Origin of the sequence: Streptomyces hokutonensis (assembly GCF_000376565.1) — a bacterium.
Classification (GTDB): Bacteria; Actinomycetota; Actinomycetes; order Streptomycetales; family Streptomycetaceae; genus Streptomyces; species Streptomyces hokutonensis.
On sequence record NZ_BARG01000018.1, the window covers coordinates 226,140 to 283,810 of the forward strand.

Below are 57,671 nucleotides of genomic sequence, written 5' to 3' on the forward strand. Positions count from 1 at the left end.
ATGCTGCACCGTGTCGAGGTCCAGGTCCGTGCCCTCCGGTACGGCGAGCGACTCGTGGGCCAGGGACGCCAGTTCGCGGTCCTCGGAGCCGAGGGAGAGGACGGTCGCCCCGGCCCGGCGGGCGTCGTGCACCCGTTCAAGGAGCGGATCACCGGGCCCCTCCGGCGACACCACGAGCAGTGTCTCGCCGCGCCTGGCCGCCTCGATCCGGCCGAGTCCGACGGCCAGATGGGCCGGATCGGAGGGGCGCGCGTCGTGCCGTACGAGAGTCGGGGCCAGTTCCGGTGTGCCCGACCAGGCGGCCTCGTCGACCAGATGCGCCGCGAGATGCCACGGCTCGTACGCGGGCGTGCCCACCAGCAGCAGCCCGCCCCCGTGCGCCACCACGGACCCGCGCAGGACCCCGGCGAACCGCCGCGTGGCCCCCAACCACTCGGTCCCGGCGAGCACTTCACGCAGCAGCGCGACCCGTACGGCGTCCATGTCCGCGCATCCTGCCGCAACCGGCCACTCGTGACGTGGAGTTCACCGCGAATTCGCCCGACTTGGGGAAGGTGCGGGCTCATCCGCCCCGCCGCACGTCGCACAAGGAGCCACCCCATGACAGACCCCGCAGACGTCACCGTCCCCTTCCGCGCCGGCCAAGGGGGCTACGCGAGTTACCGGATCCCGGCGGTCGTGGTCTCCCGCGCCGGTACCGTCCTCGCGTTCTGCGAGGGCCGGGTGGCCTCCGCGAGCGACTACGGCCACATCGACATCGTGCTGCGCCGCTCCACGGACGGCGGCCGCACGTGGGGCCCTCAGACCGTCGCCGCCGACAACGGCACCGACCTCGCGGGCAATCCGGCCCCCGTCGTCCTGGACACCGGCCGCATCCTGCTCGTCCACGTCCGCTCGGCCGCCGCCGCGAGCGAGGACGCCATCCTGCGCGGCAAGGTGAAGCCGGCCGACGGGCGGCGGGCGTGGGTGCGCTACAGCGACGACGACGGGGTCACCTGGTCCAGCCCGAAGGAGATCACCGAGCAGGTGAAGAAGCCCGAGTGGCGCTGGTACGCCACCACCCCCGGGCACGCGATCCAGCTGAGCACCGGCCGCGTGGTCGTCCCCGGCAACCACACCGTCCCGCCCACCGGCACCGACGTCGGCAACGAGGCCAAGTACAACAGCGGCCACTGCCTGCTCAGCGACGACGGCGGCGAGACCTGGTCCCTCGGCTACGTCGACGAGAACACCGACGGCTACATCAACTGCAACGAGACCACCGCCGCCGAACTCCCCGACGGGCGCGTCTACTTCAACACCCGCAACGACTCCCCGTCCCCCGGCAACCGCGCCGACGCCTACTCCGAGGACGGCGGGAAGACCCTCGTCAAGCCGTTCCGCCCGCAGGCCGGCCTCGCCGCCCCCGTCTGCGAGGGCAGCGTCCTCCAACTCCGCGACCCCGACGTGCTGTTGTACTCCGGCCCCGGCGACCCGGCCGCCCGCGCCCTGATGACCCTGCGCGCCTCGGCCGACGGCGGCACCACCTGGCGCCCGGCGTTCACCGTCGACGGCCTGCCCGCCGCCTACTCCGACCTCGTCCGCGTCGACGACGACACGGTCGGACTCCTCTACGAGACCGGGGACTTCGGGGCGTACGAGACGATCACGTTCCGGCGCGTGGCGGTGAGCGACCTCGGCTGAGCCGACGGGCGCCCGTGACGGACCTCACCTGAGCCGATACGTAGGGGAAGGCGGACGTAAAGTCGGCCCATGACCTCTACCGACAGTGCTGCACAGACCCCCGCGACGCCCCCGGCGAAGGCCCCCGCCAAGGACCCGTGGGATCTCCCCGACGTCTCCGGACTGGTCGTCGGCGTGCTCGGCGGGACCGGGCCGCAGGGCAAGGGCCTCGCCTACCGGCTCGCCAAGGCCGGCCAGAAGGTGATCATCGGCTCCCGTGCCGCCGAGCGCGCGCAGGCCGCCGCCGACGAACTCGGCCACGGTGTCGAGGGCGCCGACAACGCGGAGACCGCGCGCCGCAGCGACGTCGTGATCGTCGCCGTGCCCTGGGACGGCCACGGCAAGACGCTGGAGTCGCTGCGCGAGGAGCTGGCCGGGAAGCTCGTCGTCGACTGCGTGAACCCGCTCGGTTTCGACAAGAAGGGCGCCTACGCGCTGAAGCCGGAGGAGGGCAGCGCCGCCGAACAGGCCGCCGCCCTGCTGCCGGACTCGCGGGTCGCCGCCGCCTTCCACCACCTGTCGGCCGTCCTGCTCATGGACACGGAGATCGACGAGATCGACACGGACGTCATGGTGCTGGGCGAGGAGCGCGCCGACGTCGAGATCGTGCAGGCGCTGGCCGGCCGTATCCCCGGCATGCGGGGTGTCTTCGCGGGCCGGCTGCGCAACGCCCACCAGGTGGAGTCCCTGGTCGCGAACCTGATCTCGGTCAACCGCCGCTACAAGGCACACGCGGGACTGCGCGTCACGGACGTCTGAGCGGGTGGGGGACACTGGTGGCGACCGACCGCACCAGCGTCCCCCTCGTTCCGCCGACAGGAGCCGATCCCATGCCCCGCCTCGCCCTCTACGCCCTCGTCGTCTGCCTGCTCGCCGTGGCGGCCGCGGTCGTCTCCTTCGTGGAGGGCAGCTGGATCGGCATCGTGTGGGTCCTGCTCGCGGGGCTCTCGTCCAACATGTGCTGGTACTACCTGAAGCGCGGCCGCGCGGCCTGAGACCTTTCCTAGCGCCAGAACTGGTAGAGGCTGTAGCCGTACGACGTCGCCCAGTCGCTGACGCCCAGGCCCCGCAGGATCGCGTCGATCATGTCGAAGAACTCCCGGTTGATCGACGGCACCCACAGCAGCGCGAACACGAACAGCAGGCCGAACGGCGCGAACGGCTCGACCTGCCGCTTGATGTCGTTCGACAGCCAGGGCTCGATCACGCCGTAGCCGTCCAGGCCCGGCACCGGCAGGAAGTTCAGGATCGCCGCGGTCACCTGGAGCAGGGCCAGGAAGGCCAGCGCGTACTGGAACTCGGCCGGCACCCCGTCGAGGGCGTGCAGCCAGAACGGGGCCGTGCAGACCGCCGCGAACAGGACGTTCGTCAGCGGGCCGGCCGCCGAGATCAGGCTGTGCTTCCAGCGGCCGTGGATGCGGCCCCGCTCGATGAACACCGCGCCGCCCGGCAGCCCGATGCCGCCCATGATGACGAAGATCACCGGCAGCACGATGCTGAGCAGCGCGTGCGTGTACTTCAGCGGGTTGAGGGTCAGATAGCCCTTCGAGCCGATCGAGATGTCACCGCTGTGCAGCGCGGTGCGCGCGTGCGCGTACTCGTGCAGACACAGGGAGACGATCCAGGCGGCCGTCACGAACAGGAACACGGCGATGCCCGGCTTCTCGGCGAACCCGGTCCAGGTGGCCCAGCCGGTCACCGCCGTGACGGCCAGGATCCCGAGGAAGACGGGACTGATCCGCCGGTCGCTCGGGCGGGTGGTGGTGGCGGTCATGGGGGTGGGCTCCCTGCTGGGGGTCGGTGGATCGCGCGAAGCCCGACGGTACCGGGCAGAGGGGAAAACGTCTCGCGGGTGGCCACCGGTTCCGGGGAAGGTGGGCGCATGGGACTCTGGCACGCGATCCGCGACCCCGTCACCCCCCTCTCCGGGGCGGCGGCTCTCGTACGCCGTGCCCGGCGCCGCGCCGCCCCAACCCCGTGACCGCTTCCGCCGCCACCAGAGACAATGGACCCCGTGCGCTATCGCATTCTCGGCACCACCCAGGCACTGCGCCCCGACGGCACCCCCGTCCCGGTCGGCGGGGCGCGGCTGCGCGCCCTGCTCACCGTGCTCGCCCTGCGGCCCGGCCGGGCCGTGCCCGCGAGCTTCCTGGTGGACGAGGTGTGGGGCGCCGACCCGCCCGCCGACGCGACGGGCGCGCTGCAGGCGCTGGTGGGCAGGTTGCGCCGGGCGCTCGGCGCGGACGCGATCGGCTCCACGGAGAGCGGCTACCGGCTCGCCGTGGCCGCCGACGACATCGACCTGCACCGTTTCGAGCGGCTGACCGGCGAGGGGCTGCGGGCGCTGGCCGACGGCAACCCGGCCAAGGCGGCCGAGGCCCTGGACGACGCGCTCGCCCTGTGGACCGGCCCGCCCCTCGCGGACCTCCCCGACCGTACGGCGGAGGCGGCCCGCCGGGAGACCCGCCACCTCGACGCCCGCCGCGCCCGCCTCACGGCGGCCCTCGCCCTGGGTGAAGCGGACACCGCCCTCCCCGAACTGACCGCCCTCTGCGACACCCACCCCCTCGACGAACCCCTCCAGTCCCTCCGCCTCCAGGCCCTCCGAGCCACCGGCCGCACAGCGGAGGCACTGGCCGCCTACGAGGACATACGCCAACTCCTCGCGGACCGCCTCGGCTCCGACCCGGGGCCCGAACTGCGCGCGCTGCACGGTGAGTTGCTCAGTCCGGCCGATGGCGGAACCGGTGGCGGCGCCACGGCACCCGCTGCGCTCGGCGGCCGCACCGGGACCGGCGGCGGACCGGGCACGCACAACGGTCCTGGTGGGTCTGGCGCGCACTCCGATTCCGGCGGACCGGGCGTGCACTCCGGTCCTGGTGGGTCGGGCGCGTACTCCGGTTCGGGTGGGTCGGGCGCGTACTCCGGTTCGGGTGGGTCGGGCGGGTCCTACGGCTCCGGTGGGTCCGGCGCCAACTTTGGCCCCGGCGGACCGGGCGTGCACTCCGGTCCTGGTGAGTCCGGTGCGTACTCCGGTTCGGGTGGGTCTGGCGGGTCCTACGGCTCCGGTGGGTCCGGCGCCAACTTTGGCCCCGGCGGACCGGGCGTGCACTCCGGTCCTGGTGGGTCCGGCGGGTACTCCGGTTCCGGTGGATCTGGCGTGCACTACGGCCCCGATGGGTCCGGTGCACACTCCGGCCCTGGTGGGTCCGGCGGGTCCTACGGCTCCGGTGGGTCCGGCGCGAGCTTTGGCTCCGGCGGGCCGGGCGTGCACTCCGGTCCTGGTGAGTCCGGCGCGTACTCCGGTCCCGACGGGTCCCGCGTGCACTCCGGTTCCGGCGGACCCGGCGCCCACGACCGCCCCGGCGGACCGGGTGACGGCAACGCACCCGGTGGGCAAGGCGAGTTCGCCGGTGGCGCCGATTCCGGCCGGTCCGCTTCCGCCGCCGTCTACGACGACACTGCCCCGCCCCCTGGCAACCTCCGCGCCCGTCTCACCTCCTTCGTCGGTCGGGAGGCCGACATCGAGGCCATCCGCGGGGACATCGCGGCGGCCCGTCTTGTGACCCTGCTCGGGCCCGGTGGGGCGGGGAAGACGCGGCTTTCGCAGGAGGCTGCCGAGCGGGTGCGGTACGCGTCGCGGGACGGGGTGTGGCTGGCCGAACTCGCCCCCGTCGACGATCCCGAGGCCGTACCGGAGGCCGTGCTCACCGCCCTCGGGGCGCGCGAGACCGTGATGTACGGCGCCGGTGCCGAGGCGATCCGGGCCGCCGGGGGAGACCGGCACGACGACCCCGTGGAGCGGCTCGCCGAGCACTGCGGCCGGCGCCGGATGCTGATCGTCCTCGACAACTGCGAGCACGTCGTGGACGCGGCCGCCCGCCTCGTGGAGGCCCTGCTGGAGCGCTGCCCCGAGCTCACCGTGCTCGCCACCAGCCGCGAACCCCTGGGCGTACCGGGGGAGTTGCTGCGCCCGGTGGAGCCCCTGCCCGACCCCGTCGCGCTACGGCTGCTCGCCGAGCGGGGCGCGGCGGCCCGGCCGGGATTCTCGGTCGAGGACGACATCGAGGCCTGTGCCGAGATCTGCCGGCGGCTCGACGGGATGCCCCTCGCGATCGAACTTGCGGCCGCCAGGCTACGGATGTTGACGCCGCGTCAGATCGCCGACCGGCTCGACGACCGCTTCCGGCTGCTCACTTCGGGCAGCCGTACGCTCCTGCCCCGCCAGCAGACCCTGCGGGCCGTCGTCGACTGGTCCTGGGACCTGCTCGACGCGGACGAACGGGACGTACTGAGCACCCTCTCCGTCTTCGCCGGCGGCTGCGACCTCGCCGCCGCCGAGGCCGTGTGCGGACCCGTCGCGTTCGAGACGCTCGGCTCCCTCGTCGACAAGTCCCTTGTCGTGGCGGCCCCTTCGGGCGAGGGGGAGATGCGCTACCGGCTCCTGGAGACCGTCGCCGAGTACGCGGGCGAACGGCTCGCCGAGTCCGGCCGCCGCCCCGCCGCCGAGCGCGCCCACCTGACGTACTACCGCGAACTCGCCCGCACCACCGACCCGTTGCTGCGCGGCCCCGGCCAACTCGCCGCCGTGGAGCGGCTGGAGCGCGAGTACGAGAACCTCCGCACCGCCCTGCGGCACGCCGTCGCCGAGCGCGACGAGCAGGAGGCCCTCTGCCTCGTCCTGTCGCTGGTCTGGTACTGGCAGATGCGCGACGTCCGCATCGAGGCCCGCAACTGGTGCGTCGAGGTCATGGCCCTGGGCCCCGACCCCTTCGCGGCCCCCGTCCAGCGCGCCGCCCCGGTCTGGGAGCGCTGCACCGACATCCCGCCCCCGCTCACCGGAGAACTCCTCGCCGAGGCCCGGCGCGGTCTCCATCTCGCCCATCTCGCCTGCATGGACACGGAGTTGGACGCCTGGGAGACACCGGCGGCGAAGGAGAAGCTGGGCCTCATCGCCCAGGTCTACGAACCGGGCCTGCCGCAGACCTGTCGTACGCCCGGCATGTTCTGGTTCTTCGCCGTGATGCTGAGCGGCAGCGTGGAGCGGCTGCCCGCGATCCTCGACGCCGACGTCCACACCTGCCGGACCAACCCGGGCATGGAGTGGGAGCTCGCCACCACCCTCCAGATGCGCGCCAACATGCTCGCCAACCGCACCGACTGGGCGGGCGACGCGGCCCGGGACGCCGACGAGTCGCTGGAGATCTTCCTTCGCCTCGGCGACATCTGGGGCGTCGCGGAGGCGCTCTCGGCCCGCGCCGAGGCCCGCGAGCGCACCGGCCAGTACCGGCTCGCCGCCGCCGACTACGAGGCCGCGATCGAGCACGCCGAACGGCTCGGCGCCCGAGGGCAGACGGCCGTGCTCGGCGCCCGGCTCGGCAGTGTGCTCATCGAGGAGGGCGAGTTCGAACGCGGCGAGCGCATCCTGCGCGAGGTCATCGACCGGCCGCACGGCGCGAGCAGCGAGGCGATGCCCGCCGCCCGGATGTTCCTCGCCGGCCGCCTCGCCACGTCCGGCCGGATCCCGGAGGCGCGCGAGGAACTGCGCCTGCTGCGCGAGGAGTTCCACATCGCGCACTTCATCGTCTTCGACGCGTTCATCCTCGGCTCGGAGGCCTGGGTGGAGGCGCTCGACGGCGAGTACGAGGAGTCCCTGGACAAGATCCGCAAGGCGCTGAAGCGGGCCGGTGACCCGCTGTCCGAGGCCATCGCCCCGCACATGACCTCGCTGTACCTGGGGATCGCCGCGGTCGCCCTCACCGAGTTCGACGGCGGCGCCCGGGCCAAGGACGGCGTCCGCTGCCTCGTCGCGGCGAAGGCGCTGCTGCCGCCCGGGCACGTCCCGACCTTCATGGAACGCGAGGCCTACCGCCAGGCCGAACTGCACGCGCGCGGCAGGCTCGGCGACGCGGCCTACGAGGAGTGCGCGGCCGGATACGCCGAAGGCGACGGCCTCTCCGCGAAGGAGGCCGCCGCCCTGGTGTGAGGCCCGCCGTACCCGACGGCGTTCAGGTCTTGGTGCGGAACTTGTAGATCGAGATCGGGGCCATCACCGCGGTGAGCCCCACCGACCAGGCGAGCGTCAGCAGCGTGCCGTGGGCGACCGGGCCGCCCACCATCAGCCCGCGGGCCGCGTCCGCCAGGGCGGAGAGCGGGTTGTAGTCGGTGAAGTTCTGCAGCCAGCCCGGCATCGAGCCGGTCGGCGCGAAGATCGACGAGCCGAACTGCAGCGGCATCAGCACCAGGAAGCCCATGGCCTGCACGGACTGCGCGGACTTCATGGTCACGCCGAGGGTGAGGAACACCCACATCAGGGCCGAGCCGAACACCGCGGACAGCCCGATCGCGGCGAACATGCCGAGCCAGTGGTGGATGTGGAAGCCGACGAGGACACCGACGACCATCAGCACGGCGGACGCGACCAGCATCCGCATCATCTCGACCGAGATCTTCGCGATCAGCACCGAGGCGCGCCCGATGGGCAGGGACCGGAACCGGTCCATGACCCCGGTGTGGAAGTCGGTGTTGAAGCCGGTGCCCACCCCCTGCGCCATGTTCATCCCCATCATGGCGAGCAGACCGGGTACGACGTACTGCACGTACGCCTCCTGCCCACCGCCCAGCGACTGCCCGATCGAGCCGCCGAAGACGTACACGAACAGCAGCGTGAAGATGACCGGGAACAGGATGGCGTCGAACATCGACTCCGGGTCCTGCCTGATCCACAGCAGATTGCGCCGGATCAGCGCGCCGGTGTGGCGCAGATGGTTGCGCAGCGGGATACGGGGGTCCGACGCGACGGCGCCGGGCTTCACGGCGACGGCGCTCATACGGCGACCTCCTCGCGGTCGGGGGTGGGCACGGAGTCCTGCGGGGCACTGGCGCGGTGGCCGGTGAGGGAGAGGAACACCTCGTCCAGGCTGGGCAGTTCGGTGGTGATGGAGGCGATGGTGAGGCCGCGGGCGCTCACCGCGCCGACCACGGCGGTCAGTTGCTCGTCGCTGAGGATCGGCACCAGGACCGTGCCACTCTCGACGTCGACGGTGACGGTGGCCAGGCCGGTGATGCCGAGCTCGTCCAACGCGCGGGCCAGCGGCCGCAGTTGCAGCGGATCGGTCGGCCGGATGCGCAACGCCCGGCCGCCGACCTTCGCCTTCAGCTCGTCGATCCCGCCGTTCGCGATGACCTTGCCGTGGTCCACCACGGTCAGCTCGGAGGCGAGCGCCTCGGCCTCCTCCATGTACTGCGTGGTGAGCAGCACGGTCACGCCGTCGCCGACCATGGACCGCACCTCGTCCCACACCTCCATGCGGGTGCGCGGGTCGAGACCGGTGGTCGGCTCGTCCAGGAACAGCACCTGCGGGTGCCCGATCATCGAGGCGGCCAGGTCGAGCCGGCGCCGCATACCGCCGGAGTACGTGCTCGCGGGCCGCTTGGCGGCGTCCGTCAGCGAGAACCGCTCCAGCAGTTCGTCGGCGCGGGCACGGGCGTCCTTGCGGGACAGGTCAAGGAGCCGCCCGATCATGTAGAGGTTCTCCCACCCGGGGAGCTTCTCGTCCACGGAGGCGTACTGGCCGGTGAGGCCTATCACCCGGCGCAGCTGGCGGGGCTGGCGCAGGACGTCGTAGCCGGCGACGGATGCCTCGCCGGCGGTCGGGGCGAGCAGCGTGGACAGGATGCGTACGAGGGTGGTCTTGCCGGCACCGTTCGGCCCGAGCACACCCATCACGGTGCCTTCCCGGACGTCCAGGTCGACGCCGTCCAGCGCCTTGGTCTCGCCGTAGTGCTTGACCAGCCCCCGCACGGTCACTGCCGTGCCGCTGGGTGTGTTGTCGATTCGCGTCATGCGGATGACAGTGCCAGCGTCTGCCGACAGAACGCCGACATCCCACCGACAGGCGCCTACAACTGACCGACGGCGGCGGCAGTCTTCCGACGATCACCGCAACCATCAATTGAGGAACCACGACGGCGAGCAACCACCTCCGCGAGAGCGGCGCCGGTTTAGGCGCAAAAGAGGGGCAGCCCGCCGACGGGGGAAGTTCGGCGGGCTGCCATGGTGCCGCAGTGGCTCTGACCGGTCAGTGGACCGAGTGCTCCTCCAGCGGGAACGTCCCGCCCACCACGTCCTCCGCGAACGCCTTCGCCGCGTTGCCCATGACCTCACGCAGATTGGCGTACTGCTTCACGAACTTGGGCATCCGACCACCCGTAAGCCCCAACATGTCGGTCCACACCAGGACTTGGGCATCGGTCTCGGCCCCGGCCCCGATCCCGACGGTAGGAATGTGCAGCACCCGGGTCACCTCGGCCGCGAGCTCCGCCGGCACCAGCTCCAGTACGACCGCGAACGCCCCCGCGTCCTGCACGGACTTCGCGTCCCGCAGCAACTGCTGCGCGGCCTCCTCGCCCCGCCCCTGCACGCGATACCCCATCGCGTTCACGGACTGGGGGGTCAGCCCGATGTGGGCCATCACCGGGATACCGGACTCGACGAGGAGCCGGATCTGCTCGTGCGACCGCTCGCCGCCCTCCAGCTTCACCGCCCCGACCCCGGCCTCCTTCACCAGCCGGGTCGCCGAGCGCAGCGCCTGCACCGGCCCCTCCTGGTAGGACCCGAAGGGCAGATCGCCGACGATGAGCGCGCGCTGCGTGCCGCGCACGACCGCGGCGGACAGCATGGTCATCTCGTCCAGCGTGACGGGCACGGTCGACTCGTACCCGAGGTGGCAGTTGCCCGCCGAGTCGCCGACGAGCATGACCGGGATCCCGGCCTCGTCGAAGACGGACGCGGTCATCGCGTCGTAGGCGGTGAGCATGGGCCACTTCTCGCCGCGTTCCTTGGCGAGAGCGATGTCGCGAACGGTGATACGGCGTGTGCCCTTGCCTCCGTACAGCGCCTTGCTGCCGTCGGAGGAGCTGGTCTTCCCAGTCTGGGCAGCCGAAAGCTGCGTCATTGCAACGGCTCCTTCAGTCATCTCGAGGCACCCTCACGGCGTCCCCGGATCCCCTCCATGGTGGCACCTCGTGCCACGGAGGGCCAGAGGGACCCCCGTCACCCGCGTCACGTCCGATCACGTGCGGGGCATACGTAAGGTCTGAGTAAAAGATTTACGATACGGCACGGTCTCGTATCGGAATTCGCCCGAAGCTCCCTAGTCTGGACCGCATGACCACTCCACCCGTCCCGGGCACCCGGATACCCGAAGCGGTGCACCGTCGCCGTTGGGCCATCCTCGGCGTGCTGATGCTGAGCCTGCTGATCGTGGTGCTCGACAACTCGATCCTCAACGTCGCCATCAAGACCATCTCCACCCCGGCCCCGACCGGCCTGGGCGCGACACAGAGCGAGCTGGAGTGGGCGATCAACGCCTACACCCTCGTCTTCGCCGGCCTGCTGTTCACCGCCGGCCTCCTCGGTGACCGGCTGGGCCGCAAGAAGACCCTGCTCGGCGGTCTCCTCGTGTTCGGCATCGGCTCCGCGCTGGCCGCCGAGTCCGGCTCGCCCGACCAGCTCATCGCCTTCCGCGCCCTGATGGCGCTCGGCGCGGCCTTCGTGATGCCCGCCACCCTCGCCGTCCTCATGAACGTCTTCGAGCGCGAGGAGCAGCCCAAGGCCATCGGCATCTGGGCCGGCGGCGTCGGCCTCGCCATCGCGATCGGCCCGATCACCGGCGGTGTGCTCCTCGACCACTTCTGGTGGGGCTCGGTCTTCCTGATCAACGTGCCCATCGTGATCATCGCGCTCGCCCTGATGATCTGGCTGGTCCCCGACTCCCGCGACCCCAAGCCCGGCCGCCTCGACCCGATCGGCGTGGTCCTGTCCGTCGTAGGCCTCGTCCTGCTGGTCTACGGCATCATCGAGGGCGGCGAACTGGCCGACTTCACGGCGCCCAAGGTGCTGTCGACGATCCTCGCCGGTGTCGCGGTCCTCGCCGGGTTCGTCTGGTTCGAGAAGCGCAGCGACCACCCGTCCATCGACGTCACGTACTTCAAGAACAAGGTGTTCTCGGCCGCGATCGCCGCCATCGCGCTGGTCTTCTTCGCGCTGATGGGCGTGACCTTCTTCTCGGTCTTCTACACCCAGAGCGTGCGCGGCTACTCACCGCTCCAGACCGGTCTGCTGATGCTGCCGCTGGCCGCCGCGCAGATGATCTTCGCGCCGCGCGCCCGGCTGGTCGTCGACCGCTTCGGCAACCGGATCACCACCGGCGTCGGCCTGCTGCTGCTCGCCGGGATGCTCGCCGCCTTCGCGACCCTCAAGGCCGACACGCCGATCTGGATCCTGGAGATCATCTTCTTCCTCATGGGCGCCGGCATGGCCCACGTCATGACCCCGACCAGCGTCGTCATCATGCAGGCCCTGCCGCGCGAGAAGGCGGGCTCCGCGTCCGCGCTGAGCAACACCTTCCGCCAGGTCGGCGGCGCGCTCGGCATCGCCGTACTCGGCTCGGTGCTCTCCACCGCCTACCGCAACGGCATCGAGGGCAAGCTCGGCTCGGTGCCGGCCGCCCTGCGCGACACGGCCGGCGAGTCCATCGAGGCCACCCTCGGCGTCGCCGCGAAGCTCGGCCCGCAGGGCAAGGCCCTGGTCGGCCCGGCCAACGACGCCTTCCTGCACGCCATGCACGTCACCGCCCTGTGCGGCGCGGGCGTGGCCGTCGTAGGCGCGGTGGTCGCCTTCCTCTTCCTGCCCGGGAAGCCGACGGCCCGCCAGGAGGGCAAGGAGGAACAGGAGTTGGTCGTCGTAGGCGAATAGCGACGACAATCGGCACGGACGCGGACGGGGGGACAGCGAAGGGACGGAGTGAAGTGAGCCTTGCCGGCAGCGGCACCGACAGCGGGACTCAGCCGGGTGCGCCCACCAGGGGACGCCCGCGCAGCGAGGCCGTCGAACGCGCCATCACGGAGGGCGTGATGAAGCTCCTGGAGGAAGGCGTGCCCCTGGCCGAACTCTCCATCGAGCGCATCGCCCGCACCGCCGGTGTCGGCAAGGCCACCATCTACCGCCGCTGGCCGGGCAAGGAGGAACTCTTCGTCGACGTCGTCCGCGCGGCCGAGCCGCCGGACCCCGAACTGCCCGGCGTCTCCCTGCGCGACGACCTCGTGGCCATGCTGGAACAACTGCGCCAGCGTGGCCTGATCGCCCGGTCCTCGGCGCTCCTGCACAACGTGTTCGCACAGATGAAGAGCAGCCCGAAGGTCTGGGCCGCGTACCACGCGACCGTCGTGGAACCCCGCCGCCGCAAGCAGGTGGACATCCTGCGCCGGGGCCAGGAGAACGGCGAACTCCGCACCGACCTCGACGCCGAGCTGATGAACGACATGCTGGTCGGTCCGATGCTCCTGCGCACCGTCATGCGCGCCGACGCCGACCTCCCCGAGGGCCTGTCCGAACTCCTCGTGGACACCGTGCTGGTGGCCCTGCGCCCGGCCGACTCCTAGCGGATCCGTATGTGCGCGTCTCGTCACAAGCACGCCCTGCGGGCCGGTATCCGGAACTCACGGCGGCGACTTGTTCGTCCTCGTCCCCGTACGGCCGTCATGGGACGGCGGATCGGAACCGATCATCCCCTAGGGTCGTAGGCGCGGGGACGATGGTGTGCACGGCAGGTAGTGAGGCGACGGTATGGCACAGCAGGCGTATGTGGCGGAGACGGACGGCAGCGGCTCGGGGGACGAGTCGCGCGGAAACCGACTTCGGCGCCTGCGGAACAGACTGTTCGACGGCTGGCGGGGCGACCGGAGGATCTGGCGCCGGGGTCTGATCCTCGCCGCGCTGGCGATCGTCCTGGCCCTCGTCATGCTGCTGCACTCCCGCATCCCGAACCGGATCGGCAACCTGGGCAGTCTCACGGAGACCTTCCTGCCCTGGTTCGGGATCGCGATCCCGCTGCTGCTGGTCCTCGGCCTGGTCCGCAAGTCGGCGACCGCGCTGATCGCCGTCGTACTCCCGGCGGTCGTCTGGCTCAACCTCTTCGGCGGGCTCCTGCTCAGCGACAAGACCGGCACCGGCGGCGACCTGACCGTGGCCACGCACAACGTCAACGCCGACAACCCCGACCCGGCCGGCACGGCCCGCGACGTGGCGGCGTCCGGCGCGGACATCGTCGCCCTGGAGGAGCTGACGGCCTCGGCGGTCCCGACGTACGAGAAGGCCCTCTCCTCGACGTACAAGTACCACGCGGTCGAGGGCACGGTCGGCCTGTGGAGCAAGGACCCGATGACCGGCGTCCAGGCCGTGGACATAAAGCTGGGCTGGACCCGCGCGATGCGCGCCACCGTCACCACCCCCGAGGGGCGGATCGCGGTCTACGTCGCCCACCTCCCGTCGGTGCGGGTGAAGCTGAAGGCAGGGTTCACGGCCCGGCAGCGCGACACGAGCGCCGACGCCCTCGGTGAGGCCATCGCCGCCGAGCCGCTGAAGCGGAAGATCCTCCTCGGCGACCTGAACGGCACGATGAACGACCGTTCGCTGAACGCCGTCACCTCCCAGATGCGCTCCACCCAGGGCGCGGCGGGCGACGGCTTCGGGTTCAGCTGGCCGGCCTCGTTCCCGATGGCGCGGATCGACCAGATCATGGTCCAGGGCGTGGAGCCGGTCACCTCGTGGACGCTCCCCAGGACCGGCAGCGACCACCTCCCGATCGCGGCCCGTGTGAACCTGGACACGAGCTCTTAACCTCGTGGAATAGAGCGCCTGGGAGTCTTTGTTCCGTAACTGAACTTAAGCTGGTCAGTACGGAACTCCGCTCTCCCCCTGAAAGGCACAGGCACCTCCATGCCCCTGGCCCTGCTCGCTCTGGCCGTCGGCGCTTTTGGTATCGGCACCACCGAATTCGTGATCATGGGCCTGCTGCCCGAGGTCGCGGACGACCTCCACGTCTCGATCCCCACGGCGGGACACCTGGTCTCGGCGTACGCGCTGGGCGTCGTCATCGGCGCCCCGCTCCTCGCGGCGGTCACCGCCCGCATGTCCCGCCGCACGGTCCTGATCGCCCTGATGGTCCTGTTCGTGGCGGGCAACGCCCTCTCGGCCTTCGCGGCGAACTACGACTACCTCCTCGCCGCTCGCTTCCTGAGCGGCCTGCCGCACGGCGCCTTCTTCGGCGTAGGAGCCGTCGTCGCTACGACGATGGTGGCGCCCGAACGCAAGGCGCGCTCCGTCTCGCTGATGTTCCTGGGCCTCACGGTCGCCAACATCGTGGGCGTGCCCGCGGCCACGCTGATGGGCCAACACCTGGGCTGGCGGGCCACGTTCCTCGCGGTGAGCGTGATCGGTCTGGCGGCGATAGCGTCGCTGGCCGCGCTGATCCCGCACGACCACGCACACGCGCCGCGGGTGGGCCTGCGCGGCGAACTGGCGGCACTCCGCTCCCTCCCGGTCTGGCTGGCCCTCGGCACGACGGTGGCGGGCTTCGGCGCGCTCTTCTCCGCCTACAGCTACATCACCCCGATGCTCACGGACGCGGCAGGCTTCGCCGACGGCAGCGTGACACTCCTGCTGGCCCTGTTCGGCGTAGGCGCGACGGCAGGCAACCTGGTCGGCGGCCGCCTGGCGGACCACTCGCTCCGGGGCACGTTGTTCGGGGGACTGGTGTCCCTCGGCGCGGTCCTGGCCCTGTTCCCGCTCCTGATGACCACGGAGTGGAGCGCGGCACTCGCGGTCGTCCTGCTGGGCGTCGCGGCGTTCGTCACGGGCTCTCCGCTCCAGCTGATGGTGATGGAAAAGGCCGCAGCGGGCCCCTCGTTGGCCTCTTCCGCCAACCAGGCCGCCTTCAACTTGGCCAACGCGGGCGGCGCTTGGATCGGCGGCCTCGCCCTGGCGGCGGGCTTCGGCGCTACGTCACCTGCCGTGGCCGGCGCGCTGTTGGCCGTACTGGGACTGGGAGTTGCCGCCACGGCGTGGAGCGTGGACCGGCGTCGAGCGGTGCCGGGCCGGGAACGTGTCGTCGCGGCTCACGTCCCCGAACAGGCACCGGCGTTGCACCCCTGACTTTGGCTGAGCGCAGACATATTCGCTCCATCCCCACCAAGCGGAGTCTTTACTTCTGGATTTGAGGGTTCCCTGAGCTTCGACGTCAATGGGCGGTGTCCATTGTTCGCAGAAGTTCAGGAAACGGGCACGAATATCCAAATGAGTAAAGTTTGCGTTCTGAATTCATGGCGGCGAATCGGAAGGTCTTGAGGCCCTTTTTACTTGCATGTCCACGTCAGCCCCTTATAGATTCTGGGGAGTCGGGGAGTGATCAGTCACAAATGTGACCGAGGGGATTCTTCGACTTACATAGGGGGCTTTCCATTGCGTCGAAGAACATTATGGAGAGGTTTTTCGAAAGTCGCGGTCGGGACCGTCGCCTGCGCATTGCTCGCACTGGGGACCGTGTCGGCGAGTGCGGATGACGTGACTGCGGACCCGGCGATGACCGCCGCTCTGCAGAGAGTCGCGGACGGTACCTGGACTCAGGCCGATCTCGACTACATCAAGACCGATCCGACGGTCGCCGACCAGGTTCCGGACCCATCGGTACCGGAGAGCGATCTGATCACCGAGAAGACGGTCTCCACCGGAGGTGTGCAGCATCTGACGGTGGACGAACTTCCCTCCGGGGCGGACTATGACGCGTCCGACGAGGTCACGCTGCCCGCGATCCCGGATGGGGACGACAGCGCCGTGAGCAGAGCGACGACCAGCTGGAAAGAGGTCGACGTCTGGGTCAAGAAGTACAGCTTGCTGGGCAGCACGATCTTCACCTGGCACCACGTCGTGAACTTCGCCTACAACGGCTCCCATGTCACCAGCTGGGGCTACCGCTACGACTACCTCTCGCAGCAGCAGGGCATGGTGCAGGTGAAGGAACGCACGACGAACCAGACCACATCGGCAGGGACGTCGTCCGCCTACAACCTGATGCAGCGCCACCTTCAATACTGCATAGCCAAGTACGGCTGCTACGCGGACGTCTACCCCTGGTCCAAGATCACGGTCAAGGGGTCCGGAGGCTATTCCTACAAGTACGGCAGCGGGTAACATCCGGGTGTTGTGATCGGGGTGCCGGTTCGGTTCGCTGTCGGACCAGAACCGAAACGGCACCCTGGTATCAGACAGAGTCAAGGAGATTGACCGTGAAAGGTCTCATCCTGAGGGTGATCGGTGTATGGGTCGCCTTCATCGTGATTCTGGGAGTCTTTGGTGCGGAAATCGGGATTCCTGAATTGACGATTTGGACGGTCTTGCTCGCGCTGTCGAACGTGGCGCTTGTGGTGCGGTATCGACGAGCAAAACAACGTAGTTGAAGATCGATGAGCCGGCGCTTCCAAAAGCTCCGGCTCCAAGTCGTGGTCCGGCGGATCCCGCTGTGTCCACCGGATCACCACCGAGTCCGATGCGCCGGGACGTCACCGGCAGCCCCGCCGGCCGGCTCACCGGTCGAACCGCTCCAGGTCCCGCAGCCAAGCCGTGGCCGACCCGTCCGAAGGCGCCCGCCAGTCCCCCCGGGGCGACAACGAACCCCCCGCCGAAACCTTCGGCCCGTTCGGCATCGCCGAGCGCTTGAACTGGGCGAAGCCGAAGAAGCGGCGGCAGAAGACCTCCAACCACCGCCGGATCTCCGGCAGTTCGTACGCCACCCGCTTCTCCTCCGGGAAGCCGGGCGGCCACGCCCCCGCCCCCGCGTCGTGCCACGCGTGCCACGCCAGGAACGCGATCTTCGACGGACGGAAGCCGTAGCGCAGGACGTGGAAGAGCGTGAAGTCGTGCAGGGCGTACGGGCCGATCTTCGACTCCGTGGACTGCATCTCCTCGCCGGGCACCAGCTCCGGGCTGATCTCCGTGTCGAGGATCGCGGTGAGGATCTTGCCGGTCTCCTCGTCGAACTGGTCGCTGCTCACCACCCAGCGGATCAGGTGCTGGATCAGGGTCTTCGGCACGCCGGAGTTGACGTTGTAGTGGCTCATCTGGTCGCCGACGCCGTACGTGGACCAGCCGAGGGCCAGCTCCGAGAGGTCACCGGTGCCGAGCACGATGCCGTTGCGCTGGTTGGCGAGGCGGAACAGGTAGTCGGTGCGCAGGCCCGCCTGGACGTTCTCGAAGGTGATGTCGTAGACCGGCTCGCCGGAGGCGAAGGGGTGGTCCATCTCCTTCAGCATCAGGCGTGCCGTGGGCGTGATGTCGAGTTCCGCCGCCGTGACGCCGATCGCCCGCATCAGGGCGTGCGCGTTGTCCTTCGTGTGGTCGCTGGTTGCGAAGCCGGGCAGTGTCCAGGCCAGGATGTCGCTGCGCGGACGGCCCGCGCGGTCCATCGCGCGGGCGGCGACGATCAGCGCGTGCGTCGAGTCCAGGCCGCCCGACACCCCGATGACGACCTTCGGGCCGCCGATCGCCGCGAGCCGCTGTTGCAGGCCCTCGACCTGGATGTTGTACGCCTCGTAGCAGTCCTGCGCGAGCCGCTCCGCGTCGGCCGGGACGAACGGGAAGCGTTCCAGGCGCCGACGCAGCCCCAAGTCGCCCAGCGGGGGCGCGAGTTCGAAGCCCACCGTGCGGAAGTCCGACGTCCGCGCCCGGTGCGTACGGCGGTTGTCGTCGAACGTGCCCATCCGCTGCCGTTCCTGCCGCAGCAGGTCGAGGTCGATGTCGGCCACCGCGTACTCGTCGCCCAGCGGGAAGCGGTCGGTCTCGGCCAGCAGCGCGCCGTTCTCGTAGATCATCGCCTGGCCGTCCCAGGACAGGTCCGTCGTCGACTCGCCGAGGCCGGCCGCCGCGTAGACGTACGCGGCGAGGCAGCGCGCGGACGCCGAGCGGCACAGGAGCTTGCGGTCCTCGGCGCGGCCGACGGTGATCGGGCTGCCGGAGAGGTTGACGAGGACGGTCGCACCCGCGAGGGCCGCCTCGGCGCTGGGCGGCACCGGCACCCACATGTCCTCGCAGATCTCCGCGTGCAGTACGAGGGACGGGACGTCCTGGGCCGCGAACAACAGGTCCACGCCGAACGGGACTTCCTCCCCGCCGACGCGGATCGAACCGCCGCGCTCGTCCGCGCCGTCGGCGATCTGGCGGCGCTCGTAGAACTCGCGGTAGTTCGGCGGGTACGACTTCGGTACGACGCCCAGGACCCGGCCCCGGTGCACGAGCACCGCGCAGTTGTAGATCCGGTTGCGGTGGCGCAGCGGGGCGCCGACGACCAGTACCGGCAGCAGGTCCGCGGACCCCGTCACCACCTCCCGCAGCGCCTCCTCGACCTGGTCGAGCAGTACGTCCTGGAGCAGCAGGTCCTCGATGGAGTAGCCGCACAGGCCCATCTCCGCGAAGACGGCGACGGCGACGCCCTCCTCGTCGCAGCGGCGGGCGTGGCGCAGGACGGCTTCGGCGTTGGCGTGCGGGTCCGCGATCACGGTGTGGCCCGTGCAGGCGGCGACGCGGGCGAAGCCGTGCTGATAGATCGACCAGAAGTTCAGTGGAGGCACGGGTCCACTGTAATCGTCAGTGAGACGCGATGGGGTGGCGCGGGGTGTCGAATACCCCACGCCACCCCATCAACAGGTGACTCGCCTACCGCCTACCGGGTCAGTGGTGACCCTTGGGGGCGATGAACGACTCGACGTAGCCGTTCGCGGGCGTGCCCACGCCGGTCACGTCGTCGTAGCCCTTGACCGCGGACAGCGAGCTGTCCTTGCCGAGGCTGCGGACCGAGGTCAGCAGGCCTTCGGTGGCGTCGAAGCCGTTGGCGAAGTCCACGCGCGCCACCGCCAGGCCGGAGCCCGTCGGGTTGTCGGTCACGTCGTGGTAGACCTTCGTGCCGTACTTGGCGTAGATCGACGGGTTGGCGAAACCGATCGCCTTGCCGCCGCGCGCCTCCTGGGCCAGGGCCTGGACCGCCGCGATCACCGGGGAGGCGAGCGAGGTGCCGCCGATCCGGTACTCGCTGTACGACTCCGAACCGTCCGACTGGGTCTGCGTCTGGCCGACCTTGAAGCCGGTGTTCGGGTCGGCGATCGCCGAGATGTCCGGGACGACACGGTTGCCGGTGGCGCTGTTGGCCTTGGCGAGCGCGTCCGGGACGACACCCTTCTGGTAGAAGGGCTCGGCCACGGTCTTGCTGGTGCCGCCGCCCGCGCCCGAGGTGAAGGCGCCGGGGAAGTTGGTCCAGCTCTTGCCGTCGGCCGACAGCGCGGCCTTCTCGGTGCCCCAGCCGGTCTCCCACAGGTACTTGTCACCCTTGCCGACGGCGAGGGAAGTACCGCCGACCGCCGTCACCCACGCCGAGTTGGCCGGGGTGTCGACCTGCTTGACGCCGGGCTGCGTCGGCGTGGTGGTGTTGGCCACCTCGTCGCCGTTGTCACCCGAGGAGAAGTAGAAGCCGATGCCCTCGACCGCGCCCAGCTGGAACACCTGGTCGTAGGCGGCCGCGAGGTCCGGGGTCTGGTTGGCCTCGATGTCGCCCCACGAGTTGGAGACGATGTCGGCCAGGTGGTTGTCGACGACCTTGCTCAGCGCGTCGAGCAGGTCGTCGTCCACGCAGGAGGCGGCGCCCACGTACGTGACGTTCGCGTCCGGAGCCACCGCGTGCACGGCCTCGACGTCGAGGGTCTCCTCGCCGTACCAGCCCGAGGCGTCGCACTCGTCGGCGCCGGTGTACCGGTAGTCGCTGGGCAGAACCTGCTTCAGCTGACTGGTCTTCCAGGTGGCGTCGCCGTGCTTCTTCGCGTAGGTGCCCGCGTCGAAAGCGATGGTCGGCGAGGCGAAGGCGTCGGTGATGGCGACGCGCACGCCCTTGCCCGTGTACTTGCCGGCGCCGTAGGCGGCCCGCAGCTGCTTGCCCGTGTAGCCCTCGATCGCGTACGGGATCTTCTTGCCGTACGCCGAAGGCAGGGTGGTCGCGGTGTTGGAGCCGTAGTACGAGGAGAACGGTCCCGAGTTCTTGAACACCGCGGTCGGACCCGGCAGCGTGTCGTCGTGGGTCGCCTTGTGCGGGGCGTTGTCGAGACCGGTGACGGTCAGGACGGCTCCGTTGAGGCTGTCCGGCGCGGAGGCCGTCTTCGACGGGGCGCGGTAGGTCTTCGAGCCCTTCGCGTAGTTGTGCAGCGAGGTGCTGAACGCCTTCTCGACCGCCGCCACGTCACCGGAGACGGTGACGTAGTGCTGCGTGGTGCCGGTGATCTTCAGCCCGGCGGACTTCAGCCAGGACTTGACGGCGCTCACCTGGGCCGTCGTGGCGCCGAAGCGCTGCTGCACCTGAGCGGCGCTCAGGTACTTGCCGTACAGAGCCGAGCTCGGGTCCGAGACGGCCTTGGCGTACGCCGCGAGACCGGAGGCGTTCCGGCCGGCGAGGTAGACCCGGGCGGAGACCTTGGAGCTGTCCGGAGTGGCTCCCTTGTCCGCCTTGGCCGTCGCCCACGCGGGCTTGGTGCCCGCGAGGGCGTCCCGGCCCGGGGTGTCCGCGGCGTGCGCCGCGGGTATACCGAGCGCCAGAGCGCCGGCGATCATGGGCAGTGTCGCTGCCATGCTCACTCCGGCGCGCATGGTGGCGCGATTGGATCTCATAAAACCCCCTGCTATGCGGTTCCACGCATGGAGTGGTTGGTCGTCGTCGATCCGCACGGAACCTGCGGCGGGAGGGTCCGTGGATGGATCACACGTGGGGGCCACTCTTTCGATGAACCGTTCATGCCAGGGGAACGCGAAAGTCAAGAGAAACCCAAGGAACCGTCAGCGGGGGCGAATTGGGTGCTTTTTTCCTTACGGGCGTGTAACGAACGACCGGGGACGCTTTACGAACGCGCTTTTGCGCCACGCGCCTTGAGCATGTCGGCCATCAGCTGGATCTCCGACTGCTGCGCGTCGACCATCCCCTGCGCCAGCCGTTTCTCCACCCCCACCGTGCACTTCTCCACACACCCCTCGGCCATGTGGATCCCGCCCTTGTGATGGTCCGTCATGAGCTGCAGGAAGAACACCTCGGCGGGCTTGCCGCTCAGTGAATTCAGCTTCTTCAGCTCGGTGTTGGTCGCCATCCCCGGCATCAGCGCGCCGTCCTTCCCGGACGCCATGTCACCCATGCCCATCCAGGTCATCGGCGGATCGGCCGACACCTTCGGCAGGTTCCACAGGTCCAACCAGCCCAGCAGCATGCCCCGTTGGTTGGCCTGCGTCTGCGCGATGTCGTATGCGAGCCGTCGTACTTCCACATTCTTCGTGCGATCCCGCACGATGTACGACATCTCGACGGCCTGCTGGTGGTGGACCGCCATGTCCCGCGCGAACCCGGCGTCCGCCGAATCCGCCGTAGGAGTGGGGGAGTTGGTGGACCCACCGCCGTCCTCGGCGACCGCGTAGGTGATCGCGCCGGCCGCGACCAGCGCCACCGCCGCGGCCCCCGCGATCAGTCCCACCTGCCTCACTGCGACAGCCCGCCCGTGCAGGCCGCACCCGGCTCGGGTGTCTGCTTGCCCTGCACGAACTCGGCGAAGAACTTGTTCACGTCCGGGTCGCTCGCGCTCTTCACGGTGCGCTGGTGCCCCCACGCCGACAGCATGATCGGGTCCTTCTGGCTGTCGTAGGGGCTCATCAGCGAGTACGGCGTCGACTTCACCTTCGTTGCGAGCGCCTTGACGTCGGCCGCCGAGGCCTTCTTGTTGTACGTCACCCAGACCGCGCCGTGCTCCAGCGCGTGCACCGCGTTCTCGTCCTTGACGGCCTTGGCGTAGACGTCGCCGTTGCAGTTCAGCCAGACCGGGTTGTGGTTGCCGCCGACCGGCGGGTGCATCGGATAGTTCACCGTGCCGGTGACGTGGGTGCGGCCCAGCGTCCCCTTCCACGTGCTGACGCCGTCCGAGCCCGCGACGAAGTGCCCCGAACCGCTGTTCTTCGAGTCGCTCGCGGAACTGTCCTTCTTGCCGGACTGCGCGTGCACGACGGCGACCCCGCCGATGACGAGACCGGCGGCGACCACCGTGCTCGCCGCGATCTTCACGAGCTTGGCGCGTCGCTCGCGGGCCTGCTCGGCGCGCCGCATCTCCTCGATGCGGGCCTTGCGCGCCGCGTTGCCGGTGTTCTTCGCGGAACCCATGAGATGTGTGTCCTTTTGGGGGAAGGGACGGGAAGGTCGGGACCCGCTGATCGTAGTGGGGGAGGAAAGGGTTCTCGTAGGGCGCCCACAGCAAAGAGCGCGGAAGAGTGCGATCGCCCCATGCCAGGCATTACGAATGTCAGTCCGAGCAGGCAAGATGGTCAGCAGATGGGCATCACATGGGCATCAGCGCGGGACACCTGCCGTTCGTGAGCCGTTCAGCCCGAGGACGGCCGGTCGATCAAGGTCGGCAACGCGCACGAAATGGTGTTGTGGTGGGATGCTCAGGTGCCCGACCGCCTCCTGCGGTACGAGGACAGGCGGCCTGACCAGCAAGGATGGGGAAGCGGAAGATGGACAAGCAGCAGGAGTTCGTGCTCCGGACGTTGGAGGAGCGCGACATCCGGTTCGTACGGCTGTGGTTCACGGACGTGCTGGGCTTCCTCAAGTCCGTCGCCGTGGCCCCCGCCGAGCTGGAACAGGCCTTCGACGAGGGCATCGGCTTCGACGGCTCCGCGATCGAGGGCTTCGCCCGCGTGTACGAGTCCGACATGATCGCCAAGCCGGACCCCTCCACCTTCCAGGTCCTGCCCTGGCGGGCCGAGGCCCCCGGCACGGCCCGCATGTTCTGCGACATCCTCATGCCGGACGGCTCCCCGTCCTTCGCGGACCCGCGCTACGTCCTGAAGCGCGCCCTCGCCAAGACCTCCGACCTCGGCTTCACCTTCTACACCCACCCCGAGATCGAGTTCTTCCTCCTGAAGGACCGCCCCCTCGACGGCTCCCGCCCCACCCCCGCCGACAACTCCGGCTACTTCGACCACACCCCGCAGAACGTGGGCATGGACTTCCGCCGCCAGGCGATCACCATGCTGGAGTCGATGGGCATCTCGGTCGAGTTCTCCCACCACGAGGGCGCACCGGGCCAGCAGGAAATCGACCTCCGCTACGCCGACGCCCTGTCCACGGCGGACAACATCATGACGTTCCGCCTGGTCATGAAGCAGGTGGCGCTGGAGCAGGGCGTGCAGGCGACGTTCATGCCGAAGCCGTTCTCGGAACACCCGGGAAGCGGAATGCACACGCACCTGTCCCTCTTCGAGGGCGACCGCAACGCGTTCTACGAGTCGGGTTCGGAGTACCAGCTCTCGAAGGTCGGCCGCTCCTTCATCGCGGGCCTGCTGAAGCACGCGGCGGAGATCTCCGCGGTGACGAACCAGTGGGTCAACTCCTACAAGCGCATCTGGGGCGGCTCCGAGCGCACGGCGGGCGCCGGCGGCGAGGCCCCCTCGTACATCTGCTGGGGCCACAACAACCGATCGGCCCTGGTCCGAGTCCCCATGTACAAGCCCGGCAAGACGGGCTCGGCGAGGGTCGAGGTCCGCTCCCTGGACTCCGGCGCGAACCCGTACCTGGCCTACGCCCTCCTCCTGGCCGCCGGCCTGAAGGGCATCGAAGAGGGCTACGAACTCCCCCCGGGCGCCGAGGACGACGTCTGGGCCCTCTCCGACGCGGAACGCCGCGCGATGGGCATCGAGCCCCTGCCCCAGAACCTCGGCGAGGCGCTCACTCTGATGGAGCGGAGCGACCTGGTCGCCGAGGCCCTCGGCGAGCACGTCTTCGACTTCTTCCTGCGCAACAAGAAGGCGGAGTGGGAGGAGTACCGGTCCGAGGTGACCGCCTTTGAGCTGCGGAAGAACTTGCCGGTGTTGTAGGGGGTAGGGCGGGGCGGGTTTTCCGCTGGGTTTGGGATGTGGGGCCGACGGGGGTTTAGCGTCGGCCCCGTGTTGTTTTGCTGCTCTGGGGCGGGGCGAGACCACGCAACTCGGCTGCGGGGAGGGTGAGTTGTCTGGTCACTCTTCGGTGGCGGGGGCCTGCTGCCGTTGATCTAGGTGTTCCAAGAACTCTCTGGTGCGACGGGTGTGGGGGTGGTCTTCGCCGAGGACTCGTCGCTGTCGGTTGAGGGTGTCTTCGGCGAGGGTGCGGGCCTCGTCCGGCTGTCCCACATCCGCCAGCCGTAGGGCCAAGTTGGTGGCGCTGAGCAGGCTCTGGGGGTGGTCTTCGCCGAGGACTCGTCGCTGTCGGTTGAGGGTGTCTTCGGCGAGGGTGCGGGCCTCGTCCAGCTGTCCCACATCCGCCAGCCGTAGGGCCAGATTGTTGGCGCTGAGCAGGGTGTCGGGGTGGTCTTCGCTGAGGACTCGTCGCTGTCGGTTCAGGGTGTCTTCGTCCAGGATGCGGGCTTCCTCCGGCTGTCCCGCTTCCGCCAGATCAACGGCCAGATTGGTGGCGCTGGTCAGGGTGTCGGGGTGGTCTTCGCCGAGGACTCGTTGCCGTCGTTTCAGGGTGTCTTCAGCGAGGGCGCGGGCTTCCTCCAGCAGTCCCACTTCCGCCAGATCAACGGCCAGGTTGTTGGCGCTGGCCAGGGTGTCGGGGTGGTCTTCACCCAGGAGGAGGCGGCGGCGCCGCAGAGTGTCCTCGTCCAGTGTGCGGGCCCGCGCATGGTCCTGGGCGTTGGCATAGGCGTGGGCGAGGTATTGGGCGGTCCACAGGGTCCCCTCGTGATCCGGGCCGAGTTGCCGGGACCAGGCGTGATGCAAGTGCTGGAGGCGATCCCGCCCCGGGTGGACCTCGCCGCGCTCCAGCAGGTACCAGCAGGCGTCTCGGACCAGGTCCCGTCCTGCCTCAGTGGTGATGAGGACTGGGTCCACAATGAGGAGATGGGGCAGCAGTACCCGCCAAGCAGGCCATGTCGAGGGAAGGTTGATGTCTCCGGGAGCGGCTGCGATCAGCAGGGCTTCGACGTCCTGGCCCGCTTGCTCGTGCCGTTCGGGTGTGAGTTGGTCGTGCAGGACGGTCTGGTTGAGGCGGTGGAGCTGGATGGTGCCGTCCTGGGTTCGAGCCAGGCTGTGTCGGGTGATGGCGTGCAGCGCCGTGCCGGCGGCCAGCCGGGTGGCCAGGGCCTTCGCCAGCGGGGTGGAGGCCCAGTCGAGGAGGTGGCCGGCGCAGGCGGTGACCGGGAACGGTTCGGGCGCCAGCAGGGTGAGGGCGGACAGCAGGGCGGCTGCGCCGGGGTGGTCGGATTCCAGGCGGGCGGTGGTGAGGCGGACCTGCGCGGCCAGCGAGACGGGGTAGCCGACAGGGTGCCCCTGCGCCAGCACCGCGGCCGTGGACCGGGCCAGTTCGGCGCTCAGGTCGGCCGCGGAGAGGCCGTTCGCGACCAGCGCTGCGGCCTGGGCGAGGGCCAGCGGGAGATCGTCGAGGGTACGTGCGAGTTGGTCCGCATCGGTCTCGTTCAGGGCCGCGCCGTGGGTCCGCAGCAGGGCGAGGGATTCGGCCCGGGTGAACACGTCGACGTTCAGTGGGGCGGCATGGGTGTGCCAGTGCGGGTTGCGTGAGGTGATCAGCACATGGCCGCCACCGCCCGGCAGATGGGGGGTCAGGGCCGCGGGGTCTTCGATGTTGTCGAAGACCAGCAGCCAGCGGGAGCGGGTGCGCAGTTCCCCCAGCAGGGCGTCGACGGCGTCGGTGGTGGGCGCGTTGGAGGGTGCGGCGCCGATGCGGGTGGCGAGCTGGGCGAGCTGGTCGGGGATGAGGGCGGGGTCCTCGGCCGCGATCCACCAGGCGAGTTCGTACTCGCCGGCGAAGCGGTGGGCGTACTCGATCGCGAGCTGGGTCTTGCCGACCCCGCCCCGTCCGTGCAGTGCCTGCACCGCCACCCGCCCGCCTGCCGCCAGCGTCTGGCGCAGTTGGACCAGGAGGGTGTCGCGGCCGGTGAAGGAGGCGTTGCGGGCGGGCAGGTTCCACACCCGGGGCAGTGAGCCGGGCAGGCGGGGGCCGCTGCCGCCCAGCTGCCGTAACGCCCCGGCGGGAGTGGGCGGGGCTCCGGGGAAGGCGGGCGGGGTGGTCGGGCGGGACGGTCCATTGACCGCTTCCATCAGCGCCCGGCGGGCGGCTTCCTCGCTCAGCCCGAACAGGTCCCGGCTGAGCAGGGGCCGCAGGATTGCCGGCGAGGCCACCTCGGCCACCCGTACCGGTGTGATCTTCTCCTTCATCGCCATGATGGACGTCCACTCGGGCGTCGTGAACCGCTCCGGCTCGAAGTAGGCCGGGGAGAACAGCGCCAGAAAGCGCCCCTGTTCCAACGCGGTGTTCATCTTCAGGATGAAGTTGTCGCCCGCGCCCCAGTCCCAGTAGTCCAGCTCCACCCGGTACCCGGCGTCGAGCAGCTGCCATGCCACCCATTCCGCCCAGGCCCGGTCCGCTCCCGCATGACTGACGAACCACGGCCCGTCAGGCGCCCCGACGCCGCCCATCCTGCATCCCCCGAGTCCAGCCACCACCGCACCGAACCACCGAGCTTAGAACCCTCCCTCCCCAACTCGGCCCGGTTCGCCCTATTTCACAAATGCAGGAGACACCGCCGCCGTGCTGATTCGCACGGCCTTTCCCCTGCCGTCCGCCGGTACCTCGTACAGGTCCGCCCCGTAGTCGCCGGGCAGTGCGTAGACGATCGTGTGGGTGTCCCGCCACACCGCCTGGTCGTCGACGCTGCGGGGTTCGGCCAGCGAAGTCTCTTGCATTGTGCGGAGGTTGAGGACGTACAGGTGCCACGGGGCGTCCTTCGGGAGGCCCTTCACGCGTTTCTTGTAGGCGATGCGGGTGCCGTCGGGGGAGAGGGACGGGCATTCGACGTTCGTGTGGATGGTGGTGACCGTGTGCGCCTTCAGGTCGCCCTTGACCAGGTACGTCGTCCCCTTCGTCGCCAGTGTCGCGTAGAACGTGCGGTCGTCCGCTGCGAAGGTCACGCCCCAGAAGTTGGCGTCGGCCGCGTGGTAGGTGTGGCCGTTCTTGAGGATGTGGAACGACTCCAGGGACGGGGTCAGTCGGCCCGTCCTCGTGTCTACGATCGCCGCTCGGGTGGAGAAGTTCGTGCCCGCGTAGGAGTCGCCGCCGACGAATGCCGTCCAGGTCGCGAAGTGGCCCGTGGGGGAGACGCGGGCGCGGGAGGGGATGCCGGGGACGTCGTAGTGGGCCTTTTCCTTGAGGTGGGCGTCGAGGATCAGGGCGCGGTAGGTGTCCGTGACCGTGCCGTGGACCGCCTGGAGGCAGACTCCGGTGCCTGAACTGGCGTAGAAGCGGAGGCACTTGAGGCCGGAGGCGGTGCGTGGGGCGGAGGGGGTGGAGGCTGGCACCGTGGTGAGTTCGTCTCGGTGGGGGCCCCAGGCCATGTTGCGGAAGACCATGGTGCCGGGGGACGTGAGGGTGACGCGGCCCGCGGTGACCCGTGGGCCGTCGGGCTGGACCTGGTCCCGCTGCCCGGCACGCGCCGACGCGTGGAGTACCGAGGCCACGGCGATCCCCGCCAGCAGGACGATCGCCGTGGCGAGGATCAGGATGCGGTTTCGCAGGGTCATCGGGCGGGCTCCAGGACGGATCGGCCGGGGCGGAGTCTCAGGGCGAACACCGCGCAGACCGCCAGTGCCACCGCCGACGCCATGAGCGCCGTACGGTCGCCCCACAGCGTCCACGCCGCGCCGAAGCCCAGCGAGCACACGAACCGCGCCGCCGCCTGGCCGGTCTGCACCAGCGCCAGGCCCGACGAGCGCAGTTCCTCCGGCACGCTGTCCGAGGCCGCCGCCATCAGTACGCCGTCGGTCGCCGCGTAGAAGCCGCCGTGCAGGAGGAGGACGGCGTAGGGGAGGGCCGTGCCGTGCCAGGAGGTCAGCAGCAGGGCGTAGGCCGTGAGGAGGGCGCCGTGGCCGGCCAGGAAGATCCGCCAGCCGCCGACGCGGTCCGCGAGGCGGCCCAGCGGTACGGCGAGGAGCAGGAACGCCGCCGCCGTGCCCAGCGGGAGCAGGGCGAACCAGCGGTCGGGGACGCCGAGGCGGCGTTGCAGGAGCAGGTACACGAAGGAGTCGCTGACCGTCGCCAGGCCCAGGAGCAGCGCGCAGATGGTGATACGGCGCAGGTCGCGGCGGGCGAGGAGGGCGAAGGCGGCGCGCAAGGTGGGGCGGCTCGAAGGCACCGGTGCTGATGCCGACGCCGATGCCCGGCCACCCGGCACGAAAAGGACCAGCACCAGCACCCCCACCACCGCCACGCAGAAACTCACCGTGAACACCGCGTCGTACCCGTCGACCGTCGCCCGAAGGATCAGGAACGCGACCAGCGGGCCGAGCAGCGCGCCCGCCGTGTCCATCGCGCGGTGTACGCCGAAGGCACGACCCCGGTTCTCCGGGGTGGAGGACAGGGAGATCAGCGCGTCGCGCGGTGCCGTGCGCAGGCCCTTGCCCGTGCGGTCGGCGGCCAGGATCAGGCCGATGGGGGTGAGGGTGTGGGCCAGGAGGAGGAGCGGCTTGCAGGCCGCCGAGACGGCGTAGCCGATGCCCGCGACCCACTTGTGCCGGCCGCCGCCCCGGTCGGCGAGGTGGCCGCCGGCCAGCCGGACGAGTGCCGAGAAGCCGTTGTAGATGCCGTCCAGGAGACCGAAGCCCAGCGGGGAGAGGCCGAGGCCCGTCACCAGGTACAGGGGAAGCACCGCGGTCACCATCTCGGACGACACGTCGGTGATCAGGCTGACCGCGCCGAGCGCCAGGACGGTGGGGGCGACTCCGGCGGACACCCGCGCCGCAGTACCCGTAGTACCCGCACCCCGGGTACTCGGGGCGGCGGTAGTACCCGTAATACCCGCACCCCCGGTACTCGGGGCGGCAGTAGTACCCGTAGTACCCCCGGCGCTCGGGTCGGCGTTGGCGCGGCTGTCCGCCACGTACATCTCAGGACGCCCAGATGCCGGTGATGTCCGCGGCCGAGGCCGCGTTGCCCGCGTGGGTGGACAGGCCCTGGGAGTCCTCCAGGGTCCGCAGCAGGTTGTAGTGGTTGTACGTGGTCGAGGACGTGGCGCCCGCGGTCACCGGCTGGCCGTAGAAGACCGTCGGGATGCGGTTGCCGCTGAGCAGGTTGTCCTCGTCGAAGGTGACGACGAGCAGGCTGTTGTGGGTCTTGGCCCAAGTGGCGTATGCGCCGAGGTTGTTCTTCAGCCAGGTGTCGCCGGTCGCCACCGAGCAGTCGTGCATGTCGCTGCACAGGTTGGGCGTGACGAAGGAGATGTCGGGGAGCGTCGTGTAGTCCGTGGGGAACTGCGCGAAGGTCTTCGCCGTCGACGTCGCGACGTTGGAGAAACCGAACCAGGGGTTGTGCTTACGCGCGTAGTTGCCGCTGCTGCACGTCGTCGAACCCTGGCTCGGCAGCGTCTCGTTGTAGCTGGCCCAGGTGCCGCCCGCCGCCGTCACCTCGGAGGCGAGGTTCGCGGCCGAGGAGAAGCCCGCCGTGTAGCAGCTGTCGCTCGTGATGCCCTGGGTGGAGCCGGAGAACAGGGCGAAGTAGTTCGGCTGGCTCGGGTGGGTGATCCCGTACGACTGGGTGAGGGCGGCGCCGCCGGACGCGAGCGAGTTGATGTAGGGGGCACTGGAGGAGCCGATGACCTGGCTGTAGGCGTGGTTCTCCATCACCACGACGACGACGTGGTCCGGGGTCGGCACCACGGTCGCGGCATGCGCGCTCGAGGCGGTGCCGAAACCGGTCCAGACCCCGACGGCGGCTGCCGAGAAGGCGAGCGCGGACGCCACGACGGCGCGACCGCGGCGGTACACGGAACCGACGGAACCGCTGGAACTGCCGGAACTTCCAGAACTGCCGGACACTTCAACCTCCGGGTGGGGGGAGGACGGGGGTGACGGTGCGGACAGAGCATGCACACGCCAAAATGCCCGCATCCCACCACCCCCAACCCGCCGGATGAAGAAGTGGTGAACTACTGCTGTGGTCCGGCCAGTTGGGCCAGCACCTGATGCAGCGGCTCGGTGGCCCGCTTCCGGTACTCCTGGATCGCCCAGCCGTTCCCGTCCGGGTCCTTGAAGTACATGAACGTCGCCCCGTCCTGCGGCGAGAACTGCACCGGCTCGCTGACCTCGAGCCCGCGCGCGGTCAGCTCGTCGTAGGCCGCCTTCGCGTCCTGCACGCACAGCTGCATGCCGTGGTACGTCCCTGGCTGCGGGGTCCCGGTCGGCACCTGGAGGCCGTCGACCAGCGCGATCGAACAGCCGGACCCCGGCGGCGTGAGCTGCACGATCCGTACGCCCTCCATCACCTCGCCGTCGAGATCGACGTGGAAGCCGACCTTGTCCTGGTAGAACGCCTTGGCCCGGTCCACGTCCGAGACCGGCAACAGGATCACTTCGAGGGTCATGTCCATGGCTTGACTCCTTTGTCAGGCATGTTGGGCACGTTGGGCACATGTGTGAGGCGCGTTCGCCGGCGCGTCACTCGAACCGCCACCGCGTCTGGCTGAACGGCTCCCCCTTACCGAAGCCGAAAACCGTGCGGGGCGCCACAGCGAAGACGAACGCGGATCCGCCACCGTGCTGGAAGGCCCCGTCCCGCACCTCGAAGTGCCAGAAACTGCCGTACTTCGCCTCCCACCCGGCGGCCAGCCCCCGCAGCCGGTCCTCGTCCGTGACCCGCACCGCCGCGCCCTCGACGACCAGGTCGTACCCCTTGTCCCAGGTGCTCGTGCCGGTCGTCAGCACGACGTGCGGGTTGTCGCCGAGATTGCGCGCCTTGCGCTCCTCGGGCCCGGTGCAGAAGTGCAGCGCCCCGTCCGCCCACACCGCGGGCAGGGGCGTCACATGCGGCCGCCCGTCCGGCCGCACCGTCGAGATCCAGAACTGCTCGGCCCGCGCGAGCCGCGCCTCGGCCGTGGCCCAGTCGGTCGCGGTGGCCGCCGGGTCGCTGTAGCGGGGGTCGAGACGGGTCTGCGGTGCGCTGTCGGTCATCGGATACCCCTAGTCCCTGAGTCGTACGTCATCGGCTTCTCCCGGAGTCGTCGGTCGTCCCGTAGGGGAGACCCCGTACCCCTCCGGAACTCATCGCCGCACGCCCCGGGGCCACCACCCGCACCTGCGGTTAGGCTCGGGACGTTACGACCTAGATCGGAACGACGTAGATCCGAACGACCCAGATCCGAACGACCTTGATCCGAGGGAGGCCGAGGATGACGGCGCCGGGACGCAGGAGCAGTACCTTCACGCGACTGCTGCGGCACGGCTTCACCGATCCCTCGGCCGCCGAGCGGCTCCTGGAGAGCACGGAGCTGGCGCCGATAAGGAACGACCCGGTCCTGCTGGAGGCCCTCGGCGCCACCGCCGACCCCGACCTCGCCCTTCAGGGTCTCGTACGGCTCCTGGAGGCGCAGCCCGAGCCCACGGCCCGGCGCGAGCTGACGGACACACTGATCGCGGCGAAACCCCTGCGGGACCGGCTGCTCGGCGTACTCGGCGCCTCCGCCGCCCTGGGGGACCACCTCGCCCGGCATCCGCGCGACTGGCACGCCCTCGTCATGTACGAGCCCCGCGACCTCCACCCCGGGGTGGAGGAGTTCGAACGCGGGCTGGCCGAGGCCACCGACCCGGTCGCCCTCCGCGTCGCCTACCGCCGCTGCCTGCTGTCCGTCGCCGCCCGCGACGTGTGCGGCACCACCGACCTCGCGCAGACCGCCGCCGAACTCGCCGACCTCGCCACCGCCACCCTGCGCGCCGCGCTCGCCATCGCGCGCGCCGCAGCCCCCGACGACGCCGCGCTGTGCCGGCTCGCGGTGATCGCGATGGGCAAGTGCGGCGGCCACGAGCTGAACTACGTCTCCGACGTCGACGTCATCTTCGTCGGCGAGGCCGTCGACGGAGCCGACGAGGGCAAGGCGCTCCGCGCCGCCACCAAGCTCGCCGCCCACATGATGCGGATCTGCTCCGAGACCACCGTCGAGGGCTCCATCTGGCCCGTCGACGCCAACCTCCGCCCCGAGGGCCGCAACGGCCCCCTGGTCCGCACCCTCGCCAGTCACCTCGCCTACTACCAGCGCTGGGCCAAGACCTGGGAGTTCCAGGCCCTGTTGAAGGCCCGCCCGGTGGCCGGCGACCTCGGGCTCGGCGCGGAGTACGTCGCCGCCCTCGAACCCCTCGTGTGGAAGGCGGCCGAGCGCGAGAACTTCGTGACCGACGTGCAGAAGATGCGCCGCCGGGTCGTCGAGAACATCCCCGCCGCCGAGATCGACCGCGAACTGAAACTCGCTCCCGGCGGCCTGCGGGACGTCGAATTCGCCGTCCAGCTCCTCCAGTTGGTGCACGGCCGCGCCGACATCTCGCTGCGCAGCGGCACCACGCTGGTCGCGCTCCAGGCCCTCGCCGCCGGCGGCTACGTCGGCCGCGAGGACGCCGCCCGGCTCGACGACGCCTACCGCTTCCTGCGCACCATGGAACACCGCATCCAGCTCTACCGGTTGCGCCGCACCCACCTCGTCCCCGTCGAGGAGGCCGACCAGCGCCGCCTCGGCCGCTCGATGGGCCTGCGCACCGACCCGGTCGCCGAGCTGAACCGCGAGTGGAAGCGCCACGCGACCGTCGTACGACGTCTGCACGAGAAGCTCTTCTACCGTCCACTGCTCGACGCGGTCGCCCAACTCGCCCCCGGCGAGACCAGGTTGAGTGCCCAGGCGGCCCGCGAACGCCTGGTGGCCCTCGGCTACGTCGACCCGGCGGCGGCCCTGCGCCACATCGAGGCCCTCGCCTCCGGCGTCACCCGCAAGGCCGCCATCCAACGGACCCTGCTGCCCGTCCTGTTGGGCTGGTTCGCGGACTCCGCCGACCCGGACGCGGGCCTCCTCAACTTCCGCAAGGTCTCCGACGCGCTCGGCAAGACCCCTTGGTACCTACGGCTGTTGCGGGACGAGGGCGCCGCCGCGGAGAACCTCGCCCGCGTCCTGTCGGCCGGCCGCCTCGCCCCCGACCTCCTGATGCGCGCCCCCGAAGCGGTCGCCCTGCTCGGCGACGGCGACGGCGGCAGCGGCCTCGAACCCCGCGAACGCGCCCACCTGGACCAGGAGATACTGGCCGCGGTCGGCCGCGCCGACGACGCCGTCCAGGCCGTCACCTTCGCCCGCGGCGTCCGCCGCCGCGAACTCTTCCGTACGGCCGCCTTCGACATCGTCGGCTCCTACGGCACCGAGACGCAGCCCGCCGCGGCCGACCAGGGTGCCCTGGTCGACCGGGTCGGCGGCGCCGTCTCCGACCTCACCGCGGCGACCCTCGCCGGCACGCTGCGCGCGGTCGTGCGCGAGACCTGGGGCGACACCCTGCCCACCCGCTTCGCCGTCATCGGCATGGGCCGCTTCGGCGGCCACGAACTGGGCTACGGCTCCGACGCGGACGTCCTGTTCGTGCACGAGCCCCGCGAGGGCGTGCCCGAGCGCGAGGCCTCCGAGGCGGCCAACAAGGTCGTCTCCGAGATGCGCAGACTGCTCCAGGTCGCCAGCTCGGACCCGCCCCTGCTGATCGACGCGGACCTGCGTCCCGAGGGCAAGTCGGGGCCGCTCGTACGGTCGTTGAACTCCTACGAGGCGTACTACCGCCGGTGGTCCCTCGTCTGGGAGTCGCAGGCGCTGCTGCGGGCCGAACCCGTCGCCGGGGACGAGGAGTTGGGCCGCCGGTTCATCGAACTGATCGATCCGCTGCGGTATCCGGCCGAGGGGCTCGGCGACGACGCGGTACGGGAGATCCGGCGGCTCAAGGCCCGGATGGAGTCCGAGCGGTTGCCTCGTGGCGCGGACTCCACGCTGCACACCAAGCTCGGGCGTGGGGGGCTCTCCGACGTCGAATGGACCGTGCAGCTCATGCAGTTGCGGCACGGGTGGGTCGAGCCGGGGCTGAGGACCACCCGTACCCGCGGTGCACTTGCCGCCGCGTGTGCCGCCGAGCTGATCTCGGCCGAGGACGCGGAGACCTTGGACGAGGCGTGGGTGTTGGCCACGCGGGTTCGTAACGCGGTGATGCTGGTGAGGGGGCGGGCGGGGGACACGTTTCCTTCTGATCCGCGTGAACTGGCTGCTGTGGGGCGGTACTTGGGGTATGGGCCGGGGCATGTGGGGGACATGCTGGATGACTATCGGCGGACTACTCGGCGGGCGCGTGGTGTGGTCGACGTGTTGTTCTATGGGGCCTAGACGGGTTGTTTGTTGGCTGACCGCCGGTGGGGGCTGGGCGCGCAGTTCCCCGCGCCCCTAAAAGCCTGCACTGAGCGGTGTCTTGTCAGGGCTACGCCCGCCAGTACCACCGCCATGCCCGTCACCACCCGCAGCCCCACCCTCTCGTCCAGCAGCACCGCCCCCAACGACACCGACACAACCGGCAGTAGATATCCGACCGTTGCGGCGCTCGTCGGGCCCTCGTCCGCGATCAGGCGGTAGTTGAGATAGAAGGTCGCGCCCGTGGCGAGGACGCCCAGGGCGGTCACCGCGAGGAGGGCCGTGAGGTCGGGGTGCACCGGGCCCGCGGCCGGTAGGGCGAGGGTCGTCCAAGCCGTGGCCGCCATCAACTGCGCCGCCGAGACCGCCAACGGGGCCTGGCCGGTGGTGAGTTTGCGGGCCATGTAGGCGAAGGCCACGGCGTAGCTCGCGGCGGCGGCCAGCAGGGCGAGCGCGCCCCAGCTCGCCAGGCCCGAGCGCTGCCACGGGGCGAAGATCAGGACCGTACCCGCGAAGCCGAGAAAGAGGCCGGTGAGGCGGGCGCGGCCGAGGTCGCGGTCGGTGCCGAGGGCGATGCCGATCAGCAGGGACCACAAGGGAGTTGTGGCGTTCAGGACGCCCGCGAGCCCGGAGTCGACGGTCTGCTCGCCCACGCTGAACAGGGCGAACGGGACGGCGTTGCAGAAGAGGGCGGCCACCGCGAGCCGGCCCCACGTCCTGCGGTCACGGGGGAGGCGCTGGCCTTTGGCACGGGCCAGGCCCAGCAGGACCAGTGTGCCCAGGGCGCAGCGCGTGATGGTGATCTGGGCGGGGGAGAGGCCGTGGTCCAGGGCGAGTTTGATCCACAGGAAGCCCGAACCCCACAGGAGGGCGAGCGCGGCCATGCGGAGTGTCGAGGCGGGCTGCATGGGTCCACGGTCGGACAGTCCGACCTTTCAGCACAAGCGAAGGATTCTATAGCCACTGTTAACCTCTCCTACATGCTTGATGTGCGACGCATGCAGGTGCTGCGGGCCGTGGTGGACAGCGGTTCGGTGACCGCGGCGGCGGCCCGGCTCGGCTACACGCCGTCCGCGGTGAGCCAGCAGGTCGGGGCGCTGGAGAAGGAGGCCGGGACCGCGCTGCTGGAGCGGGTGGGGCGCGGGGTGCGGCCCACGGCGGCCGGGCTGCTGCTCACGGGATACGCGGACGCGATCGGGCGGCAGGTCGCCGAGGCGGAGACGGCGCTGGCGGACCTGGTGGCGGGGCGCACCGGGCAGCTCACGGTCCGCTACTTCGCCACCGCCGGTGCCGCCCTGGTCGCCCCCGCCGTGGCCCGGCTCCGTGCCGAACACCCGGGAGTACGGCTGGAGTTGAAGCTGACCGACCCCGAGGACCCGCTGCCGGACGTGCGGGAGGGGCGGGCGGATGTCGCGCTGGTCGTGGGGGAGTCCCGTGTTCCCGACGGCGTACGGCTGGTGAAGCTGCTTGACGATCCGTATCTCGCCGTGCTGCCCAAGGGGCACCGGCTGGCCGCGCGGCGGAGTGTGGAGCTGCGGGAGCTGGCCGAGGAGGCGTGGGTCGGGAGCGAGTGGCCGGGGCCGTGTCTCGACGCCCAGCTCGGCGCGTGTGCCGCGGCGGGGTTCCGGCCGGGGTTCGCGGTCCAGAGCGAGGACTACGTGACGGCTCAGGGTTTCGTGGCGGCGGGCCTCGGGGTGACCCTGATTCCCCGGCTGGGGCTGGGCAGCCGCCACCCGGACGTGGTCGTACGGGTCGTACGGGATCCGGAGCCGGTGCGGACCATCCACGCGGCCGTCCGCGAGACGGCACCGCCACAGCCGGCCCTGCGGGCGTTTCTGCGCGCGCTGCGGGACGCGGCGACCGGGGGACCCGTCTCGGACCAGGGCCTGTCCGGCGGATCGGGTCGGAGGAAAGCGGCGGCGCCTCATCAGCACAGGTGAGCGGGTTCTGGCGCGTGCAGCTGCGAGGCGGAGGAGGGCGCCGACGCGATGAGGGTCCCTCCCGGTCGAGCGGAGCCGAGACCGGGTGAGTCGGCAGCCGACGGCAACGCAGCTGGGGTCTTCCTACGCCTTGAGGCAGTGGGGAGGGCGTGCCGGACCCCGCGTCTCCGGCATGATCCGCCGGACAGGCCCGGGGCGGGCTACGCCTTGGTCGGCAGCCAGAGCCCGTCCGCTCCCCGTACCGCCACCGTACGGGGCAGGGCGTACGGGAAGGCGCCGTACCAGACGCGGGAGACGGCGAAGCCGAAGGCCAGGCAGAGCATGCCGCCCACCGCGTCGAGCCAGAAGTGGTTGGCGGTGGAGACGATGACCATGAGGGTGGCCGCCGGGTAGAGGAGGCCGAGGATGCGGACCCAGGGGAGTTTCGCCAGGGTGAAGATCGTCAGGCCGCACCACAGGGACCAGCCGATGTGCATGGAGGGCATCGCGGCGTACTGGTTCGACATGTGCTTCAGGTCGCCGGAGGCCATCGAACCCCAGGTCTGGTGGACCATGACGGTGTCGACGAAGTGGCCGCCGGTCATCAGGCGGGGCGGGGCCAGCGGGAAGAAGTAGTAGCCGACCAGGGCCACGGCGGTGGTCGCGAAGAGGACCAGGCGGGTCGCCGCGTACCGGCCCGGATGACTGCGGTACAGCCACACCAGGACGCCCAGTGTCACCACGAAGTGCAGTGTCGCGTAGTAGTAGTTCATGCCGACGATCAGCCAAGTCACCGAGTTCACCGCGTGGTTGACCGACTGCTCGACGGCGATGCCGAGGTCGTTCTCCACCCGCCAGATCCAGTCGGCGTTGCGCAGGGCCTGGCCCCGCTGCTCCGGAACCGCGTTGCGGATCTGTGAGTACGTCCAGTAACTCACCGCGATCAGCAGGATCTCGAACCACAGCCGGGGCCGGCGCGGAGTCCGCAACCGGCGCAGGAAACCCTGCCCCGCGGCGTCCGCGACGGGGCTCGGAACGGCTTCTTCACGGCCTTCCAATGTCGTCACGGTGGTCTCACCCATAGACACAAAGTCTGCCAGAAAAGGCTTCCGCGACCGATCATCCCTTGGTCGGGTCCGGCTCGCATGTTCTACGACGAGAAGAGTCCCCGTACTACTACCAGCGCACTGGAAACGGCCGCGGTTTCTCCCCCTTAGGGACGATTCCGTTCCCCGGGCGCCGAAGCCGTGGAACCCCGCACCACCAGCTCCGGCATGAACACGAACTCACTGTGCGGCGCGGGCGTCCCGCCGATCTCCTCCAGCAACGTCCGCACGGCCGCCTGTCCCATCGCCGGCACCGGCTTGCGGATCGTGGTCAGCGGCGGGTCGGTGAACGCGATCAGCGGGGAGTCGTCGAAGCCGACCACGGAGACGTCGGTGGGCACCTGAAGTCCCCGCTGCCGGGCCGCCCGTATCGCGCCGAGGGCCATCATGTCGCTCGCGCACACGATCGCCGTGCAGTCGCGGTCGATCAGCGCGGCGGCGGCGGCCTGCCCGCCCTCCAGCGTGTACAGCGAGTGCTGCACCAGCCGGGTCTCCACGTCCTCGGCGGTCAGGGCCAGTTGGTCCTGCATCGTGCGGACGAAGCCCTCGATCTTGCGTTGTACGGGTACGAAGCGCTTGGGGCCCAGCGCCAGACCGATGCGGGTGTGGCCGAGGGAGACGAGGTGGGTGACGGCGAGGGTCATCGCCGCGCGGTCGTCCGGCGAGATGAACGGCGCCTGCACCTTGGGCGAGAAGCCGTCCACGAGCACGAACGGCACGCCCTGCGCCCGCAGTTGCTCGTAGCGCTGCATGTCCGCGGAGGTGTCCGCGTGCAGTCCGGAGACGAAGATGATGCCGGCCACCCCGCGGTCGACGAGCATCTCGGTCAGCTCGTCCTCCGTGGACCCGCCCGGGGTCTGGGTGGCGAGGACGGGGGTGTAGCCCTGCCGGGTCAGCGCCTGCCCTATGACCTGCGCCAGGGCGGGGAATATCGGGTTCTCCAGCTCCGGCGTTATGAGGCCGACCAGGCCCTCGCTGCGCTGCCGCAGCCGTACCGGACGCTCGTAGCCGAGTACGTCGAGGGCGGCGAGGACGGACTGGCGGGTGGTGGCGGCGACGCCCGGCTTGCCGTTGAGGACGCGGCTGACGGTCGCCTCGCTCACCCCCGCCTGGGCGGCGATGTCGGCAAGCCGTGTGGTCACGGGAGTGGACTGTACCGGCCGTCGGCGCGCTGCGGGTTGCTGCGTCATCGCGATCCCTCGTGTTCTGGTGGGCTTCTGGTCGGTATACGGCGTGCGGCAAGAGCTTGCAGAGTCTTGCACAAGTGTCTCATCGCCCGCTGAGCCGCATCAATACTCGGTTTCACCCGGATCGAGGAGAGGTCACGGGCGGGTAACTCTCCGACCGTCTTGCAGTTTTTTGCAGCAAGGACTTTCGCAACGCTTTCATCGCTGTTACGTTCGGCGACGCCCGGCGGCGGCGAAGGAGCGGTCGGCGAGTGGCAGGGGCGGCGGACGGGCCCGCCCCCTGCGGCACACGGGCTTTCACCCTCAAGGAGAACTCATGCGGCGTGGCATAGCGGCCACCGCTCTGGTGGCGTCCCTCGCCCTCGCGGCGACGGCCTGCGGCGGCAGTGACAGTGACAGCGGCAAGGCGGACGGGCCGGTCACCATCACCTGGTGGGACACCTCCAACGCCACCAATGAGGCACCCACGTACAAGGCCCTGGTCGCCAAGTTCGAGGCCGCCAACAAGAACATCAAGGTCAAGTACGTCAACGTGCCCTTCGACCAGGCGCAGAACAAGTTCGACACCGCCGCCGGCTCCAAGGGCGCCCCGGACGTGCTGCGTTCCGAGGTCGGCTGGACCCCCGCCTTCGCGAAGAAGGGCTACTTCCTGCCGCTCGACGGCACCGAAGCCCTCGCCGACCAGGCCAAGTTCAAGCCGAACCTGATCACCCAGGCCCAGTACGACGGCAAGACGTACGGCGTGCCGCTGGTCACCGACACCCTCGCCCTCGTCTACAACAAGGCGATCTTCAAGAAGGCCGGCATCACCCAACCGCCCACCACCTGGGACGAGTTGAAGGCAGACGCCTCCAAGATCGACGCCAAGGAGAAGGTGTACGGCTACTGGGGCTCGACCCAGGCCTACTACGCGCAGACCTTCCTCTACGGCGAGGGCACCGACACCGTCGACGCCGCCGCCAAGAAGATCACCGTGAACTCCGCCGCCGCGCAGAAGGCCTACGGCACCTGGCTCAGCCTCTTCACCGGCCAGGGCCTGCACGACGCCGACACCACCGCCGACGCCTACGCCCACATCCAGGACGCGTTCGTCAACGGCCAGGTCGCCTCGATCATCCAGGGCCCCTGGGAGATCACGAACTTCTACAAGGGCTCGGCCTTCAAGGACAAGTCCAACCTCGGCATCGCCCAGATCCCGGCCGGCTCCACCGGCAAGTCCGGCGCCCCGACCGGCGGTCACAACCTCTCGGTCTACGCGGGATCGGACTCCGCGCACCAGAAGGCGTCCCTGAAGTTCCTCAACTTCATGACCTCCGCCGCCTCCCAGTCGACGATCGCGCTGAAGAACTCGACGCTGCCGACCCGCGACGACGCCTACACCGCCGCCGTCAAGGCCGACCCGGGCATCGCCGGCTTCCAGAGCGTCCTGAGCGCCGCCCAGCCGCGCCCGGCGCTCGCCGAGTACAGCTCGCTGTGGGGTCCGCTGGACACCGAGCTGCCCAAGATCGCCGGCGGCAAGGAGTCCCTCACCAAGGGCCTGAGCAACGCCGAACTCGCGATCCAGAAGCTGGTCCCGGACTTCAGCAAGTAGTCCTGGTGGCCGCCGGATCCCCAAGCAGCAGCCTGGGGGGAGGGATCCGGCGGCCCCCGGCCTGCGCACCGGCCCAACTCCTGACCTTCCAGAAGGTGTCGAACGAACCATGACAGTCGCCATCGACCGCGCGACCGGCAAGCGCCACGGTGACCGCGCACCCCGACCCGGACCCCGCGGGCGCCTCAAGTCCGCCTACCAGAAGCACTGGTACGCGTACGCGATGATCATCCCCGTGGTCGTCGTGCTCGGCGTCCTCGTGCTCTACCCCCTGGTGTACGGCCTCTACCTGACGCTCACCGACGCCAACAGCCTCAACACCGCGCGCACGATCGGCGTCAACCACATCGACGCCACCTACAAGTTCATCGGGCTCGACAACTACAAGGACATCCTGTTCGGCCCGACGTCCTACGACCGCTTCTGGTCCCACTTCATCTGGACGATCGTCTGGACCGCGGTCTGCGTCACCCTGCACTACACGATCGGCCTCGCGCTCGCCCTGCTGCTCAACCAGAAGCTGCGCGGACGCACCCTGTACCGGCTGATCCTGATCCTGCCGTGGGCCGTCCCGACCTTCGTCACGGTGTTCGGCTGGCGTTTCATGCTCGCCGACGGCGGCATCATCAACACCGCCCTGCACACCCTGCACCTGCCCCAACCCGACTGGCTGGAAAGCACGTTCTGGCAGCGGACCGCCGCGATCATGGTCAACACCTGGTGCGGTGTGCCCTTCATGATGGTCTCGATGCTCGGCGGACTGCAGTCCATCGACGCCTCGCTCTACGAGGCCGCCGAGATGGACGGAGCGGGCCCCTGGCAGCGCTTCCGCTACGTCACCCTCCCGGGCCTCAGGTCGGTCAGCTCCACCGTCGTACTCCTCGGCGTCATCTGGACGTTCAACCAGTTCGCCGTCATCTTCCTGCTGTTCGGCAACACGGCCCCCGACGCCTCGATCCTCGTCACCTGGTCGTACTACCTCGGCTTCGGCCAACAGCCGCGTGACTTCGCCCAGTCGGCCGCCTACGGCATCCTGCTGCTGGCCATCCTGATCGTCTTCACCTCCTTCTACCGCCGCTGGCTGAACCGCAACGACCAGCAGCTCGCGATCTGAGGCAGGAGTCCCCATGAGCACCACGACCACACCCCAACGGACGCGCCGCCGCGGCGAGTTGGGCCGCGCCGGCTCTCTCGCCTCGCACGGCATCCTGATCGTCGCGAGCCTGATCGCCCTCTTCCCGATCGCCTGGCTGGTCTTCCTCTCTCTCGGCCCGGACTCGGACGACTACCTCCACCCGGCCGGCATCTGGAAGAAGATGACGCTCGGCAACTACTCGTTCGTGCTCCAGCACACCGAGTTCTTCGACTGGTTGAAGAGCTCGCTGATCGTCTCGCTCGGCACCACGGTCATCGGCGTGACCATCGCGGCCAGCACCGGCTACGCCGTCTCGCGCATGCGCTTCCCCGGCTACCGGAAGTTCATGTGGGTGCTACTGGTCACCCAGATGTTCCCGATAGCGGTACTTATTGTGCCGATGTACCAGATTCTGGCGGATCTGCAGCTCATCGACAGCTACCTTGGTCTCATCCTCGTCTACTGCTCGACGGCGGTGCCGTATTGCGCCTGGCTGCTCAAGGGTTACTTCGACACGATCCCGTTCGAGATCGACGAGGCCGGACGCGTCGACGGGCTGAACCCCTTCGGCACGTTCGCGCGGCTGATCCTGCCGCTCGCCAAGCCGGGTCTGGCGGTCGCCGCGTTCTACAGCTTCCTCACGGCGTTCGGCGAAGTCGCCTTCGCCTCGACGTTCATGCTGTCCGACACGAAGTACACGTTCGCGGTCGGTCTCCAGACCTTTGTCAGCGAGCACGATGCGCAGCGGAACCTGATGGCTGCGACGGCTGTGCTGATCGCGATACCGGTGGCTGCGTTCTTCTATCTCGTGCAGAAGAACTTGGTCACTGGGCTTACTGCGGGTGGCACGAAGGGCTGACGACGGGTTCGCTTTTGACTGCTGCGCCGTCGTGGCTGGTCGCGCAGTTCCCCGCGCCCCTTTTGGGGGGCGTGCCCCCCCAAACCCCCCTATCCCGGGGCGGCCGTTGTGTCTATCCGACCCCGCTGACACTTCGGCCGCCTCGCCTCAACTTCTCTTACGTACCAAGGACGCCATGACCCAGCAGCACTCGGCCATCGCCCCGGCACCGAAGAACCCCGCCCAAGCCAAGCGTGGCGACTGGTGGAGAGACGCGGTGATCTACCAGGTCTATCCGCGCAGCTTCGCCGACAGCAACGGTGACGGCATGGGCGACCTGGAGGGCGTACGCTCCCGGCTCCCGTATCTGCGTGACCTCGGTGTCGACGCCGTCTGGCTCAGCCCATTCTACGCCTCGCCGCAGGCGGACGCGGGCTACGACGTCGCCGACTACCGTGCCGTGGACCCGATGTTCGGCAATCTGCTCGACGCCGACGCGCTGATCCGTGACGCCCATGGTCTCGGTCTGCGTGTCATCGTCGACCTCGTTCCCAACCACTCCTCCGATCAACACGAGTGGTTCAAGCGGGCGTTGCGGGAAGGGCCCGGCTCGCCGCTGCGGGAGCGCTATCACTTCCGTCCCGGAAAGGGCGAGCACGGTGAACTCCCGCCCAACGACTGGGAGTCCATCTTCGGCGGCCCGGCCTGGACCCAAGTCGAGGACGGGGAGTGGTACTTGCACCTCTTCGCCCCCGAGCAGCCCGACTTCAACTGGGAACACCCGGCGGTGGGCGACGAGTTCAGGTCCGTGCTCCGGTTCTGGCTGGACATCGGCGTCGACGGTTTCCGGATCGACGTCGCTCACGGGCTGGTGAAGGCGGAGGGGCTGCCCGACCTCGGCTCGCACGACCAGGTCAAGCTGCTGGGCAACGATGTCATGCCGTTCTTCGACCAGGACGGCGTGCACGACATCTACCGTCAGTGGCGCCTGGTCCTCGACGAGTACGCGGGCGAGCGCATCTTCGTCGCCGAGGCGTGGACCCCGACCGTGGAGCGGACGGCCAACTACGTCCGCCCGGACGAGCTCCACCAGGCCTTCAACTTCCAGTACCTGGCGACGGATTGGGACGCGGCGGAACTCCGTACCGTCATCGACCGGACGCTGGAGGCCATGCGTCCCGTCGGTGCCCCCGCCACCTGGGTTCTCTCCAACCACGACGTCACCCGGCACGCCACCCGCTTCGCCAACCCGCCCGGCCTCGGTACCCAGATCCGCACCGCCGGGGACCGGGAACTCGGCCTGCGCCGGGCCCGCGCGGCGACGCTGCTGATGCTGGCGCTGCCCGGCTCGGCGTACATCTACCAGGGCGAGGAACTCGGCCTGCCGGACGTCGTCGACCTGTCGGACGAAGTGCGCCAGGATCCCGCCTACTTCAGGGGCGCGGGCCAGGACGGCTTCCGCGACGGGTGCCGGGTGCCGATCCCGTGGACGCGCACCGGATCGTCGTACGGCTTCGGGAACGGCGGGAGTTGGCTGCCGCAGCCGGACGGCTGGGGCGAGTTGAGCATCGAGGCGCAGACGGGGACGGCCGGCTCGACGCTCGAGCTGTACCGGGCCGCGCTCGCCGCCCGCCGTACTCAGCCCGATCTCGGCGCGGGCGACTCGGTGGAGTGGCTGCGGGCGCCCGAGGGTGTACTCGCCTTCCGGCGGGGGGAGTTCGTGTGTGTCGCGAACACGAGCGGGGAGTCGGTGACGACCTCGGCGTACGGCCGGCTGCTGCTCGCGAGCGGTGAGGTGGCCGAGGCGGACGGCGAGGCGAAGCTGCCCGCCGACACGACGGTCTGGTGGACCACCACCCCGTAGCGCGGAAGTTCTTGCAGCAACTTCACACGGCCCGCTGCCCTTTTGGGTGGCGGGCCTTTAACATCTGGCCACCGCAAGGTTTCCACGGGATTTCAGCAAGAACATTCAAGAGCCTTCAACGGAGAAGGAACCCCACATGGCCAGCAGCAGATCACTTGCAGGAGCCTTCGCCCTCGCCGCCGCGACGGCGGTCCTGGTGCCCGGTACCGCGCACGCCTCCCCGCCCGGCACCAAGGACGTCACCGCCGTCCTCTTCGAGTGGAACTTCGCCTCCGTCGCCAAGGAGTGCACCAACACCCTCGGCCCGGCCGGCTACGGCTACGTGCAGGTCTCCCCGCCCGCCGAGCACATACAGGGCTCGCAGTGGTGGACGTCGTACCAGCCGGTGAGTTACAAGATCGCCGGGCGGCTCGGTGACGCGACGGCCTTCAAGAACATGATCAGCACCTGCCACGCGGCGGGCGTGAAGGTCGTCGTCGACACCGTCATCAACCACATGTCGGCGGGCAGCGGCACCGGCACCGGCGGCTCGTCGTACACGAAGTACAACTACCCGGGCCTGTACTCCTCGTACGACATGGACGACTGCACGGCGACGGTCAGCGACTACACCAACCGCGCCAACGTCCAGAACTGCGAACTCGTCGGCCTGGCCGACCTGGACACCGGCGAGGAGTACGTCCGCGCCACCATCGCCGGCTACATGAACAGCCTCCTCGGCTACGGCGCCGACGGCTTCCGCATCGACGCGGCCAAGCACATCCCGGCGACCGACCTCGCGAACATCAAGTCCCGGCTGACCAACCCCTCCGTGTACTGGAAGCAGGAGGTCATCTACGGCGCCGGCGAGGCCGTCCAGCCCACCGAGTACACCGGCAACGGGGACGTCCAGGAGTTCCGCTACGCCTACGACCTCAAGCGGGTCTTCAACAACGAGAACCTGGCCTACCTGAAGAACTACGGCGAGGGCTGGGGCTACATGAGCAGCTCGGTCGCCGGTGTCTTCGTCGACAACCACGACACCGAGCGCAACGGCTCGACCCTGAACTACAAGGACGGCGCCAACTACACGCTGGCCAACGTCTTCATGCTCGCCTACCCCTACGGCGCCCCGGACATCAACTCCGGCTACGAGTGGTCGGACGCGGACGCCGGACCGCCCAACAACGGTGCGGTGACGGCCTGTTGGCAGGACGGCTGGAAGTGCCAGCACGCCTGGCCGGAGATCAAGTCCATGGTCGCCTTCCGCAACGCCACCAGCGGCCAGTCCCTCACCAACTGGTGGGACGACGGCAACGACGCGATCGGCTTCGGGCGCGGCAGCAAGGGCTACGTGGCCATCAACCACGAGTCGTACTCCCTGACCCAGACCTACCAGACGTCACTGGCCGCGGGCACGTACTGCAACGTCCAGAACAACACGTCGGTGACCGTGAACTCCAGCGGGCAGTTCACCGCCACCCTGGGCTCCAACACGGCGCTGGCGATCTACGCCGGGAAGTCGACCTGCTGATCCATCCGCTGCGTCCCGATGACGGCCAGCAGGCGCAACGCCTCCTCCGACGGTGAGCCCGGGGTGGCGGTGTAGATCACGACCTGCTGGTCCCGGTCGGTGATGTCGAGGGCGTCGCAGTTGACGGTGACCGGACCCACCACCGGGTGCTGGAAGGTCTTGGTCAGGGTGGGCTCGGCGGACACGTCGTGCGACTCCCACAGCCGGCGGAACTCCTCGCTCCCGGCGAGGAGTTCGGCCACCAGACCGGTCACCGCCGGCGAGTCGGGATAGCGGGCGGCGACGGCTCGCAGCCGCTGCGCCGAGAGCCGGGCGAAGGCGTCGACGTCCGACACCCCGTACAGCCTGCTGCCTTCCGGGCGCGGGGTGAGGAAGGCGCGGCGCACCAGGTTGCGGTCGCGCGGGGGCAGGGCGGAGAAGTCCTCCATGAGGGCGGCGGCGAGATCGTTCCAGGCCAGTACCTCGAAGGTCGCGGACGTCACGAAGGCCGCGGCCTGCGGCAGCCGGCGCAGCAGGTCGAGGAGGCTCTGCCGCACCTCGCGCGAGGGCCCCGGCGGCGGTCCGGGCGGAGCCCCGGCAAGGTGATGGAGATGCCCGCGCTCGGCGTCCGACAGCCGCAGCGCCCGCGCGAGACCGCCCAGCACCTCCCGCGACGGACGCGGCCCCCGGGCCTGTTCGAGCCGCGTGTAGTACTCCGTCGAGATGAACGCCAGCTGCGCCACCTCCTCGCGCCGCAGCCCGGGGGTACGGCGCCGCGGGCCGCGCGGCAGCCCCACCTCGGCGGGGGAGATCCGCTCGCGCCTGCTGCGCAGGAACGCTGCGAGTTCTTGCTTGTCCACGTCACCAGTGTGCGCCGGGCGCGGGGACCCATCCAGGTACCGCCGGTGCCTGGATGAGCCGCCGGGCCGGTACCAGGCTCGTAGCCATGACGAACACAGTGACGACCTACCAGGGCCTTCTCACCGACAAGGTCGCCTTCATCAGCGGCGCCGGCCGCGGCATCGGTGCCGCCGCCGCCCGGCTCTTCGCCCGCGAGGGCGCCCGGGTCCTGTTGGCGGCCCGCACCGAGGACCAGCTCAAGGCGGTCACCGAGGAGATCCGCGCGGCGGGCGGCACCGCGGACTACGTGGTCTGCGACCTGGCCGACGCGGAGAGTATCCGCGCCGCCGTCGACCGCACCGTGGAGCTCTACGGCCGCCTCGACATCGCCTTCAACAACGGCGCGATCGGCCAGCAGCCCGGCCCCGTGGACGAACTCCCCGAGCCGGACTTCGACCACATCACCGACGTGAACCTCAAGGGCGTCTGGCTGGCCATGAACGCGGAGGTCAAGGCCATCCGCGCCACCGCCTCCGGCGGCGCCATCGTCAACAACTCTTCCATCGGCAGCCTCCGGGCCAACCCCGTCCTGCCCGTCTACGGTGCCCTGAAGCGGGCCGTCAACAGCCTCACCCAGTCCGCCGCCGTCACCTACGGCCCCGAGGGCATCCGCGTCAACGCCGTCGCCCCCGGCGGCACGCTCACCGAGATGGTCCGCGACTGGGACGCGGCCACCCCCGGCGTCATCGACCGTATGAAGACCATGACCCCGCTCGGCCGTACGGCCGCCCCCGAAGAGATCGCCGAAGCCGCCGCCTGGCTCCTCAGCGACCGGGCGTCCTTCGTGTCGGGCGCGATCCTGCAGGTGGACGGGGGAGCGGGCGCGTGACAGAGGCCGCCATCGGTGGTGAAGCTCCCGGTGGCGGCCCGACCTGCCGTGAGGTCACGGAGTGACGTCGATGTGCCTGGCCAGCGCGGTCACGGAGAGGTCGCCGTGGTCGACCCACTGCGGGAAGGCCAGCGTCTTGTGCTGGGTGGCGCCGGGCGGGGTGATCTCCAGGAAGGAGGCGCGGACCGCGCCCGAGGTGCCGGTGTTGGCGTGGGTCCAGGCGACCACGGCCTCGGCGCTCTGGCCGTCCTTGAGGACGAGGGTCTTCTTCCCGGGGTTGTGCGCGTACCAGGTGTTGCCCCAGTGGGTGTGCGCCGTGAGCTTCTTGTGCGCGGAGTTCTCCAGGCCGAGGCCGGGGTAGCCGCGCAGCGCGCAGGTCCTGCCGCTCAGGTTGCGCAGCGTGATCACGACACCCTGGTGGTTCATGCCACCGGCGAGCCCGCGGCCGAAGCCGGCCTTGAGCGCGGCGGCGGAGCAGGTCGGAGTCGCCCTCGTGGTGGTCGCGGCATTGGCGGTGGTCGCCCAGGCCGCCAGCCCCAGCCCGGCGACGGCGGCCAGACCGATCACCGTACGCCCGAAGCGACGCTCGGCACGGTGCCGGGGCTTGGCGGGGCCGGCCTGCCCGGTGGTGTTCTGCTGCTCGTTCACGATGATCGTGCTCCCACTCCTGCTCCGCGACGCGGGCCGCTGTGTGCGCCCCGCGCCCTCCTTTGGTGTCGTGCACTGAGTCCGATGCGCGCCACCGCGGATTTGTTCGGAGAAATGAGCGGGAGTTCGAGAAGGGCTACTTCCAGGTGTCGCTCGCCGTGTAGCCGGACGAGGTGCCCGTCGTGTACGAGCGGTTCGTGCCGGACTCCCAGGTCACGGTCCCGGAGCTGTCCTTCTTGATGTACTTGTACGCGAAGGTCGTGCTCTTGGGGACGATGACGAGCTTGCTCCAGGTCGGGTACGACGCCGAGGACAGCGGGATCGCGTCGCTCGTGTTCCAGGAGCCGAGCGAGGCGATCGAGCCGACGACGTAGACGTTGGTGCCGAGGGCGGTGGTCGCCGTCTCGTTGAAGGTGACGTCGGTGGCGTCGGCGTCGGCCACGTTCCAGGAGTTGTTGAGCGAGACCGCCGAAGTGGTCGTCGTGGCGGCCCTGTTGGCGTTCGACTCCCAGGTGACGTTTCCGGACGAGTCCTTCTTGATGTACTTGAAGGCGAAGGACGTGTTGGTCGGCACGCCCACCGCCCCGGACCAGACCGGGTAGCCGGACGAGGACAGCGCGACCGCCTTCGACGTGTCCCAGCCGCCCAGCGCGTCGATGGAGCCGACGACGTAGACGCTCGTGCCGGACGCGGTGGACGCGTACTCGTTGAAGGTGGCGGTCACCGTGGAGCCGGACGAACCGCCGCCGCCGGTGTCGTCGCAGCCGACCGTGCAGGTGTAGGAGGAGTTGTAGAAGGCGATCGCGCTCTTCGCCGGGATGGTGAGGGACGCGCTGCCGCCCGAGACGGTGACGGTGGACGCGCCGCCGTCGACGACGTTCGAGTACGTGCCGTCGGCCATGCCCGTGGTGAAGGTGTAAGTCGCCGCCGAGGAGCCGTTGTTGAGCGCGAAGAAGCCCGCTCCGCCACGGCCGAAGCCGATCACGCTCGACGACTTGGTCTGCCAGTCGGACACGGCGGCCGTGTCGACCGCGTTGTGCCAGGCGACCATGCCGACGACCCCGGTGTCCCGGTCCAGACAGTACCAACTACCGCTGGAACAGTCCGTGTTGGTCACGAACCCGGACGAGCTCGGCGGTGCCTGGTCGCTCTGCGTCCACTCCCAACTGGCGTACACCGTCGGGGTGGACCACTTGTAGGCGAGCTGGAAGAGGTTGGCGAGCTTGTAGGTGTCGCCGTCCTTGTAGCTCATGTGCAGACCGTTGCGTTCGGTGTCGTGGTTGGTCACGAAGGACACCGAGTCGGCGGCCGGGAGGATGCCGCTGCTCTCCAGGGAGGACAGGTCGCTCACGTTGCCCTGGAACGCCGACTTCATCCTGCTCGCGTAGGTGAAGTCGAGGACGTCACCGGAGGCGTAGTAGTCGCTGGGCTGCGGGGTCGAGCCCGGATAGATCTCCTGGAAGACATACGGCGCCTTGCCCGACGTCGTGCTCGTCAGCTTGCCCTCGATCGCCGCCAGGTCGGTCTCGGGGATGTGCTTGGCCGCGTCGACCCTGAACCCGTCGACACCGAGGGCGAGTTGCTTGTTGAGGAAGTTCGCGATGCCCGCGCGGACCGAGTCCGAGCCGGTCTTCAGGTCGGGCAGGCCCAGGAGTTCGCAGTTCTGGACCTGGGTGAGGTTCGAGTAGTCCTGGATGGTCAGGTCGGAGGTGGGGCAGTCCGCCGAGGTGTGGTAGTCGCCGGGGTCCCAGTCGGGGGTGTCGTACTTGCTGGTGATCGTGGTGCCGTTGTAGCCGGTGCCGGTCTGCGCGGCGGTGTGGTTGATCACCGCGTCCGTGTAGACCTTGACGCCCGCCGTGTGGCACGCGCTCACCATGCTCGCGAACTGGGCCGCCGTACCGAAACGGCTGTTCAGGTTGTACGAGTACGGCTGGTAGACGTCCCACCAGTAGTAGTTGGTCTGCTTGAGCGACTCGGCGGGCGGTGCCACCTGGACCGCGCCGTAGCCGGCCGGGCCCAGTACGTTCGTGCACTCCGAGGCGATGGAGTCCCAGTTCCATTCCCAGAGGTTGGCGATGACGTCGCCCTTGGCGGAGGTGTCCGCGTGGGCGGTGGCGGCGGGGAGGGCGACCACGCCCGCCAGGGCGAGGGCCCCGGCGGCCACGGCACCGGCCGCGCGCCTGATGGTTCCCGGTGTTCGGTATCTGCTCATGAGCGGCTCCGAAAGGGGGGTTCGGGGTTCAACAACTGGTGAGCGTGGGCCAGTTGAGAAGGGCACGTCAAGGTTGCGGATGAAAGTTCTTTCTGTGACTTTCACATGTCTTGCTGCAACCCTTGCGTCAGCGATACCGTCTCGCCGGGGTCGGACCCGAACTGAGCCGTAATCGCAAGGAGTTCACGCCTGTGATACCGAGATGGCCGGCGGCCCGCACGCGCCGCACCGAGCGACGGAGAAGGGCCACGGGCATCGTCGCCGTCGCGCTCCTCGCGGCGTTCGTCCAACCCCTCGCCGCCCACGCCGCGACCCCGCCCGCACCCCCGTCCGACGCGCAGCTGGCGGCCACGCCCGCGCGGCACGACGACACCCGCGAGCAGTTCTACTTCGTGATGCCGGACCGGTTCGCCAACGGCGACACCTCCAACGACCAGGGCGGCCTGACCGGTTCACGCCTCAGCACCGGCTACGACCCCACCGACAAGGGCTTCTACCAGGGCGGCGACCTCAAGGGTCTGACAGAGAAGCTCGACTACATCAAGGGCCTCGGCACCACCGCCATCTGGATGGCCCCGATCTTCAAGAACCAGCCCGTGCAGGGGACGGGGAGCGACGCCTCCGCCGGCTACCACGGCTACTGGATCACGGACTTCACCAAGGTCGACCCGCACTTCGGCACCAACAAGGACCTCGCGACCCTCATCTCCAAGGCCCACGCCAAGGGCATGAAGGTCTTCTTCGACGTCATCACCAACCACACCGCCGACGTCGTCGACTACGAGGGCAAGTCCTACGACTACCTCTCCAAGGGCGCCTTCCCCTACCTCACCAAGGACGGGCAGCCCTTCGACGACGCCGACTACGCGGACGGCACCAAGACCTTCCCCGCCGTCTCCACCTCCTCCTTCCCGAAGACGCCGACCGTCCCCGCCGACAAGGCGGACGTGAAGGTCCCGGCCTGGCTCAACGACCCGACGATGTACCACAATCGCGGCGACTCGACCTACGTCGGCGAGAACGCCACCTACGGCGACTTCTCCGGCCTCGACGACCTGTGGACCGAACGGCCCGAGGTCGTCAGCGGCATGGAGAAGATCTACGAGAAGTGGGTCCGCGACTTCGACGTCGACGGCTTCCGCATCGACACCGTCAAACACGTCGACATGGACTTCTGGACCCAGTGGGCGACGGCCCTCGACAAGTACGCGGCGAAGCACGGCCGGAAGAACTTCTTCATGTTCGGCGAGGTCTACTCCGCCGACACGTCCGTCACCTCGCCCTACGTCACCCAGGGCCGCCTGGACGCCACGCTCGACTTCCCCTTCCAGGACGCGGCCCGCGCCTACGCCTCCCAGGGCGGCAGCGCGCAGAAGCTCGCGAGTGTCTTCGGCGACGACTACAAGTACACGACCGACAAGGCCAACGCGTACGAACAGGTCACCTTCCTCGGCAACCACGACATGGGCCGCATCGGCTACTTCCTCGACCAGGACAACCCGAAGGCCACCGACGCCCAGCTCCTCGCCAAGGACAAGCTGGCGAACGAGCTGATGTTCCTCAGCCGCGGCAACCCCGTCGTCTACTACGGGGACGAACAGGGCTTCACCGGCTCCGGCGGCGACAAGGACGCCCGCCAGACGATGTTCGCCTCGAAGGTCGCCGACTATCTCGACGACGACGAGATCGGCACCGACCGGACCGCCGCGAGCGACGCCTACGACTCAACTGCCCCGCTGTACAAGGAGATCGCCGCTCTCTCCAAGCTGCGCAAGGACAACCCGGCGCTGACCGACGGTGTGCAGACCGAGCGTTACGCGGCCGACGGCGCCGGGGTCTACGCCTTCACGCGGACCAGCGGCAGCGCCGAGTACGTCGTCGCCCTCAACAACGCCGACACCGACAAGACGGTGACCTTCGCGACCGGTTCGCCGGACATGAAGTACCGGGGGATCTACGGGAGTTCGGCCACCGCGACGAGCGGCGCCGACAACAAGGTGACGGTCACCGTCCCGGCCGGTTCCACGATCGTCCTCAAGGCGGTGGGCTCCCTCGCCCGCCCGGTGAGCAAGCCGACGATCACCCTCAAGGCGCCGGACGCCGGGGCCACCGGCACGGTCGAGCTGAGCGCCGACGTCACCGGCGGCCGGCTCAACCGGGTCGTCTTCGCCGCCCAGACCGGCAACGGCACGTGGCAGACGCTCGGTTCCGCCGACCACGCCCCGTACAAGATCACCCAGACCATCGGCAAGGACGTGGCGCCCGGAACGGCCCTGCGGTACAAGGCGGTTGTGGTCGACTCCGCAGGGCGCACGGCGAGCGCGACAGCCGCCTCCACCTCCGGCACTCCGCCCGCCGAGGAGGTCCCCACCGCCTCCTCCCGCGACTACGCGGTCGTCCACTACAAGCGCACCGACGGCGACTACGACAACTGGGGCCTGTACGCCTGGGGCGACCTCGCCGACGGCGAGGCGACCACCTGGCCGGCCAGCCACCCGTTCGTCGGGCGTGACGCCTACGGCGCCTTCGCCTACGTCAAGTTGAAGCCCGGGGCGACGAACGTCGGCTTCCTGGTGATCGACAAGGACGGCAACAAGGATGTCTCCGCCGACCGTTCGATCGACGTCACCAAGACCGGCGAGGTCTGGATCGAGCAGGGCAAGGAAGCCGTACAGACGGAGAAGCCCGACTACCCGGCGCAGGACACCGCCAAGGCCGTCATCCACTACCACCGCGCGGACGGCGACTACACCGGCTGGGGTCTGCACGTCTGGACCGGTGCGGCGAACCCCACCGACTGGTCGAGCCCGCTGCAACCGGTGAAGACCGACTCCTACGGCGCCGTCTTCGAGGTGCCGCTCAACTCCGGTGCCACCAGTCTCAGTTACATCATCCACAAGGGCGACGAGAAGGACCTCTCCGCCGACCAGTCGCTGGATCTCAAGTCCAACGGCTACGAGGTGTGGCTGCTGAACGGCCAGGAGAAGTACCTCCTGCCACAGCCCGCCGGCAGCGCGGCCGCCCTCGACCTGACCACCTCCAAGGCGGTCTGGATCGACCGGAACACGGTCGCCTGGAACGGCTCCGACGCGGCCGCCTCCACCCAGCTCCTGTACTCCCACGACGGTTCGATCGCCGTGCAGGACGGCGCGCTGACGAGCGACGACGAGCGGTGGCTGCGGCTGTCGAAGACCACGCTCACCGACGCGCAGAAGGCCAAGTTCCCCTATCTGAAGGACTACACGGCCTGGTCCGTCGACCCGCGTGACCGGAGCCGGGTGCGGGAGGCCCTGACCGGTCAGCTCGTCGCCTCCCAACGGGCCGTCAACGGCGCCGTGTTGGCGGCGACCGGAGTGCAGGTCGCCGGTGTCCTCGACGACGTGTACGCCGCCGCGGCCAAGGCCGACCTCGGCCCGACCTTCCGCAAGGGCCGTCCCACGCTGGCTGTCTGGGCGCCGACGGCACAGAACGTGTCCCTCGATCTCGACGGCTCGCTGAAGAGGATGAGCCGTGACGCCACCACCGGCGTCTGGTCCGTCACCGGTCCGGCCTCCTGGACGAACAAGCCGTACCGGTACGTCGTGAAGGTGTGGGCGCCGACCGTCCGGAAGGTCGTCACCAATCAGGTCACCGACCCCTACTCGGTCGCCCTCACCGCCGACTCCGAGCGCAGTCTCGTCGTCGACCTCGACGCCAAGTCCCTTGCCCCCAGCGGCTGGTCGAGCCTGAAGAAGCCCAAGGCGGTGGCGCTGAAGGACGCCGAGATCCAGGAGCTGCACATCCGGGACTTCTCCGTCGCGGACAAGACGGTCCCCGCGAAGGACCAGGGGACGTATCTCGCCTTCACCGACAAGAACAGCGACGGCTCCAAGCATCTGCGGGAGCTGGCCGAGTCCGGGACGTCGTACGTGCACTTGCTGCCCGCCTTCGACATCGCCACCATCCCGGAGAAGAAGTCCGAGCAGTCCACCACCGACTGCGACCTCGCCTCCTACGCCGCCGACTCCGAGAAACAGCAGGAGTGCGTGGCGGCCGTCGCCGCGAAGGACGCCTACAACTGGGGTTACGACCCTTACCACTTCACGGTTCCGGAGGGTTCGTACGCGACCGATCCGGACGGCACCGGCCGTACCGTCGAGTTCCGGAAGATGGTCAAGTCGCTGAACGAGGACGGGCTTCGGGTCGTCATGGACGTCGTCTACAACCACACGGCGGCCAGCGGGCAGGCGGACTACTCGGTGCTCGACAAGATCGTGCCCGGCTACTACCAGCGGCTGCTGGCCGACGGCAGCGTGGCCACCTCCACCTGCTGCGCCAACACGGCCACCGAGAACGCCATGATGGGCAAGCTCGTCGTCGACTCCGTGGTCACCTGGGCCAAGGAGTACAAGGTCGACGGCTTCCGCTTCGACCTCATGGGCCATCAGCCGAAGGCCAACATCCTCGCCGTACGCAAGGCGTTGGACGCGCTGACCCTCGCGAAGGACGGCGTCGACGGCAAGAAGATCATCATGTACGGCGAGGGGTGGAACTTCGGCGAGGTCGCCGACGACGCCCGTTTCGTGCAGGCCACGCAGAAGAACATGGCCGGCACGGGCATCGCGACCTTCTCCGACCGGGCCCGGGACGCGGTGCGCGGCGGCAGCCCCTTCGACGCCGACCCCGGTGTCCAGGGCTTCGCGTCCGGGCTCTACACCGACCCCAACTCCTCCACGGCGAACGGCACTTCGGCCGAGCAGAAGGCCCGCCTCCTGCACTACCAGGACCTCATCAAGGTCGGCCTGAGCGGCAACCTCGCCAAGTACCGCTTCACCGACACCGACGGGAAGGACGTCACCGGCGCCGAGGTCGACTACAACGGCACGGCCGCCGGCTACGCGGACGCGCCCGGCGACGCCCTCGCCTATGTCGACGCGCACGACAACGAGTCGCTGTTCGACGCGCTGACGTACAAGCTGCCCGCCGGGACGAGCGCCGCCGACCGGGCCCGGGCGCAGGTCCTCGCGATGGCCACCGCCACCCTCTCCCAGGGGCCGTCCCTCTCCCAGGCCGGTACCGACCTGCTGCGCTCCAAGTCCCTGGACCGCAACTCCTTCGACAGCGGCGACTGGTTCAACGCGATCCACTGGAACTGCGCCGACGGCAACGGCTTCGGGCGGGGACTGCCGATGGCGGCCGACAACGCCTCCAAGTGGCCGTACGCGAAAGGCCTGTTGACGTCGGTGAAGGTCGGCTGCGGGCAGATCGAGGGGGCCTCGGCCGCGTATCAGGATCTGCTGAGGATCCGTACGACGGAGGGTGTCTTCTCGCTCGACACGGCCGGGCAGGTGCAGTCGAAGCTGTCGTTCCCGCTGTCAGGGAAGGACGAGACGCCCGGGGTGATCACCATGGAACTCGGTGATCTTGTCGTCGTGTTCAACGCGACGCCGGGCGCGCAGGAGCAGAAGGTGGGCGCCCTGGCCGGTACCGGCTACCGGCTGCACCCGGTGCAGGCGGCGGGGGCGGACGCCGTGGTGAAGTCCGCTTCCTACGACAAGGCGACCGGTACTTTCGTGGTTCCGGAACGCACTGTGGCGGTATTCACCCGGACATCCTGAAAGCGCATTATCGTGGTGGGGCGGGCTGTGACATCGGCCTGCCCCACCGGTGTGTCAAAGGGCCAGGTCTGACAAATGGACGTCAATGGCAAGCTGACGCACGCGACCGTGCTGCTCGTGGACGACGAGCCCGCGAGCCGGTTCGCGGTCGAGAGTGTGCTGAGCAGGGCCGGTCATCGGGTCCTCGCGGTCGGCAGCGGCGGCGAGGCGCTCGCCGAACTCGATGTGCGGCTGCGCAAGGGGAACCTGCCCGACGTGGCGCTGATCGACGTGCATCTGCCGGACATGAGCGGGTTCGACCTCTGTCAGATGCTCAAGGAGCGGCCGCGCATGGCGGGCCTGCCGGTCGTGCACGTCTCCGCCCTCGCCGCGCCGCCGAGCGACCGCTGCCCGGCGCTCGACGCGGGCGACGAGGCCTATCTGACGGTGCCCGCCGAACCCGAGGAGATCGAGGCGGCCGTCCGGGCCGCGGTCCGGGCCGCCCGGCTGCGCGCCGACGACCAGGCACTCGTCAAACGGCTGACCCTGCTGTCGGAGATGATCGTCACCATCCAGGCGGCGCGCTCCCTCCAGGAACTCGTCGAGGTCGCCGCCGACGGCACCGCACGGCTCACCAACACCCCCGCCGCCGTGTTCGTCCTCGACCGGGACGACGAGCTGTACCGCGGCCTGCCCCGGGACCGTACCTCGGTCGCGCTGCCCGGCCCGGACGCCGACCGGGCCGTGGCCCGGCTGCTGCGACGGCTCTCCCAGGGGCAGTCCGGCGTGCAGATCACCACCGTGCCCGCGCCCCTGTGGCCCACCGGGCTCTTCCGGCCCGGCGTGGAACACGACGCCCGGCTCGCGCTGGTCCTCACCCAGGAGGGCCGGGCCCCGGTCTGCCTCGCCGCGCCCACGCGCGGGCTGCGCCGCGTGGGCCCCGAGGCCGAGGCGCTGCTGGCGCAGCTCGCCCAGGCCACCGCGCTCGCCGCCGAGCCCCTCCTCATGTACCAGGTCGAGCGGCATGTCGCCCTCACCCTCCAGCGCAGCTTCCTGCCCAAACCGGACCAGCTGCCCGAACTCCCGGGCGTCGACGCCGCCGTACGCTACGTGCCCGCATCCCAGGACGCCGAGATCGGCGGCGACTTCTACGCCGTCCTGCGGGCCGGCGGGGGAGTGCTCTTCGCCGTCGGCGACGTCGTCGGGCACTCGCTGGAGGCGGCCACCGTCATGGTGGAGATACGGCACGCGCTGCGCGCCTACTGCGTCGACGAGAGCGACCCGAGCGTGCTCGCCGAGCGGCTGGACCGGATGCTGCGGCACTACCACCCCGAGACCACGGCCACCATGTGCCTGGCCCTCGTCGACCCCGACACCGGGCGCACCCTCATCTCCAACTCGGGCCACATCCCGCCGCTGATCGTCCGGGACTCCGGCACCGCGGACTACGCCAAGGCGGCGGGCCCGCTGCTCGGGGTGGGCCTGTCCCACCCGCCGCCCACCGAGCTGTTCCT

The 57,671-nt window shown here is 69.7% G+C and carries 41 protein-coding genes and 1 pseudogene (2 of these 42 cut by a window edge); 21 read left to right on the plus strand and 21 right to left on the minus strand.

Annotation, left to right across the window (positions count from 1 at the left end):
- Window positions 1–483, minus strand: partial view of a hypothetical protein gene (locus SSP08S_RS09165; protein ID WP_019067285.1) — the 5' portion only. 120 nt of this gene lie to the left of the window's left edge; 483 of the gene's 603 nt are visible here — the first part of the coding sequence; its start codon is at window positions 481–483; its stop codon lies beyond the left edge, outside the window.
- Window positions 484–600: 117 nt separating this feature from the next.
- On the opposite strand from SSP08S_RS09165, the gene SSP08S_RS09170 reads away from it, so the two are divergent.
- The 3 genes from SSP08S_RS09170 (at window position 601) to SSP08S_RS62490 (ending at window position 2,717) form a co-directional block, all read left to right on the plus strand.
- Entirely contained in the window at window positions 601–1,683 is a 1,083-nt protein-coding gene (locus tag SSP08S_RS09170; RefSeq protein ID WP_019067286.1) for a sialidase family protein, read from the plus strand.
- A 69-nt stretch (window positions 1,684–1,752) separates the two neighbouring features.
- Entirely contained in the window at window positions 1,753–2,481 is a 729-nt protein-coding gene (gene npdG / locus SSP08S_RS09175) for an NADPH-dependent F420 reductase (RefSeq protein WP_019067287.1), read from the plus strand.
- Window positions 2,482–2,552: 71 nt separating this feature from the next.
- Entirely contained in the window at window positions 2,553–2,717 is a 165-nt protein-coding gene (locus SSP08S_RS62490; protein ID WP_019067288.1) for a hypothetical protein, read from the plus strand.
- A gap of 8 nt (window positions 2,718–2,725) precedes the next feature.
- Here SSP08S_RS62490 and SSP08S_RS09185 read toward each other — a convergent pair whose 3' ends face one another.
- Complete coding sequence (locus SSP08S_RS09185; RefSeq protein ID WP_019067289.1) at window positions 2,726–3,496, minus strand: site-2 protease family protein; 771 nt, start codon at window positions 3,494–3,496, stop codon at window positions 2,726–2,728.
- 231 nt (window positions 3,497–3,727) lie between these two features.
- Between SSP08S_RS09185 and SSP08S_RS09190 the strand changes: the two genes are divergently transcribed.
- Window positions 3,728–7,708: an AfsR/SARP family transcriptional regulator gene (locus SSP08S_RS09190; RefSeq protein ID WP_019067290.1), complete on the plus strand. Its 3,981-nt coding sequence runs from the start codon at window positions 3,728–3,730 to the stop codon at window positions 7,706–7,708.
- Window positions 7,709–7,730: 22 nt separating this feature from the next.
- On the opposite strand, the gene SSP08S_RS09195 is transcribed toward SSP08S_RS09190, so the two are convergent.
- The 3 genes from SSP08S_RS09195 to panB form a co-directional block, all read right to left on the minus strand.
- Window positions 7,731–8,552 (minus strand): ABC transporter permease, encoded by an 822-nt coding sequence (locus tag SSP08S_RS09195; protein ID WP_019067291.1) that lies wholly within the window; start codon window positions 8,550–8,552, stop codon window positions 7,731–7,733.
- The gene (locus SSP08S_RS09200) at window positions 8,549–9,568 is read right to left on the minus strand and encodes an ATP-binding cassette domain-containing protein (RefSeq protein WP_026178326.1); all 1,020 of its coding nucleotides are present in this window, start codon (window positions 9,566–9,568) and stop codon (window positions 8,549–8,551) included. The genes SSP08S_RS09195 and SSP08S_RS09200 overlap by 4 nt, the downstream gene beginning before the upstream one ends.
- Before the next feature lie 235 nt (window positions 9,569–9,803).
- The gene (panB, locus tag SSP08S_RS09205) at window positions 9,804–10,679 is read right to left on the minus strand and encodes a 3-methyl-2-oxobutanoate hydroxymethyltransferase (protein WP_019067293.1); all 876 of its coding nucleotides are present in this window, start codon (window positions 10,677–10,679) and stop codon (window positions 9,804–9,806) included.
- Window positions 10,680–10,891: 212 nt separating this feature from the next.
- Between panB and SSP08S_RS09210 the strand changes: the two genes are divergently transcribed.
- From SSP08S_RS09210 to SSP08S_RS61655, 6 genes and pseudogenes are all read left to right on the plus strand, one after another.
- Entirely contained in the window at window positions 10,892–12,481 is a 1,590-nt protein-coding gene (locus tag SSP08S_RS09210; protein ID WP_019067294.1) for an MFS transporter, read from the plus strand.
- 53 nt (window positions 12,482–12,534) lie between these two features.
- Window positions 12,535–13,167 carry a TetR/AcrR family transcriptional regulator gene (locus SSP08S_RS09215; RefSeq protein ID WP_019067295.1) on the plus strand — a complete coding sequence of 211 codons (633 nt, stop codon included), beginning with the start codon at window positions 12,535–12,537 and terminating at the stop codon, window positions 13,165–13,167.
- A 285-nt stretch (window positions 13,168–13,452) separates the two neighbouring features.
- Window positions 13,453–14,404: pseudogene (locus SSP08S_RS09220) on the plus strand (endonuclease/exonuclease/phosphatase family protein).
- 99 nt (window positions 14,405–14,503) lie between these two features.
- Window positions 14,504–15,718: an MFS transporter gene (locus SSP08S_RS09225; RefSeq protein ID WP_019067297.1), complete on the plus strand. Its 1,215-nt coding sequence runs from the start codon at window positions 14,504–14,506 to the stop codon at window positions 15,716–15,718.
- 426 nt (window positions 15,719–16,144) lie between these two features.
- Complete coding sequence (locus tag SSP08S_RS09230) at window positions 16,145–16,753, plus strand: hypothetical protein (RefSeq protein ID WP_019067298.1); 609 nt, start codon at window positions 16,145–16,147, stop codon at window positions 16,751–16,753.
- 95 nt (window positions 16,754–16,848) lie between these two features.
- A complete protein-coding gene (locus SSP08S_RS61655; protein WP_158697144.1) occupies window positions 16,849–17,019 on the plus strand; it encodes a hypothetical protein in 171 nt (56 codons plus the stop codon).
- Between the two features lie 126 nt (window positions 17,020–17,145).
- On the opposite strand, the gene SSP08S_RS09235 is transcribed toward SSP08S_RS61655, so the two are convergent.
- The 4 genes from SSP08S_RS09235 to SSP08S_RS09250 form a co-directional block, all read right to left on the minus strand.
- The gene (locus SSP08S_RS09235) at window positions 17,146–19,185 is read right to left on the minus strand and encodes an NAD(+) synthase (RefSeq protein WP_019067299.1); all 2,040 of its coding nucleotides are present in this window, start codon (window positions 19,183–19,185) and stop codon (window positions 17,146–17,148) included.
- 100 nt (window positions 19,186–19,285) lie between these two features.
- Window positions 19,286–21,223: a S53 family peptidase gene (locus SSP08S_RS09240; protein ID WP_019067300.1), complete on the minus strand. Its 1,938-nt coding sequence runs from the start codon at window positions 21,221–21,223 to the stop codon at window positions 19,286–19,288.
- A gap of 266 nt (window positions 21,224–21,489) precedes the next feature.
- Window positions 21,490–22,110 carry a DUF305 domain-containing protein gene (locus tag SSP08S_RS09245; protein ID WP_019067301.1) on the minus strand — a complete coding sequence of 207 codons (621 nt, stop codon included), beginning with the start codon at window positions 22,108–22,110 and terminating at the stop codon, window positions 21,490–21,492.
- 5 nt (window positions 22,111–22,115) lie between these two features.
- Window positions 22,116–22,787 carry a thioredoxin-like domain-containing protein gene (locus tag SSP08S_RS09250; RefSeq protein WP_019067302.1) on the minus strand — a complete coding sequence of 224 codons (672 nt, stop codon included), beginning with the start codon at window positions 22,785–22,787 and terminating at the stop codon, window positions 22,116–22,118.
- A 353-nt stretch (window positions 22,788–23,140) separates the two neighbouring features.
- Here SSP08S_RS09250 and glnA2 point away from each other — a divergent pair, with 353 nt between their 5' ends.
- Window positions 23,141–24,502, plus strand: a complete 1,362-nt coding sequence (glnA2, locus tag SSP08S_RS09255) for a gamma-glutamylpolyamine synthetase GlnA2 (protein ID WP_019067303.1) — start codon at window positions 23,141–23,143, stop codon at window positions 24,500–24,502.
- Window positions 24,503–24,640: 138 nt separating this feature from the next.
- Here the strand turns inward: glnA2 and fxsT are convergent, their stop codons facing one another.
- The 6 genes from fxsT to SSP08S_RS09285 form a co-directional block, all read right to left on the minus strand.
- On the minus strand, window positions 24,641–27,100 hold the full coding sequence (fxsT, locus tag SSP08S_RS55055; RefSeq protein WP_078532384.1) for an FxSxx-COOH system tetratricopeptide repeat protein: 2,460 nt from the start codon (window positions 27,098–27,100) through the stop codon (window positions 24,641–24,643).
- 81 nt (window positions 27,101–27,181) lie between these two features.
- Complete coding sequence (locus SSP08S_RS09265) at window positions 27,182–28,201, minus strand: TolB family protein (protein ID WP_019067305.1); 1,020 nt, start codon at window positions 28,199–28,201, stop codon at window positions 27,182–27,184.
- On the minus strand, window positions 28,198–29,562 hold the full coding sequence (locus SSP08S_RS09270) for an MFS transporter (RefSeq protein WP_439654572.1): 1,365 nt from the start codon (window positions 29,560–29,562) through the stop codon (window positions 28,198–28,200). Before SSP08S_RS09270 ends, SSP08S_RS09265 begins: the two co-directional genes overlap by 4 nt.
- Before the next feature lies 1 nt (window position 29,563).
- Window positions 29,564–30,439, minus strand: coding sequence for an alkaline phosphatase family protein (locus SSP08S_RS09275; RefSeq protein WP_019067307.1), 876 nt, complete (start codon window positions 30,437–30,439; stop codon window positions 29,564–29,566).
- Between the two features lie 161 nt (window positions 30,440–30,600).
- Window positions 30,601–31,041 (minus strand): VOC family protein, encoded by a 441-nt coding sequence (locus tag SSP08S_RS09280; RefSeq protein WP_019067308.1) that lies wholly within the window; start codon window positions 31,039–31,041, stop codon window positions 30,601–30,603.
- Window positions 31,042–31,108: 67 nt separating this feature from the next.
- Window positions 31,109–31,621: a pyridoxamine 5'-phosphate oxidase family protein gene (locus SSP08S_RS09285; RefSeq protein WP_019067309.1), complete on the minus strand. Its 513-nt coding sequence runs from the start codon at window positions 31,619–31,621 to the stop codon at window positions 31,109–31,111.
- 218 nt (window positions 31,622–31,839) lie between these two features.
- On the opposite strand from SSP08S_RS09285, the gene SSP08S_RS09295 reads away from it, so the two are divergent.
- Entirely contained in the window at window positions 31,840–34,839 is a 3,000-nt protein-coding gene (locus SSP08S_RS09295) for a bifunctional [glutamine synthetase] adenylyltransferase/[glutamine synthetase]-adenylyl-L-tyrosine phosphorylase (protein ID WP_019067311.1), read from the plus strand.
- Here SSP08S_RS09295 and SSP08S_RS09300 read toward each other — a convergent pair.
- On the minus strand, window positions 34,836–35,768 hold the full coding sequence (locus tag SSP08S_RS09300) for a DMT family transporter (protein WP_019067312.1): 933 nt from the start codon (window positions 35,766–35,768) through the stop codon (window positions 34,836–34,838). The genes SSP08S_RS09295 and SSP08S_RS09300 overlap by 4 nt on opposite strands.
- A gap of 72 nt (window positions 35,769–35,840) precedes the next feature.
- On the opposite strand from SSP08S_RS09300, the gene SSP08S_RS55060 reads away from it, so the two are divergent.
- Entirely contained in the window at window positions 35,841–36,800 is a 960-nt protein-coding gene (locus SSP08S_RS55060) for a LysR family transcriptional regulator (RefSeq protein WP_102133304.1), read from the plus strand.
- A 200-nt stretch (window positions 36,801–37,000) separates the two neighbouring features.
- Here SSP08S_RS55060 and SSP08S_RS09310 read toward each other — a convergent pair whose 3' ends face one another.
- Together SSP08S_RS09310 and SSP08S_RS09315 are read right to left on the minus strand one after the other, a co-directional pair.
- Window positions 37,001–37,861: a phosphatase PAP2 family protein gene (locus SSP08S_RS09310; RefSeq protein WP_019067314.1), complete on the minus strand. Its 861-nt coding sequence runs from the start codon at window positions 37,859–37,861 to the stop codon at window positions 37,001–37,003.
- A 131-nt stretch (window positions 37,862–37,992) separates the two neighbouring features.
- Window positions 37,993–39,027, minus strand: coding sequence for a LacI family DNA-binding transcriptional regulator (locus tag SSP08S_RS09315; protein WP_019067315.1), 1,035 nt, complete (start codon window positions 39,025–39,027; stop codon window positions 37,993–37,995).
- A 361-nt stretch (window positions 39,028–39,388) separates the two neighbouring features.
- Between SSP08S_RS09315 and SSP08S_RS09320 the strand changes: the two genes are divergently transcribed.
- The 5 genes from SSP08S_RS09320 to SSP08S_RS09340 all read left to right on the plus strand — a co-directional run bounded on the left by SSP08S_RS09320 (window position 39,389) and on the right by SSP08S_RS09340 (window position 46,013).
- The gene (locus SSP08S_RS09320) at window positions 39,389–40,663 is read left to right on the plus strand and encodes an extracellular solute-binding protein (protein WP_019067316.1); all 1,275 of its coding nucleotides are present in this window, start codon (window positions 39,389–39,391) and stop codon (window positions 40,661–40,663) included.
- 109 nt (window positions 40,664–40,772) lie between these two features.
- A complete protein-coding gene (locus SSP08S_RS09325; RefSeq protein ID WP_019067317.1) occupies window positions 40,773–41,777 on the plus strand; it encodes a carbohydrate ABC transporter permease in 1,005 nt (334 codons plus the stop codon).
- A 13-nt stretch (window positions 41,778–41,790) separates the two neighbouring features.
- Window positions 41,791–42,657 carry a sugar ABC transporter permease gene (locus SSP08S_RS09330; protein ID WP_019067318.1) on the plus strand — a complete coding sequence of 289 codons (867 nt, stop codon included), beginning with the start codon at window positions 41,791–41,793 and terminating at the stop codon, window positions 42,655–42,657.
- A 175-nt stretch (window positions 42,658–42,832) separates the two neighbouring features.
- Complete coding sequence (locus SSP08S_RS09335) at window positions 42,833–44,500, plus strand: glycoside hydrolase family 13 protein (protein ID WP_019067319.1); 1,668 nt, start codon at window positions 42,833–42,835, stop codon at window positions 44,498–44,500.
- 136 nt (window positions 44,501–44,636) lie between these two features.
- Window positions 44,637–46,013, plus strand: coding sequence for an alpha-amylase (locus tag SSP08S_RS09340; RefSeq protein ID WP_019067320.1), 1,377 nt, complete (start codon window positions 44,637–44,639; stop codon window positions 46,011–46,013).
- Here SSP08S_RS09340 and SSP08S_RS09345 read toward each other — a convergent pair.
- Window positions 45,989–46,852 (minus strand): helix-turn-helix transcriptional regulator, encoded by an 864-nt coding sequence (locus SSP08S_RS09345; RefSeq protein WP_019067321.1) that lies wholly within the window; start codon window positions 46,850–46,852, stop codon window positions 45,989–45,991. The genes SSP08S_RS09340 and SSP08S_RS09345 overlap by 25 nt on opposite strands.
- An 86-nt stretch (window positions 46,853–46,938) precedes the next feature.
- Here SSP08S_RS09345 and SSP08S_RS09350 point away from each other — a divergent pair, with 86 nt between their 5' ends.
- Entirely contained in the window at window positions 46,939–47,721 is a 783-nt protein-coding gene (locus SSP08S_RS09350; protein WP_019067322.1) for an SDR family NAD(P)-dependent oxidoreductase, read from the plus strand.
- 54 nt (window positions 47,722–47,775) lie between these two features.
- Here SSP08S_RS09350 and SSP08S_RS09355 read toward each other — a convergent pair whose 3' ends face one another.
- A complete protein-coding gene (locus SSP08S_RS09355) occupies window positions 47,776–48,369 on the minus strand; it encodes a DUF4232 domain-containing protein (protein ID WP_019067323.1) in 594 nt (197 codons plus the stop codon).
- A gap of 136 nt (window positions 48,370–48,505) precedes the next feature.
- Complete coding sequence (locus tag SSP08S_RS09360) at window positions 48,506–50,581, minus strand: carbohydrate-binding module family 20 domain-containing protein (RefSeq protein ID WP_026178329.1); 2,076 nt, start codon at window positions 50,579–50,581, stop codon at window positions 48,506–48,508.
- A 191-nt stretch (window positions 50,582–50,772) separates the two neighbouring features.
- Between SSP08S_RS09360 and pulA the strand changes: the two genes are divergently transcribed.
- Together pulA and SSP08S_RS09370 are read left to right on the plus strand one after the other, a co-directional pair.
- The gene (gene pulA / locus SSP08S_RS09365) at window positions 50,773–56,178 is read left to right on the plus strand and encodes a pullulanase-type alpha-1,6-glucosidase (protein WP_019067325.1); all 5,406 of its coding nucleotides are present in this window, start codon (window positions 50,773–50,775) and stop codon (window positions 56,176–56,178) included.
- A gap of 75 nt (window positions 56,179–56,253) precedes the next feature.
- Window positions 56,254–57,671 carry the 5' portion of a fused response regulator/phosphatase gene (locus SSP08S_RS09370; protein WP_019067326.1) on the plus strand. The gene runs 214 nt beyond the window's last position, so 1,418 of the gene's 1,632 nt are visible here — the first part of the coding sequence; its start codon is at window positions 56,254–56,256; its stop codon lies off the right edge, out of view.

What these genes read in the sequence shown, in the direction of transcription:
- SSP08S_RS09170 (WP_019067286.1), top strand. Translation starts at nt 601, where the DNA reads ATGACAGACCCCGCAGACGTCACCGTCCCCTTCCGCGCCGGCCAAGGG.
- npdG (WP_019067287.1), top strand. Translation starts at nt 1,753, where the DNA reads ATGACCTCTACCGACAGTGCTGCACAGACCCCCGCGACGCCCCCGGCG.
- SSP08S_RS62490 (WP_019067288.1), top strand. Translation starts at nt 2,553, where the DNA reads ATGCCCCGCCTCGCCCTCTACGCCCTCGTCGTCTGCCTGCTCGCCGTG.
- SSP08S_RS09185 (WP_019067289.1), bottom strand. Translation starts at nt 3,496, where the DNA reads ATGACCGCCACCACCACCCGCCCGAGCGACCGGCGGATCAGTCCCGTC.
- SSP08S_RS09190 (WP_019067290.1), top strand. Translation starts at nt 3,728, where the DNA reads ATGGACCCCGTGCGCTATCGCATTCTCGGCACCACCCAGGCACTGCGC.
- SSP08S_RS09195 (WP_019067291.1), bottom strand. Translation starts at nt 8,552, where the DNA reads ATGAGCGCCGTCGCCGTGAAGCCCGGCGCCGTCGCGTCGGACCCCCGT.
- SSP08S_RS09200 (WP_026178326.1), bottom strand. Translation starts at nt 9,568, where the DNA reads ATGACGCGAATCGACAACACACCCAGCGGCACGGCAGTGACCGTGCGG.
- panB (WP_019067293.1), bottom strand. Translation starts at nt 10,679, where the DNA reads ATGACGCAGCTTTCGGCTGCCCAGACTGGGAAGACCAGCTCCTCCGAC.
- SSP08S_RS09210 (WP_019067294.1), top strand. Translation starts at nt 10,892, where the DNA reads ATGACCACTCCACCCGTCCCGGGCACCCGGATACCCGAAGCGGTGCAC.
- SSP08S_RS09225 (WP_019067297.1), top strand. Translation starts at nt 14,504, where the DNA reads ATGCCCCTGGCCCTGCTCGCTCTGGCCGTCGGCGCTTTTGGTATCGGC.
- SSP08S_RS09230 (WP_019067298.1), top strand. Translation starts at nt 16,145, where the DNA reads ATGACCGCCGCTCTGCAGAGAGTCGCGGACGGTACCTGGACTCAGGCC.
- SSP08S_RS09240 (WP_019067300.1), bottom strand. Translation starts at nt 21,223, where the DNA reads ATGGCAGCGACACTGCCCATGATCGCCGGCGCTCTGGCGCTCGGTATA.
- SSP08S_RS09250 (WP_019067302.1), bottom strand. Translation starts at nt 22,787, where the DNA reads ATGGGTTCCGCGAAGAACACCGGCAACGCGGCGCGCAAGGCCCGCATC.
- glnA2 (WP_019067303.1), top strand. Translation starts at nt 23,141, where the DNA reads ATGGACAAGCAGCAGGAGTTCGTGCTCCGGACGTTGGAGGAGCGCGAC.
- fxsT (WP_078532384.1), bottom strand. Translation starts at nt 27,100, where the DNA reads ATGGGCGGCGTCGGGGCGCCTGACGGGCCGTGGTTCGTCAGTCATGCG.
- SSP08S_RS09265 (WP_019067305.1), bottom strand. Translation starts at nt 28,201, where the DNA reads ATGACCCTGCGAAACCGCATCCTGATCCTCGCCACGGCGATCGTCCTG.
- SSP08S_RS09270 (WP_439654572.1), bottom strand. Translation starts at nt 29,562, where the DNA reads ATGTACGTGGCGGACAGCCGCGCCAACGCCGACCCGAGCGCCGGGGGT.
- SSP08S_RS09280 (WP_019067308.1), bottom strand. Translation starts at nt 31,041, where the DNA reads ATGGACATGACCCTCGAAGTGATCCTGTTGCCGGTCTCGGACGTGGAC.
- SSP08S_RS09285 (WP_019067309.1), bottom strand. Translation starts at nt 31,621, where the DNA reads ATGACCGACAGCGCACCGCAGACCCGTCTCGACCCCCGCTACAGCGAC.
- SSP08S_RS09295 (WP_019067311.1), top strand. Translation starts at nt 31,840, where the DNA reads ATGACGGCGCCGGGACGCAGGAGCAGTACCTTCACGCGACTGCTGCGG.
- SSP08S_RS09300 (WP_019067312.1), bottom strand. Translation starts at nt 35,768, where the DNA reads ATGCAGCCCGCCTCGACACTCCGCATGGCCGCGCTCGCCCTCCTGTGG.
- SSP08S_RS55060 (WP_102133304.1), top strand. Translation starts at nt 35,841, where the DNA reads ATGCTTGATGTGCGACGCATGCAGGTGCTGCGGGCCGTGGTGGACAGC.
- SSP08S_RS09310 (WP_019067314.1), bottom strand. Translation starts at nt 37,861, where the DNA reads ATGGGTGAGACCACCGTGACGACATTGGAAGGCCGTGAAGAAGCCGTT.
- SSP08S_RS09320 (WP_019067316.1), top strand. Translation starts at nt 39,389, where the DNA reads ATGCGGCGTGGCATAGCGGCCACCGCTCTGGTGGCGTCCCTCGCCCTC.
- SSP08S_RS09325 (WP_019067317.1), top strand. Translation starts at nt 40,773, where the DNA reads ATGACAGTCGCCATCGACCGCGCGACCGGCAAGCGCCACGGTGACCGC.
- SSP08S_RS09330 (WP_019067318.1), top strand. Translation starts at nt 41,791, where the DNA reads ATGAGCACCACGACCACACCCCAACGGACGCGCCGCCGCGGCGAGTTG.
- SSP08S_RS09335 (WP_019067319.1), top strand. Translation starts at nt 42,833, where the DNA reads ATGACCCAGCAGCACTCGGCCATCGCCCCGGCACCGAAGAACCCCGCC.
- SSP08S_RS09340 (WP_019067320.1), top strand. Translation starts at nt 44,637, where the DNA reads ATGGCCAGCAGCAGATCACTTGCAGGAGCCTTCGCCCTCGCCGCCGCG.
- SSP08S_RS09350 (WP_019067322.1), top strand. Translation starts at nt 46,939, where the DNA reads ATGACGAACACAGTGACGACCTACCAGGGCCTTCTCACCGACAAGGTC.
- SSP08S_RS09360 (WP_026178329.1), bottom strand. Translation starts at nt 50,581, where the DNA reads ATGAGCAGATACCGAACACCGGGAACCATCAGGCGCGCGGCCGGTGCC.